Source organism: Laedolimicola sp., from assembly GCF_051972735.1.
In the GTDB taxonomy this organism is placed as follows: Bacteria; Bacillota; Clostridia; order Lachnospirales; family Lachnospiraceae; genus Laedolimicola; species Laedolimicola intestinihominis.
Genome location: NZ_JBOKYU010000020.1, coordinates 1 through 41067, shown reverse-complemented (window position 1 = coordinate 41067; position 41067 = coordinate 1). Strand labels below are relative to the sequence as shown.

Sequence of the window (41067 nt, the reverse complement as noted above, 5' to 3'; positions counted from 1 at the left end):
GTGTAAAGACACATATACTGGGTCTCGACGCCCTTCAGGGCGAAGGTGACAATGCCGCGAAAGCGGTAATCGGTCAGTGACAGGCCGGTTTCCTCGAAGGTCTCGCGAAGAAGGCAGTCCTCGGGGCTCTCGTAGGCCTCCGCATGTCCTCCTACACCGATCCATTTGTCCTGATTTACGTCATTTTTCTTCTTAATTCGGTGCATCATCAGGAATTTGCCGCCCTGCTCCAGATAACACAGCGTCGTCAAGGTTCCGACTGTACTTTTTTCCATAATAAAACTCCCCTATCCATTTTTAATATGTTATTTTCCCGTTTCAGAAAGAAAACAGCATCGCTGACAGCCGCGTCATCAGGCCCTGGGGCAGTACGCCGGACGCCGCGCGGACCAGCTTCATACTGCCGCCGGAGATGGATACGGCCTTGCCCTTTTCGGCGTCAAATAGGGCCTTCCGTACTACACGCTCGGGCTTTATCAGGAACAGGCGCTTGATCGGGTTCAGCTTAATGCCGCCGGTGGCGAAGAAATCCGTTTTCACCGGGCCCGGACACACGGCGGTCACGGAGATCTGGCGGCTGCGCAGCTCTTCCTTCAGCGCTCTCGACAAAGACAGCACGTAGGCCTTGCTGGCTGCGTAGGCCGCGAAGCCCGGCTGAGGCAGAAAGGCCGAGCCGGAATCCATCTGAAGGATTCGGCTGCCCTTCCGGAAATAGGGCAGGCAGGTCATGGTAACGGCTGTCAGCGCGCGGCAGTTGACATCGATCATATTTAAGATCTGATCCACATCCTGGGTTTCCAGCTTCCCGGCATGTCCCAGGCCTGCGGAATTCACCAGAATCCGGATCACAGGCTTTTCTTTTTTAAGCAAAGCCGCAAGCTCCGCACAGGCGTCCTTTTCCGCCAGATCCATGGGCAGGGTCCGAATCGTCGTTTTATCCTTCAGCTCCTCCTGCAGTGTAAGCAATGCCTGCTCCCGTCTCGCGATCACCCAGATTTCCGATATGGAGCGGTAGCTTTCCGCTATCTGACGGACGAATTCCCGGCCCATGCCGGAGGACGCTCCTGTTACGATTGCGATGGATGCTCTCTTTTTTTCCATCCTTTCCACCTCCCGGTTTTATCCAAGCAAATATTTGTAAATGGCTTCCGCGCAGCCGTCGTGATCACAGTCCGCCACGGTGATATCCGAAATTGCTTTCACCGAATCCAACGCATTTCCCATGGCTACGGCAAGTCCTGCGGCCCGTAGGACACTTAAATCATTGTCTGCGTCTCCCACGGCGATGCTGGCGCTCACCGGAATGCCGAGGGCCTCGCAGAGCTTCGTAAGGCCCACGCCCTTATCGACGCCTGTGGCAGTCAACTCCAGGGACGAGCTCTCCGCATCTACCATTTCCACCGGAAGCGCCAGAGCCTGAATCCGCTCTTTGGTCCGCGTCCTGGATTCCATACTCTGATGATACAAATTGATTTTCTCCACCGGAAATGGATTGGCCATGTAGAAGCCATACAGATCGTCATGGGGCTCCACAACCCGGGCATGTAGCTCCTTGTAGACGCCCATGCCGTAGCGATCGATGTGGGCCAGCTGGTTGGTCTGTTCGATGGATTTCTCATCCAGGATGTGCAGCATGGCTTCTTCCTTCCGAGCGAGGCGGAAGATTTCCTTGACCACAGGGATATCTATGGTGTTGGAATAAATCACCCGCTGCTCCCGAAAATCGTAAACCATAGCTCCGCTGGTACAGTTCACATAGCGGAGACCCGGGATCAGTTTCCGGAATTCTGTCAGCTCCGGGCGGCAGCGGCCGGTGGAAAGCACAACTTCTTTGCCTTTTGCCAGTGCTTTTTCGATGGCTTCTCTGCATCCGGGGCTGATTTCTTTTTTGCTGTTTAATAAGGTGCCGTCCATATCCAGGGCGATCAGCTGATATTGACTCATAAATAGCTTCTCCTATTTCTTCTTGTGTACATTCCGGATCGTCTTCTTTTTCGCTCCAGCGTTCTTTCGAACGTTTGTTTCTGTTCGTTCCGTGCGTCCGCCTGCTCTGTTCCCGGAACTGTTTTTCCGGAAATCGGTTTTCTGTCCACTCCGCTCTCCGGGTCTTCCTCCCTCCGGGCGAAGCAGGCATTTGGGTCCATAACCAATGAGATCCCGGCGGCCACATTTCTCCAGGGCTTCCTGCACCAGCTCCCGGTTCTTGGGATCCCGGTACTGGATCAGCGCCCGCTGCATGGCCTTTTCATGGGGATTCTTCGGCACATAGACCTTCTCCATGGTGCGGGGATCGAGACCGGTGTAATACATACAGGTGGACATGGTGGAGGGCGTCGGGTAGAAATCCTGCACCTGCTCCGGCATGTAGCCCAGATCCCGGCAGTACTCGGCCAGCTCCACTGCCTCTTTCAGCGTCGCTCCCGGATGGGAGGACATGAGGTACGGCACCAGATACTGCTTTTTCTGCAGGGTTTCGTTCATCTTTTTATAGCGGCGGCAGAACTCCTCGTAGACGCTGCGGTTCGGCTTGCCCATCTTCGCTAAGACTGCGTCGGACACATGCTCCGGTGCCACTTTCAGTTGGCCGCTTACGTGATATTCACAGAGTTCTTTCAAAAAACTCTGATTTGGATCCGCCAGCACATAATCAAAGCGGATACCGGAACGGATGAACACCTTTTTCACGCCGGGGATGGCCCGGAGCTTCCGGAGAAGGCTGATGTAATCGCTGTGATCGGCCTTCAGATTCGGACAGGGTTTCGGAAACAGACACTGCCGTTCCGGGCAGGCTCCGGCTTTCAGCTGCTTATCGCAGGCAGGCTGCCGGAAATCTGCGGTGGGACCGCCCACGTCGTGGATATAGCCCTTGAAGTCCTTATCCTTTGTCATAGCCCGGGCCTCCCGGAGCAGGGATTCATGGCTTCTGGCCTGGATGATCCGTCCCTGGTGGAAGGTCAGGGCGCAAAAGCTGCAGGCTCCAAAACAGCCCCGACAGCTTGCCAGACTGAATTTGATCTCCGAGAAGGCCGGAACCTCGCCCTGCGTCAGACAGGAAGGATGCACCGCCCGCTGGAACGGCAAATCGTAGATCTCATCCATTTCCTCCTGGGACAAGGGTTTTGCCGGCGGATTCTGCACGATAAACAGATGTTCGGAATACTGCTCCGCCATCCGTTTTCCCCGGATCGGATCGGCATTTTTCTGCTGAATCCCGAAGCTTTTGGCATATAGAGTCTTATCGGCCTTCATACTCTCATAATCCGGCAGGAAAATCGCGTCGTAGATATCCTCTTTATGGCTGGTCTTGTAGACAGTTCCATTTACAAAGGTCAGATCCCGAATGGAAATTCCGGAAGCCAGCGCGTCGGCAATCTCCACGATGGACCGTTCGCCCATGCCATAGGAAATCAGATCCGCTCCGCTGTCCAGAAGCAGTGACCGCTTAAAGCCATCCGCCCAGTAATCATAATGGGCCATGCGTCGGAGACTGGCCTCAATGCCGCCTAAGATAATAGGCACATGCTTATATACATGGCGAATCAGGTTACTGTATACCATATCGGCCCGGTCGGGGCGTTTTCCCATAACACCGCCCGGCGTGAATGCGTCAGTCTTCCGGCGTTTTTTCGACACGGAATAGTGATTTACCATAGAATCCATATTTCCGGAGGAGACCAGGAAGGCCAGGCGCGGTTCGCCATAGACTTGAATGCTCTTTGGATCCTTCCAGTCCGGCTGGGCCAGGATCGCCACGCTGTAGCCGTGGCTTTCCAACACCCGCCCGATGATCGCCGGGCCGAAAGATGGATGATCCACGTAGGCGTCGCCGATGACATAGACAAAGTCTGGTTGCGTAATGCCTCGTTCCGTTAATTCTTCTTTTGTTGCGGGCAAAAATCCCTGCTGTTTCATGTATTACTCCTGTCCTGGTACCAACGTCTCATAGGTCCCGTCCAGCACCTGATAAAAATCGTGAATATAGTAATCTGCAAGCCGGCGGTTTTCAGCCTGCCGATCTTTGGCATACGCGTCGTAGATCGAACATACTTTTGCTCCGGCTGCTTTCCCGGCCTGGGCTCCTGCGGGTGTGTCCTCAAAGACCAGACAGTCTTCCGGTTTCGCGCCAAGCTCCGCCGCCACCTTGAGATAGATATCCGGCGCTGGTTTTCCGGCCCCTGCCTCACAGGAGGTCATCAGGCACTGGAAATAAGGCGCAAGCCCCTGCCCGGCCACCACGGCGTCCAGAAGCTCCCGGCCATTGCTGGTGGCGATTCCGGCTCTGATTCCGTGTGATTTTAGGTATTCCAGAAATTCCCGCGCGCCTGGTTTTAAAGGCACTTCATGGGCGTATTTTTCTTTTGACATGGCGATCCACTCGGCCTTAATCACATCCAGACTATCCGGCAGGGCGAACTGCTCTTTAAAATACGCTGCAGTCTCCGAAAAGCTCATGCCCTCGATGGCCTGCTGAAGCCCGGGATAGACTGTCAGGCCATGACGGCCCAGATATTCCACGTCAATGGCTCCCCACATCCACATGGAATCTACCAGGGTTCCGTCCAGATCAAAAAGAACTGCTTTTATTCCGTCCAGCATCCTGTCTCCTCCTTCAATTTTCGAAGTTCTTCTTCCGTAAGGGGCCTGCACGCGCCGATCTCCAAAGTCTCATCCAGCTTCAGACTTCCCATGGAAAGCCGTTTCAGATACGTAACCTCACAGCCGATGACTTCGAACATCCGTTTTACCTGATGAAAGCGTCCTTCCCGAATAGTCACTTCGATCTCCGATTCCGGGCCGGACTTCAGAATCCGCAGTTCCGCCGGAAGGGTCTTTTTCTCATCGCCGATATCCAGTCCCTCCAGAAAGGCCTGCACATGTTCCGATTTCACCCGACCTTGAATCCTGGCGTAATAGGTCTTGTCCACATGGCGTTTGGGGGATAACAGGTAATGGGCCAGCTTACCGTCGTTGGTCAAAAGCAGCAGGCCTTCCGTATCCCGGTCGAGCCGTCCCACCGGGAACAAATCCGAACGAGCGTTCTCCGGCAAAAGTTCCAGCACTGTGTCGAGCTTTTTATCCTCGGTGGCGGAAATATATCCGGCAGGCTTATGCAGCATCCAGTACTCCACCCTGGAAAAGGACGCCTCTTTTCCGGCTACGCACACCACATCGCCGTCCTTTATCTTTGTCTCCGACTTCGTAACCCTTTCCCCGTTTACGGTAACTATGCAGCTTCGCAGCAATTTTTTTACTTCGCTCCGGGTTCCGTATCCCGCTTCGCAGAGATATTTGTCCAGACGCATGCTACCACCTCCATCCGGGATAATATTTATTCTTGAGCGTACCGTTTGCAAGCTTTCCCCAGCCTAAGGGGTACCCGTCCACACAGACCAGACACCAGCCTTTCGCCCCTCGCGCTGCCAGGTCCTCCAGATCCAACGTCTCACCCTTTAAATAGCGGAATACACGTTCATCGTCCGCTTTCAGGTCCACCGACAGGGCGAACTCCTCTTTTCGCAGATACATGGCCAGAGCCTGGCTGGGCTCAAAGCGCTTCTGTTTTACTTCGCCCAGATAGAGGCCTGTCCGCAGAAAGCGTAAGGAACGGATATTTTTACCCGTCAATGCCTCAGGCAGCACATATAATCGGCCATCGTAAAGGCGAAAACAACGGGCGTCCCATTTCACATGCAGATCCTTTGCGAAATCCAGCCATTCCTCCGGGAGCTTTTTCAGCGCACCCTTAGAGTCTGCCTTTTCCTTGTGCTTTGGTGACGTCGCGGCAGAATTATCAGAACATACATTCTTCTGTAGTAAAGCCACGAAATGTCCTTCCCCATCTAACCGATGGGGAAACAGCCGGGCTGCGCCTGCGCAGGCCCCGAGCCCCGGCGCGAAGCCAAGCGCTTCCCGTTCCTCCGGTAATGGCAGCGGCAGCAGGGTGAAGCCTTCCTCTTTTATCAGCCGCTCAATGGTTTCCTCATTTTCATGTTTCGAAAAGGTGCAGGTGGAATAGACTAACTGTCCGCCCGGACGCAGCAGCTTCGCCGCCGCAGTCACCACGGTTCTCTGAATTTCCGCATAATAATTCGGTCCCTTTTCCAGCCAGTCCTTCACCATGGACGGTTCCTTTCGGAACATGCCCTCGCCGGAGCAGGGGGCGTCCACGAGAATCTTGTCAAACCAGCCTTCGAAATAGTTAAGAAGCCGCTCGGGCGTCTCGCTGGTTACGAGAATATTGCCGGCGCCAAAGAGCTCCAGATTTTTAAGCAGGGCTTTTGCCCGGGAATTACTGATGTCGTTGGCTACCAGAACACCCGTTCCGCGCAGCTTTGCCGCCAGTTCCGTGGCCTTTCCGCCGGGGGCTGCGCAGAGATCCAGTACCCGATCGCCTTCTTTGATGGGCAGACAGGCTGCCGGCGTCATGGCGCTGGGCTCCTGAAGATAATAAAGCCCGGCCGCGTAGTACGGATGCTTCGACGCCTGCGCCTGTTCCTCCAGATAGAAGCCGTTTCGGGTCCAGGGAACCGCACGCAAAGAAAAGGCCGAAAGAGCCTGAAACTCCTCCGGACGCAGCTTCCCTGTATTAACACGAAGGCCGCGAAAGCCCTCGTTATGTTCATAGCTTTTCTCCCAGGCATCATATTCATCGCCCAGGAGTTCTCTCATTTCCTGTAAAAAGGATTCCGGTAATTGTAACATTTATTCCTCCGTAGGAAGCGACTGGGCCCGATAGCCCTCCGCAATCATATCCAGCTGTCGGTCGAAGCGCTCCAGCTGATCGATGTCATTCATGGCGTAGATTCGGTAAAATTCGTCCTGAATCTTTAGGATCTCCCGCTTATTGGCTACCCGGTACAGGTTCTGGATATTGTTCAGGATATCCGCCACGATGTTCGCCTGAATCCGGAAGGAGATCTGCGCGTCCATGATCTCGCTGCGCACCGTGGACATCTCATTATCCAGGGTGATGATGGCGTCCGCCGCGCTTAAAAGCCGCTCTTTGATATGCTCCGGGATATTCCGCTTGTACTTATACTGGAGGGAATGCTCCACCGTGGCCCAGAAATTCATGGCCATGGTGCGGATCTGCACCTCCATCTGCAGGCGCTTGGGGCCGTTCAGCGTATCCACCGTATAATAAAGGATAATGTGGTAGCTGCGATAGCCGCTGCTTTTCATTTCCCGTATGTAATCCCGCTCCTGCTTGATTTCCATGTCCTTGCGGTTCCGGATGATCTCCACTACCTTGTCGATGTCCTCCACAAACTGACAGATGATGCGGATACCGGCCAGATCATAGATCTTCTCTTCGATATCCTCCAGATCAATTTTCTTCTTCTGACATTTATCCAGAATGCTGGAAATGGTCTTGACCCGGCCATCCACCTGCTCGATGGGACAGTAAAGTCCCCGATCCCGGTGCTCCTTGATCAGGTGGTTAAACTTAGTCATGACCTCCTTGACCGCCAGCTCATAGGGATTTAAAATCTCCCGCCACAATTGTATTTCCATATACCTCTCCTTTTCAGCCGGACGCGCCCCGGGATACCGTCAGCCTGCAGTTTTCCAGATAGCGCAGAAACCAGTAGGGATTCACTGCCAGTTCCGCAAACTCTTCATTTCGAAGATAGATCCCCAGATGCAGATGCACCGGGAACTGACCGGAAGTACCCTCCTGCTTTCCGTAGCCCGTATCGCCCATATAGCCCAGAAGCTGCCCCGCATTTATGACGTCGCCTTTCTGGAACTCCTCCGCGTAGGAGGAAAGATGGGCATAATAAAAATATACGTCGTGGATGCTCCGGACACCGATTCGCCAGCCGCCCTTTTCCAGCCAGCCGACGCTCTCCACCGTACCGTCTGAGATACTGATCACCGGATACACCCCGCTTTCGTTCTCCGGCGGCATCAGATCCGTTCCCTCATGGCCGCGTGTTCCGCCATAGGTACGCTCGAAAAGCCAGCTGTTCTCATAAGTAACGGATAGGTTTTCCTCTCTCCACTGGGGAATCGGAAAATATTCCAGATCTTTCCAGATATTTTCATACAGCTCATAATAACGCCGCGCAGTTTCCTCCGGGCGCTCCTGCGCCTGAGCCGTCTTAAAAAGTCCGGCCTGTCTCCGGATATGTTCTTCCGTACCCAGAATCAATAGACCAAGACCCAGCAGCAGTAACCAAGACCCCGCAGCTGAAAGCTTACGCATCCCACATCTTCACTCCGCATCAAAAATGCTTACTAAATATTCTATGTTTAGCGCAGCTCTTTTAGAACCTCTACCACAAATTCATAGATCCGCTTTGTGGAAGAAATACTTAAGCGCTCCTTCGGCGTATGGATATCATACAGATTCGGTCCGATGGAGACACAGTCCAGGCCTTCCATCTTGCCGCTGAACAGACCGCACTCCAGGCCTGCGTGGATGGCCATAACTTTCGGATCCCGGTCATACATTTTCTTAAATACAGACACACAGGTATCCCGAAGTTCGGACTCATGACGGTACTCCCATCCCGGATAGGAGCCCTTCTCCTCGTAGGTTCCGCCCAGGAACTCCACACAGTGGCGGAGACGGTCGCCCAGCTCCTGCTTCTCGGATTCAATGGAGCTTCGGATGCTGAAGGTGGCGGTCGCCTCTTCGTTGGTAAGACGTAAGATGCCCAGGTTCAGGGACGTCTGTACCAGTCCCGGGATATCCATGCTGTCCTTGATGACGCCGTTGGGCACCATATGAAGCACATACATCAGGATGGCCGCGCACTTGGGCGTCAGGGCCTGACCGCTTGCCTTTCCTTCGGATACGAAGCTTACGGTTACACCTGCGTCGCTTGCCGCAAACTCAGTCTTGTAAATGGCGTCGAGGGTATTCAGACGATCTTCAAAGGCCTGACATTCCTCCTCCGGCACATACAGTACCGCTTTCGTGCTGCGCGGAATCGCATTGTCCATGAGACCGCCGGACAGCCCGGCAATCCGGAAATTCACCACCTCGTCCAACCAGCAGAGCGCTCTGCCCATGAGAATATTGGAATTGCCGTGCTCTTTATGAATCTCTGCTCCGGAGTGACCGCCCAGAAGACCGTCTACGGTTACGGTGTAGCGTACGCCCTCAGTCTCCTGATAGACCGCCGGGATATGCAGAATGCCGTCCATGCCACCGGCGCAGCTCACGGTAAAGATCCCCTCCTCCTCGGAGTCGATGTTGATAAGTCTGCGCCCCTTCATATGAGAAGCATCAAAATCTTTGGCGCCCAGAAGACCCACCTCTTCTCCGGTGGTAAACAGACACTCCAGACGGGGATGGGACAGGCTGTCGTCATCCAGAATCGCCAGTGCGATAGCGACCGCGATACCGTCGTCGCCGCCCAGGGTCGTGCCCTTCGCGTAGATAAAATCGCCGTCTACGGCCACGTCCAGGGGATCCTTCGCGAAATCAATAGTACAGTCCGCCTCTTTCTCGCATACCATATCCAGATGCCCCTGGATGATGACGGTGGGTGCGTCCTCGTAACCTGCGGAAGCCTCTTTAACGATGACCACATTGTTGAACTCGTCCCGGGACGCGGATAGTCCGCGCTTCTTCGCGAATTCCATACAATATTCTGCCGCGCCGGCCTCATTTCCCGATCCTCTCGGAATCTGTGTCAGATCCTCAAAATATTCAAATACCTTCTTCGGCTCTAATCCTTCCAAAACTCGCATATTGTTCCTCCTTGCTCTCATATAGATTTCTATGAGAAAAAAATTTATTTATATGACTGTCAGTCTTATCTTGCTTGCTTTTTTGCTGCTGGCTCCGGTACAGGCCGCTGCGGCTTCCTCGGAAGGACTGCTGCTGTGGTTCCACACCCTGTTGCCAATGCTGCTTCCTTTCTTTATTCTCTCCCGGCTTCTGATCGCTCTGGACGGGGTCTCTGGCATCACCCGGTTCCTTGCACCCCTGGCACGGAGCTTTTTCGGACTCTCTCCGAACGGTTCTTTCTGCCTGCTGACGGGCTTCCTGTGCGGATACCCTGTGGGAGCGAAGATCTCCGCCGATCTGGTCCGGGAGAACCGTATCACACCCGAAGAAGGCGCGTACCTGCTTACCTTTACCAATAACCCAAGTCCCGCCTTTCTCACCGGCTACTGCCTGACGGAAGCGCTGGAGCTGCCGGAGCGTGTCCCTGTTTCCCTTCTGCTGGTCTATGGCGCGCCGCTCCTCTACGCGGCGCTGACCCGTCACAGGCAGACCTTTCCGGATCTATCCATAGAAAAAAAGACATCCGGATCTCAAATCAGCTTCAAAATCGTGGATGCCTGCATCATGGACGGCCTGGAAAATATCCTGAAGCTCGGCGGCTATCTCATCCTGTTCTCCATGCTGGCAAAGCTGCTGCTTCTCCTTATCGGCTCCCTGCCGCTGTGTTCCTGCCTGACCGTCGGTCTGCTGGAAATCACAAACGGCATTGCCCTGACCGCCGCGTCACCGATTCTTACCAAGCGCGCCGCTTGGGTGCTGTCGCTCTTTATCGTTTCCTTCGGCGGTCTGTCCGGTGCAGCACAGACGGAAAGCATGCTGCAGGGAACCCAGCTTTCGGTTTTAAGTTATCTGAAAGCTAAAGCCGGTACGGCCCTGCTCACCGCCTGCTTCGCCATTCTGTATCTTGGACTTACTGATCTTCCTTTGGCGCTTCCTCTTCCGGCTGTTCTGTTGCGATAGCCGGTCCTAACTCTGCCCGGTTGCTTGCCAGAATCTCGTTGAAATTATTCAGAGAGTTCATCATAGATTCATAGCGTGCTGCGTGTCCTTCCATAGTCTGGCGAACCAGATTCTGCAGATTGCCCAGCATATCGTCGGTGTAGCGCATGGCCTGCATACGGAAGTTATTGGCTTCGATGGTGGCTGCATCCAGACGCTTCTGTGCCTCTGCCTCCGCGGCTGCCATAATTTCATTGGCCTGTACATACGCCTGCTGCATGATCTCATGCTCGTTGATCAATTCGGTCGTATGTATATTGGCCTCCTTGATAATCGCGTCTGCCTTCGCCTGGGCGTCTGCCAGAATGGCGTCCCGGTTAGCCAGCACTTTCTGATAACGTTTGATCTCCTCCGGAGTCTTCATGCGAAGCTCCCGCAGCAGCTCTTCAATCTCCTCTTTATTGACAATGATATTCGTCTTTGATAATGTCTGCGGCTTGCAGCCGTCAATGTACTCCTCGATCTCCTCGATGATCTGTTCGATCTTGCTGCTCATAAAACCGTTCTCCTCTCTATTTCCATTTTAGTTACGCGTAACGCTCCTTCATCCGCTCCCGGATTTTTTCTTCCACATAGGGCGGTACAAAAGCGGAAATATCGCCGCCGAAGGCTGCCACCTCCTTGACCGTTGTGGAACTAAGGTAAGCGTATTCCAGGCTGGTCGTAAGAAACAGCGTATCCAGATCCGGACTCATGATCCGATTGGTCTGGGCCATCTGCAGCTCATAATCGAAGTCCGTGATCGCCCGCAGGCCGCGCACGATAATATGGGCTTCGCATTCCTTCGCAAAATCTACCAGAAGTCCCGTAAAGGAGCGAATCTTGATATTCGGATATTCCTTTGTGACTTCTTCTAACATCTTAACACGTTCTTCCACAGAAAACAACGGAGTTTTGGCACGGTTGTTTAAGACACCCACCACCAGCTCGTCCACGATCCGGGAAGCGCGGACAATCACATCCAGATGTCCTTTCGTCACCGGGTCAAAGCTTCCTGCATAAATTGCTCTAATCATTCGTCATCCTCATCCATCTCGATAAAGAGATGTTTATTCGTCTTGTATTTTTTTACCTTGCGGATCCGGTAGCCCAGATCTTCAACCCAGTCTGTCTCTTCGTTCAGTGACGCCTCCAGAATAATGGTTGTATCGGCAGTCATCAGGCTGGAATTTTGAAGGTAACCAAGTACATCCCGCTCCAGTCCCTTTCCATAGGGCGGATCCAGGAAAATGATATCGAAGGGCTCTTCGCCCTCCAGCACCCGAAGCGCTCCCAAAGCGTCCATAAAAAATACCTGCGCCCGGTCATTGAGCTTCGTGAAGACCAGATTGTCGCCGATGCAGTCGTAAGCCTTCCGGTTATTTTCCGCAAAGACCGCGAAATCCGCGCCCCGGCTTAAGGCCTCGATACCGATAGCCCCGCTTCCGCCAAAGAGATCCAGAAACCGGCAGCCCGGGATCTCCGGCTGCAGCATATTAAATAAAGTTTCCTTAATTCGATCGGTGGTCGGCCTGGTATCCAGCCCCTCAATGCACTTCAGCGGCATACTCCGGGCTGTTCCTGCTATTACTCTCATGTATTACCCCCTTACCTGGCCATGGCCGGTAATCTCGTATTTGTAAGAAGTGAGCGCCACAAGACCCATGGGACCTCTGGCATGCAGCTTCTGGGTACTGATGCCGATCTCCGCGCCAAAGCCGAACTCAAAGCCGTCGGTAAAGCGGGTCGAAGCATTTACATAGACTGCCGCTGCATCCACTTCCTTTAAAAACTTCTCTGCATGTTCCTGATTTTCTGTGATAATTGCTTCGGAATGTCCGGTATTATAACGATTGATATGGGCAATGGCTTCCTCTACATTATCTACGGTCTTCACAGAAAGAATGTAATCCAGATACTCCGTACCCCAGTCTTCCTCTGTGGCTGCCGTCATAGGAACCGCTTCTCTGGCTGCTTCGTCTCCGCGAAGCTCCACTTGCTTCTCCTGAAGCTTCTTTGCCAGCAGAGGCAGAAATGCGTCTTTTACCTTACGGTTTACCACCAGAGACTCGCAGGCATTGCAGACGCCGATGCGCTGTGTCTTGGCATTGTATACAATATTCACGGCCATCTCAAGATCCGCTGTCTCATCCACATAGATGTGACAGTTACCGGATCCTGTCTCAATGACTGGAATCGTACTGTTATTGACAACGGTGGCGATTAACCCGGCACTTCCTCTCGGAATCAGCACATCTATGTACCGGTTCAGCTTCATAAAGGCCGCAGCCGTCTCACGGCTGGTATCCGTCAGAAGCTGGATAGCACTTTCCGGGCAACCACAGGCTATTAATGCCTGCTGCAGCACCTCGGTGATGGCCTGATTGGAATGAATCGCGTCGCTTCCGCCCCGCAGCACCACCGGATTACCGGTCTTAAAGCAGAGTCCGAAGGCGTCCGCCGTCACATTGGGCCGGGCCTCGTAAATGATGCCGATGACGCCAAGAGGCACCCGCACCTGACGGATATGCAGGCCATTTTCCGGCACCCAGTCCTTCATGACTTCCCCCACCGGATCCGGTAAGTCCGCAATCTGGCGAAGACCTTCCGCCATGCCCGCGATGCGATCTTCGGTCAACTTCAGTCTGTCCAGAAGTCCCGGCTTCATGCCGCGCTCCTGTCCCGCTTCCATATCTTTTTCATTGGCTGCAAGGATCTTTTCCTGCTCGCCTACAAGAAGCTCTGCCGCTTTCAAAAGTACCCGGTCTTTCTCCTCCCGGGTCATGACCCGGAGAATCGGTTCCGCTTCCTTTGCTTTCTGTCCAATACACTCTAATGTCATCTATTTCCTCCCGATTACCCGTTTCTCTGTCACGATTTTCTCCGGACAGATATCAAACGCTTCATAAGGAACGCTTTCTTTTACCTGAAATTCAAAGGCCAGCGCCACTCTGGACAGCTTCGGATGCGCCTCCAGGAAACGGTCGTAAAAGCCCCCGCCGTAACCGATCCGGTGCCGTTCCTCATCGAAAGCCACGCCAGGCATCAGCATCAGGGCTTTTTCCTCGTCTCCGCTTTCATCTGCCGCGTGCTTTTCGTAAGGCTCCCGGATTCCGTAATACCCCTCCTCCAGATCATTTTCCAGAGAAGTGATATAGAAGAACTTCATATCCTGTCCCAGTACCTTCGGGACAGCCACCCGTTTGCCGTCAGCCCAGGCCGCCCGGATGATATCCGAGGTCTCCACCTCATGCTTACAGTCCACGTAAGCGTAGATCACCTCCGCCTGCCGGTATTCCTGCAGGGTCAGCACCTGATCCCGCACGCCCAGACTCAGCTCATGAATCTGTTCGTCCGTATGAGCCGCCCGCAGTGCCTTGATCTCTTTTCGCAAGGCCTTCTTTAAAGCTTTTTTAGTTTCCTTTTCTGTTTGCATCATATTTTTCACCCAGATTTACGACGCTGCCGTCCTGTTCCTTAATATCAATATTGTTCAGCTGTCCGCGCAGGTTCATGCGGACGGCCTCGATATATTCCAGGCGCAGAAGCTTCTGCTCCTTCTTCTCCGCATCAGTCAGGCCCTCCGCCTTGGAACGGCGGTACAGCTCGTTGATGCGCGCAATCTTCTGTGGATCCATTTATTTATCTCCTTCCCATCCCGCAAAGGACGCTGCCTGTTCAAAAATATCCTTTGCGTATTCATAGCCATGGTTGTAAAAATCTGTTAATACTTCTGCGTGATTCTCGGTATTCTTGACCACCGGAACCTGAGGCCGGATCACAAAAACATGTCCCCGGTTTTCCAGATCCTCGATAAGTTCCATGGTGCGATTGTAATAGTAAGCCCGATATTTGATGGCACGAATCAGATTCGGATACTTCTGATACATGATCTGAGCCATTTTCAGCGTCTTCTTCGCAGGCGCTTTCCGGTAGCCCGCCTGTCTTGTGAGAATGATAACAGGCTTCTTCACCCCGTCGTGCAGGGCCTTGCGAATGGGCACGGAATCCGCCACGCCGCCGTCCACCATGGGAATGCCGTCCACATCCACAATGGGCGATACCACCGGAAGACTGGACGAAGCCCGGCAGATAGTCATCAGCCGCTGCCGGTCGCTTTTCTCCGACAGATACTCAGCCTTGCCGGTCAGGGCGTTGGTAGCTGTCAGAATGCACTCCATACCGGAAGAAAAGTATGTGTCATAATCAAAGGGAATGATCTTATTGGGAAATATATCAAAGATCAAATCCATGTTAAACAGGCTGTGCGTTTTCACCAAGGACTTGAGACCCACATAGCTTCCGGCCTCCAGAAAATCAATCGTGCACAGCTTCATCCGGCCCGGCTGGTGTGACGCATAGTCTACTGCGTTGCAGGCGCCTGCCGATACGCCGATGACATAGGGCAGATACATGCCCTGTTCCATAAAATAGTCCAGCACGCCGGCTGTAAATACGCCTCTTGTGCCGCCGCCCTCCAGTACCATTCCTGCTTTTTTCATGAAAAATGCGCCTCCAGAAATGTCTTTAAATCAAAGGATTCATCCTTATGTGCCTGAAAGAAAGTGCCGTACCTCTCCCCGTTCACGATTTTGTGAATAACACTCATATCGCCGCCATTGGCAATCAGCATATCGGCTCCGGCCGCTGTGGCAAGCTCCGCCGCGATAAGCTTGGTCGCCATACCGCCGGTTCCCACCGAGCTCACCGCGTCATGCCCCATGCCCATCAGCTCCTCATCCAGATACTCTACAAAGGGCACAAACTCCGCATCCGGGTTTGTGTTTGGGTTATCTGTATAGAGGCCGTTGATGTCAGACAGCAGGATCAGAAGATCCGCGTCCACCAGGGAAGCCACAATGGCCGACAGGGTGTCGTTATCACCGTGGAGAATCTCAAAAGTAGAGATACTGTCATTGGCGTTGACGACAGGAATCGCTCCAAGCTCCAGAAGCTCAGCGAAGGTATCCTGGGCATGCCTGCGGTTTTTCAGGTTGATCATGGTGTTGCGGGTCATCAGAATCTGGGCTGCCACCTGATTATATTCAGCGAAAAATTTCTGGTAGATCATCATCAGTCTCGCCTGTCCGATGGCTGCGCAGGCCTGCTTCATGGGGATGCTCTCCGGCTTCTCCTGAAGCCCGGCTGCCTTCCTGCCCACGCCGATGGCTCCGGATGTGACCAGAATCACATCCTTACCCCGGTTATGCAGATCTGACAGCTCCCGCACCAGATGCTCCACCTTGATAAGATCCAGGCCCCCCGTCTCCTTATGAATCAGGGAAGAGGTTCCCACCTTTACCACAATGCGTTTTTTGTTTTTTATCTTTTCTCTGTAGTCTGTATTCATGTCATTTTGTCCTCTGCTTGCAGAGTTACTGTAAACAGTAACTCTTTAACTCACTTAACTTTACACCATAATGGCCGGAATAGCAAGTTTAACTGGAGTAATTCTCCAAGAAATCATAAAGCTCCTGCTCCGTGGCCACGCCCTTCCCTGCGCGGATTTCCCGGCACAGGGCCTCCGGCAGCAGGGAAACCGGGATATCCGTCGTCTCATACAGGGTGGTTCCGTCTTCCCGGTAAATATTGACCAGACCGTCGGCTTCTTTTATGAAAAAGCGGAACTCTGCTGATTCTTCACTTCCGGTTCCTTCTGGTTTCATCTGTGTCTTTTCGCCCCCGGACGCAGCGGTGTCCGCCTGCACGCTGTCTCCCGGCGCGGCGGCCTGCTCCTTCGTCAGAAGCTCCAGACTCTCGATCTGCGCCAGCAGCCGCTCCTTTTCCTGCTCCATAGCCCGCTCCGACCTGAGACTACCGGAATAATAGGCCAGTGTCATCAGGAACGCGATCCCGGCCATTGCCGCCAGAAGTCGTTTTGCCATAAAAAACCCTCCTTTTTTGAACAGTATGTCCAAAAAGAAGGGTTTTCAATGCACAACTTCTTTTAAATCAGATGGATCCTCTTCAATATGCGAACGATCGTTCTCCCCTTTGGGAAGCTTCTCAACTCTTCCTCTGTGATGCCATGCAGCAGCAGAACGAAAAACGCATAAATGATTACAGCCAGGATCAGGCACAACAGCGTAGAAATCCGTACCCCGATTACTTTATGAAGGGGCTGGTACAGAAGCCATACCGCCAGCGCCATAATCAGGGATGACACGCCCGGAATCAAAAAGGTTCGTTTGATCTCCTGATGGTAATCCAGATGCTTCCGGATAGCCGCTCCGTTCAGGATACACATAAGGATGGCGAAGAACATATAGGCCAACACCACACCATAGATATGAAGCTTGCCAAGCTGCACCAGACTAATCATCAGGAGCAGATGGGTCACCAGCGCAATCACGGCGTTGCGTACCGGAATCTGCATCCGATCAATACCCTGCAGGATCCCATTCGTCAGGGTAGACAGGCCATAGAAAATGACAGAGGCAGAACCAATCAAAAAGAGCTTCGGCGCAATCTCATTGGTATTCCAGGACAGCAGATCAAGAATTGGCTCGCCAAGCGCAGTCAGGCCGAAGGCACTGGGAATGCAGATCATCATAACCATGCGGATAGCGCCCTCGGTCTTTTTCCGCATCTCATCCCAGTCGCCGGAAATCCGGGCTCTCGTAAGGGCCGGAATGGTGGACGCGGACAGGGCTGATGCCACTGCGATGGGCACATTGGTCAGAAGCTTGTATTTGCCCACATAGATGCCCCAGTAGATCTCGACCGTACTCTTATCCGCCTTCTGTACATCCAGCATCAGATATTTGAATACGCCCTGATCTACAATGCCGCTGATATTGTAGACAGCTGTACTTAAAATGACCGGTACGATGGTCATAATCAGCACACGCAGGGTACTTGCGTAGCTTTCCTGCCGGCTTACGTGATCCCGGCGCATATTTTTCTGCAGTACCCGGTTGTACATGAGCATGACAATAATCAGGAACAGAAGGCCTGCTGCTGCGCCCAGGCTGGTACCCAGTGTACTTCCCGCCGCGCCGTAGATGGCTCCGCTCTTCCCATTGGTAATACCTGCCGCCGCATCCAGCTTTACGCCGTAGGAAAACAGATAGCTGGCCGCCGCAATGCTCACGATAGCGTTGACAATCTGCTCAATGATCTGGGAAATAGCCGTAGGCATCATAGTTCCCATGCCCTGGAAGAAGCCACGGAGTACGCCCATCACCGCCATGACAAAGACGGCCAGCGCAAGTACCTTCAGACACAGCTCACTCTCCGGCGTATTTAACAGGGTTCCGGTGAAAAAGCCGGCGCCAAAGAAGGTCAGAGCCGAACCGGCTGCGCCGACCACCAAAGCCATATACAAGGCTCCCTTGAAAGCTCTCCAGGAATTCCGGTATTCGCCAAGTGCCACCTTGGCCGACACCACCTTGGATACTGCCAGCGGCAGACTGTAAGAGGAAATCAGCAGAATGACATTGTAGATCTCGTAGGCTGCGGAATAATAATCATTTCCATGGTCTGTAATGATATTGGTCACCGGCAGCCGGTAGAGAAGTCCGATGATCCGGCTCACGATGGACGCAATGGCCAGAATGCTGCCCTGCATAATATAATTGGATTTTGAACTGTTTTTCTTTCCCATGATTCCGTTTTTCCTTACTGAACGACCACATCATCCTTATAATCATTCCAGATGATACAGATAAAGGTCTTTCCGTTATTTAATACAATTTCCTGATCGTTTTCATCATAATAGCGGGCCGGAGTTCCCAGCTCTCCCGGATTCTTCCAGTAGCCGTCGATCTCCTTACCGTTGGTAAATACCTTACATTCGTTTCCGTTGGACTGGGTGGCAAAATGCAGATAATCCTTGGCGTCCAGCACGTTGCCGTCGCAGTACTGGAAAATGACGTTGGTCACCGCCACCTGTTTACCGTTCAGCTCATCTGTGTGAGGATTACCGTAAGTCCAGCGGTAATATTTGCGATCGGAAGCGTCATACTTAAACGTCGCCTTGACGCCGCCAAAGCCGTTTTTACCGCCATCTCCGCCGGGTTTTAAGACCGTCGCGTCCGGATAGCCCTGATACTCCGCAATTTCACCCGTATCTGCGAACTTAAATTTACCCGGATACTCCTCCGGCATGGTCATATCATACCCTTTTTTTTCAATATCCCTCTGGATACCTTTCGGAAACGCGTAAAGCGTATGCTCGGTTGCCTTGCCCGGACGGCTGATGCGATCATACATGGCCGTGGCCGGATGCTCGATGCCTTTGGTTCCGCCGGAAAGTACATCATACTTGCCGCTGTTCAAATCCGCCAGCGCGTATTGGGCCTGTCCGAAATGGGCGTACACCGGATGAAACTCCTGGGCGAAATGAAGGTAGTAAAGCCGGCAGCTTCGCACAGAGCCAATTCTCTCCAGATTTTTCCAGTCCTCAAAAACACCCATCCAGCGGGTGATGCGGCCCTCCACAGGGCATTCGTAGATAACAGACGCATTTGATACGCCGGACATGGGCAGCGCCGCAGAGGTGTTATTCAGCATAATCGCAAGGGGCCTGGTCTTTCCGAGCTCCTCGTCGATCCATTCTCCGGTAAAGTAGCTTCGGATCTTGCCGTCCACCACCTCCCGGGGCGCCGGCTTATCTGGTTCCTCAGACGCCGCGTCATCCTCGTTATCTGCCTGTTCCTCTTCCTCCCAGGCGATTACTTCCGCCTCGGTATTAAATGTATTTTCTTCCGCCTCCTGTGTCTTTGCCTTGCCACAGCCAGCTGCCATCAGAAAAACAATGGCCAGACACAGAATGCCTGTCTTCTTCAGGTATCCCTGCTTCATCCCGGAAATCCTCCCTAACGTAAAATATTCAGGCTTTCCAGAATGGCAGCCTGCTTCGCCTCCATCACTCTTGCCTCTTCCGGCACCATATGATCATAGCCGAAAAGATGCAGCATACTGTGGGCAATCAGGAACGCGTACTCCCGTGTCCGGCTATGCCCGTATTTTTCCGCCTGCTCCATGACCTTATCCACGGAAATAACAATATCGCCCAGTACCAGCTCGCCGGTCTCCGGGTTAAAACAGTCCTCTTCATTCTCCTCCACGAAGGAAAAGTCCGCAGGGCTTTCATACTCCAGCATGGGAAAGGAAAGCACGTCCGTGGGACGGTCAATCCCTCTGTGCTCCCGGTTCATTTCATGGATGCCCTCATCATCTGTCAGAAGCAGATTCACTTCAGCCTCATAGGGACATTTTTCATAATCCAGCGCTGCCTCAATAACCTTTCCGGCAATCCCTTCCGTATCCACATCCGGCAGCGTCTTATTGCTCTCATCTTCTACGTTGATAGTCATGACTGTCCTTTCTGGAGCTTCTGCGCTCCTGGGCCTTCTCATAGCTTTCGTAAGCCTGTACAATCTTCTGAACCAGCGGGTGACGCACCACATCCTTGCTGGTCAGCTCACAGAAGCCGATGTCGTCCACTTTGGAGAGTACCTTCAGAGCCACCTCCAGGCCGGACTTTGTGCCGCCTGGCAAATCCTTCTGGCTGGCGTCTCCGGTCACAATAACCTTGGATCCGAAACCGATACGGGTCAGGAACATCTTCATCTGGGCCGGAGTTGTATTCTGGGCTTCATCCAGGATAATAAAGGCATTATCCAGAGTACGGCCTCGCATGTAAGCCAGAGGCGCCACCTCGATTAACCCCTTTTCCATATTTTTCAAAAAACTCTCCGCGCCCATGATCTGATACAGGGCGTCGTAGAGGGGCCGCAGGTAAGGATCCACCTTACTTTGCAAATCGCCCGGCAGAAAGCCAAGCTTCTCGCCTGCCTCAATGGCAGGACGGGTCAGGATAATCCGGCTTACCTCATTATTCTTAAAGGCGGTAATCGCCATGGCCATAGCAAGATAGGTCTTACCGGTTCCGGCCGGTCCGGTACCGAACACGATCATATGGTTCCGGATCATGTCCACGTATTTCTTTTGTCCCAGGGTCTTGGGCTTGATGGGCTTGCCTGCGATGGTGTGGCAGATAAGCTCCTTATCAATCTCCACCACAGCCTCTTCCTGTCCCTCCATGGACAGGGCCAGGGCGTAATCCACGTTCTGCTCCTGAATCACGTTGCCTCTTCTTGAAAGCTCCAGAAGCTGCTCGATGACCCGGGCTGCCTGCCGGGTGTAATCAGCCGGACCTAAGATCTTCACCTCGCCGTCCCTGGCAATGACGGACACCTTCAGGGTCTGTTCTATTTTTTTGATATGGCTGTCGAACTGTCCAAACACATTGCTCTGGTGTTCAGCCGGTACGTCCAGCATCTTTTCCACAATATTACTCAAATGCTGCCTGCTCCTTTTGTCTGATCTTCGGAATTCCGATCTCCTCCAGGGCCTCAATCTTCCCCTTCGAGACGCAGAAATTCCTGCCGTTATCTATTTTAACATCATTTCCGACAATTTGAACCCCTTTTTGCAGTAAATTATTTAAAAATTCATTAAGATGGGCTTCTGCAAGGCCTTTTGCCTCCTCTGCCGTATATTTTTCCGTATAAACCTCATACTCGGCCCGCTCTATGAGGCCGAAGGACAGTGGAAGGTAAAAATTCCCTGTCAGATGCAGCGGATGCTCCGTTTCCACAGTTGTATACAAAGAAAAGGTTCTCGGATCCGTGAAAGATAACAGCTTCCGTCCGGCTCTGATCGACACGCCATAACGTTTTTTTCCGGTAAAATGCCGTACTTCGCGGGACCGCGCAAAGCTGTCCTCATAGACGTAAAAAGTCCGGGCCCGGACGTCGCCGTCAGCACGAACCTCCTGTACGCCAACCGCATCGCCGCTGTCGTCCCGGATGTCCACCGTTCCGCTGATGAGAACCGTACCGGCCTCCACCTCGTCGCCGGGCTGCACCTGGGCGGTGCCGCTTCGTACCAGAATGCCGGTAATGATTCCTGCCCGGACCGCCACCAGATCGGAACTTTCTGATGTGTTCGCCGCTTCCTGCTGTTCCGTCTCCAGATCCTGATTTTCCCGTACCCGAATCAGAAGCTGTGTGCCGGTGACGCGAGCTGACACCCAGGTCAAATCGGGAAAATGAATCCGAAGCATGGTCTGGATTTCCTTGCAGTCCACATCGCGTTTTCGCATACCGTGAACGATCTGCTCCTCCGCCAGATAGGTAAGCAATACGTCGGTACTGCGGGCCCGGTTTCCCTCGATTCGGATGTCCCAGATAAACAGGGATAACACATAGAGCAGCATGCAGCAGGCCAGCATCCCCACCGGGAACATCTTCCGTTTCCGGTTCCGGTGCAGAAAAAAAGGGAACCCGTGGCGCTCGGTAACAGTCACATGCGCCCGGGCCTTTTTCACCAATGGCCTGATTTTCCGGAAGTCCCGGATGCTAAGATTCATTTCGTATTCATTTTCCACATTCTGCAGATCCCACAGGACGATGCGCCTGGCCTTACAGAGGTTCAGGAAGCGCTCCGGCGAGTACCCAAGAACCCGGATCCGCACAAAGCCCTTCAGATAACGAAACAACCAAATCAGCAATATTTCACCTCCAGAAGCTCGCCGGTGATTTTCATTTCCTCATTGGTGTAATAGACAATCTCCAGCTGTTTGCCGTGAATCTCCAGCTTACAGGTGCGGGTCTGAATCCGGATCTGGTTTTCCGTATATTCAATGAGGCTCATGTAGTTTTCCACATAAGCCTCATACTTTCCGGTAATGGTCAAGATCACTGCACCCAGCGTCAGATCCTTTGGCAGATTCAGAGCCTCCGTCATCTGCTCCTTCACGCTCATGAATTCCGGACCTTTGTTTTCCTTACCTCAACTATATGCAGTTTTTCAGACGCTTATGCCCGTTTATACAAAATGAGACTGAACCAGGTCACCAGGCCGCTTCCGCTCATAAAGGTGATCCCATTTTTCTCCGCCGGCTCTGTCACCAGAATACCGTAGCTCTCGATACACGGAAACATCCGATCCGGATGGCGGCAGGGCGCGTCCGGATAAGCGCATTTTTCGCAAATGGCGCAGGATTCCGTGGAAAGCACCTGCATTTCCCCGCAGAAGGCTTTCATTTCATCCCGAATCTGTCTTGTAATCTCCTCATGCTCCCGTCTGGTGGCCAGCATGGCGGACATATCCTCCGTATCCACGCCCTCGGCAATAGTGGTGAACATCAGTACGTCTTCATATCCGAGGCACCGTTTCCGGCATTCCTCCACTGTGCCCACCGCAGGCGGACAGGACCAGGAAGTACCATAGCGCGGGCATTCGGTTCGGCAGATATAACGCACCTCATCCCGGAAAGGAAGCTCCTTTGGCTTTACAAAGGCGTATTCGCAGACCGGGTAGGCGCTTAATGTGGCTTCGATTTTCTCCCGCAGCGCGTCCATTACAGCAGGCTTGCCCGCAGCTCTTCGCCGCTCTTGGCGCTTAAGTAAGCCGGAGCTACGTCAAAGACAGTCTTGCAGCCGCTCATACCTTCCCGGCTCATGCGGTATGCCGCTCTCGCGTAAGCCACAAGCACGCTTGAAGTAAATTCCGGGTTGGAGTCCAGCTTCAATCGATACTCGATCAGATGATGATTCTCTTTCTCTCGTCCGGTTACGCCGCTTCTGAGCACAAATCCGCCATGGGGCAGACGACTGTGATACTGCTGCATTTCCTCTTCGGTGATGAAATGAACGGTAGTATCATAATCAGCGAAGTAATTGGGCATCGTCGTGATCGCTTCTTCTACCTTTGCGGGATCCGCGCCCTCCTCCAGGACGACGAAGCACTCACGGGTATGCTTCTCGCGGGTGGTCAGCTCCGGATTCCTTCCTGCACGTACTGCTTCCAGCGCACTCTCCACAGGGATCGTATACTGTCTTGCGTCCTTTACACCGGGGATGCGACGAATTGCGTCAGAGTGCCCCTGGCTTACACCCTTGCCCCAGAAGGTATAATCCTTGCCCTCCGGCAGAATGGCGTTGGCGTACATACGGTTCAGGGAGAACAGACCCGGATCCCAGCCTACGGAGATAATTGCTACTCTGCCACTCTTCTTCGCCTCTGCGTCCACATCCGCAAAATGCTCCGGAATCCGCGCATGGGTGTCAAAGCTGTCGATGACATTGAAGTACTTGGCGCACTCCGGCGTCTGCTTCGGCAGGTCTGTGGCGCTTCCGCCGCAGAGAATCAGAACATCCAGTTCGTTCTTCCAGTCTGCCAGTTCAGATGCGCTGACCACTTTGGCTGTCTTAGACCAGATATGCAGCTCCTCCGGATTTCTTCTGGTAAATACTGCCTTCAACTCCATATCCGCATTCTGGGCAACCGCACACTCTACGCCGCGTCCCAGATTGCCGTATCCCATAATTCCTATTCTGATACTCATTTTTTCATAATCCTCTCTTCCTTTTACTTATATAGAATCAGACCGCCCTTTTTGTCATGGCCTGTGTTCCACAGATCATCCATATCCAGCCATTTGCTTTCACCGAAGGTCACCGCTTTGACCATACAACTGTCCCCCGCCGTATCGTAACCGGTCAGAAGAAACCAGTGCCAGACATAGTTCTCAAACAACGGGTTTTCATGCTTCAGAACCAGGCAGGGCACCGGAACTCCCCGATCAATGGCGTCTATCACTGCCGCCTTTGCCTTTTCCGCATCCTCCGTGCCATGCAGCGGTTCCATGTGAACCGCGTCGCAGCCCTTATCTGCCAGGTATTTTCCGAAGCCGTCCATATAGATGTCCAGAGAATCGATGCCGGTCCGTCTGGGCTTCAGATAAGGCTTCATCTTCATGCCGAACTTTACGTAATCCTTTTTCGTCAATGCTGTCTTTTCATAGGGATAAAGGCCTTCCGTCCCCTTATAACAATCGAAGTAAATGCTGCTGTCGCAGGCCGTCACTGCCGCGCAGCCTCCGATTTTCATCATCGGATCCCAAAACCACTCCTGATTTCCTCCGTAAGAATGTTCAATCATAAAATAGTCCAGTTCCTTCTGCATACTATGTAAGCCGCGTCCTTTCCTGTAACTCAAGAAATAAGAGCACATCGTTTTCTGTGCCCTCATTCCTTTTCCTATTATAATTTTATGCCTTCGAATAGTCAATGCTTTATTACGCTAATTCGTGAATTTCCTGTTTACTCCGTATAATTCTGGTAAACCGCCACATGATCGTAGATGCAGCGCCAGGCGCTGTGGGCGTCCGCAGTCACGCAGATATACCGGCGTCCACTGTTCGAACGGCTTACGCTCACCGCACAGTTGCCGGACTGTACCACATAGCCGGTCTTCGCGCCGATGATTTCTCCGTGGGTGTCCTTATCCTCAATCCGCCGCAGGAACCAGTTGGAAATAATAATACCGTCCGGATGCTGCTCCGTGGCGGATGTGGTGTAGGTACGGGCATTCAGAATTTCGCTGCAAAGCGGATTATCCATGGCCGCCGTCATAATGACCGCCAGATCATATAAAGTGCAGTAATGATTGTCGTCGTAAAGCCCTACGCAGTTGGTGAAATGGGCACTGCCGGAGATTCCCAGCTCCTGTAGCTTCTGGTTCATCAGCTCCGCAAAGCCGTCCAGGGATCCGGATACATAATAGGCCAGTCCGGCCGCCGCGTCGCCGCCGGACGGCAGAATAGTTCCGTATAGCAGATCTCTCACCGTCACGGTCTCATTTTCATCAAAGCCCACGGCACTGCAATCGTGGGAATAGCTGTAATCTGTGATTTCCCGGGTAATCGTAAAGGTGTCGTCCAGATTCGACACATGCTCTACTGCTACCAGAAGCGTCAGCACTTTCGTCATAGACGCCGGACTGATCCGATCGCCTGCGCCCCGCTGATACAGGACCGTGCGGTTATCCGCGTCCACCAGAAGAGCCCGGGTGCTGGTCACATCGTCGCTGCCCAGATAGGAAGCACCGTCCAATCCGCTGATGGTATAGTCACCGGACACAGCATAAGAGGAAACAGTCTCTGCCGAATCTGTTCCGTCCGAAGTCCCCGCGGGAATCGACGCCTCAATTTTCGTCCGCATAGCCAGATACGCCGTTTCCGTCGCGCCGGCAGCCGCTTTCTTTATCATATGCTTTACAGTTATTGAGCCAAGAACCAGCACAAGGAACAGGAAAAGTCCCATGGCCGTAAGAACTATAGCTCTTTTTATTCTGGCCTCCCGCTGTCTTCTCCTGCGTCGTTCTGCCCGTCTTCTGGCGCGCTCGCGCTCCCATGCCTCATCATTTTCTTCTAATGTACCCACCGGGAACCTCCCATTTTACATATATTATCAATTTTTGTATTTATTATGTTTGTTTTGTTTCTTCGTTATTCTACCAGAATTTTTTTTCGGTTTCAATATACAAACCATAGAATATAAGGTATACTAAAAAGCAAGAATAAAAAGGGAGACTACAACCATGATCCACTTTATGAATCTGATCCATCTTGTTTATAATTTTCTCTGGGGCGATCTGATCACCATTCCGCTGCCCGGCGGCAGTTCCCTGGGGCTTTCCCTCCTGGTACTGCTTCTGGTTCCCACGGCGATTTATTTCACTCTGCGCACCCGCTTCCTTCCCTTCCGGCTTTTCCCGGAAATGCTGCGTGTCTCTATTGAAAAGCGTAATCCCGAGCATCGGGACGGTATCTCCGGCCTGCAGGCCCTGATCGTCTCCACAGCCACCCGGGTGGGCATGGGCAATCTTATCGGTGTGGTCGCTGCCATCTCTGCCGGCGGCCCGGGAGCCATCTTCTGGATGTGGGTGATGGCGCTTCTTGGTTCTGCCACTGCCTTTGCGGAGGCGACGCTGGCACAGATTTATAAGCAGCGGGATCCGCTCTACGGCGGCTTCCGGGGCGGTCCGGCTTACTATATCCACGCACTCTTTGTGAAACCGGGCAGCAGGAAAAAGCGTTCCATTATTGCGATACTCTTTGCCCTCTCCGGTCTTCTCTGCTGGTGCGGCATCAGCCAGGTTATCGGTAATTCCGTATCTTCGGCTTTCCGGAACGCCTTTCATATTCCGCCGCTGTACACTACCATCGTATTGGTACTGGTGGCAGCCTTCATCGTTCTTCGGAAAAATGCCACGGTGAAGGTGCTTGACGTGGTTGTTCCGGTTATGGCAGGCCTGTATTTCTTCCTGACCCTTTTTATTATTTTCAAACATATCGGACAGGTTCCGGCTGTGTTCGCGCGGATTTTCCAGGAAGCCTTTGGCCTTCGCCAGGCGGCTGCCGGCGGTATGGGTGCGGTCATTATGAACGGAATCAAGCGCGGTCTTTTCTCTAATGAGGCCGGAAGCGGTTCCGCTCCCTGTGCGGCTGCGGCTGCGGACATCAGTCATCCGGCCAAGGAAGGCCTTCTGCAGGCACTGGGCGTTTTTATCGACACTCTTCTTATCTGCAGCTGCTCGGCTTTGATTATGCTGCTGACTCCCGCATCTCTGACCGATGGACTCCAGGGCATGGACCTTTTACAGACAGCCATGCGGTACCACATCGGTGAGCCAGGCGTGATCTTTATTGCCGTAATCCTGTGGCTGTTCAGCTTCTCCACTTTTATCGGCATCCTCTTTTATGCCCGTTCCAATGTGGCCTATCTGTTCGGCGACAACTGGAGCGCCCAGACGCTCTACAAGGTTCTGGCTCTGGTAATGCTTTTTATCGGCGGCCTGGCCGCCTACACCTTCGTCTGGGATTTGGGCGATATCGGCATCGGTCTCATGACCATCTTCAATATGATGGCGCTGATTCCGCTGTCTCCGAAGGTCATTGAAAGCCTGAAGGATTATGAGCAAAATCATCGGCATGATAAGACACTGTAAATAATATGTCTCTGAAATACAAAGGACTGACATATGAATAAGCTTCACGTCTATTCATATGTCAGTCCTTTTTCTGCCTCTTATTTGTGATAGGGTTCATTTTTCAGAATCCGATAGCTCCGGTACAGCTGCTCCAGCAATACCACCCGCATCAGCTGATGCGGAAATGTCATACGGGAAAAGCTTAAAGCGTAATCTGCACGCTTCATAACCGCCGGAGCCAGGCCCAGCGAACCGCCGATGACAAAGGCGATGTGGCTGGTACCACTTACGCCCAGACGATCAATCTTTTGGGACAGCTCCACGGAATCCAGCATCTTTCCCTCGATGGCCAGGGCAATCACATAGGCATCGTCCTTCAGAGCTTTTAAAATCCTCTCGCCTTCCTTTTCCCGGATGGCCACCTCTTCCGCCTCGCTGGCTCCGTCCGGCGTCTTTTCATCGGCCAGTTCCACAATTTCCAGCTTGCAGTAGCGGCTCAGGCGCTTGGAGTATTCCCTGATGGCGTCCGTAAAATATTTCTCTTTTATTTTGCCCACTACGACACAGGTTATTTTCATAATTCAATCACATCCATATCCTCCGGAATCAGAAGGTTTCCGGTAAAATAGGTTTCTCCCTCCGCCCGGTACAGCTCCTGGCGACGGGCGATATTCTTATCCTCCGTATGGTACAACACCAGATTTTTCACATGCAGGCGCTCTGCCAGCTCGCAGGCGTCCTTTACCGTAGAATGATGCTTTTCATAGGGCCGGAAGATGTCAGCCTGCCCGTCCAGACAGAAGGCCTCGTGGAGAAGCCAGTCGCTTCCGGCGGCATACGGCTCCTCTTTCTCATTGTAGGGCTCGTCACCGCAGCAGGTCAGTTTTCGACCGTCCCCCAGATCGCACATGTAACCGTACTGCTTCGCCTTGGTGGAGTCGATATCAAAGAAAGTATAGCGGTGCCCTAAAATCTCCTTTTGTTCACCATCCGTCACCGGAACCAGATGAACACGGTCGCCGATGAGTTTTGTCTCTTTCTTGTTCAGCAGCATTTCTGCCAAGACCCGAAGCATCTCTGTCAGCTCCTGATGGGCGTAGATATAAGCCTCCCCCTGATACTTTCCGGCGTTCATATTCTGGCAGATGACGCGCAGCATCCAGATAATGCCCATGACGTGGTCAATATGCTTGTGGGTCACGAAGATATGGTGAATGTCATTTACATCGATTCCGGCTTTCTTAAGACGCGCCAGGATCTCGCTGCCTCCACCGCCGTCTATCAGGAAATGGCCTTCGGCGCTGCTTAAGACGTAGCAGGTATTATAACACTCTGTCACCAGTGCGTTGCCGGTTCCGAGAATCGTAAGCTTCATATGGAATTCCTCACTTTTCTGAAAATGTTTTCATAAAATCTTTTTTTATCTTACCAGAGCTATCCGGGGTTGGCAAGGAGCTGCCGCAAAAAAAGTCGTATCACAGAGAAGGTCTGTGATACGACTTTGAATTCACGTACTGTGAAACTTATTTCTGGCTCAGATACTCATGAATACCCTTTGCAGCCTCTTTACCGGCGCCCATGGCCAGGATAACGGTAGCAGCACCTGTTACCGCGTCGCCGCCTGCGAATACGCCGTCCTTCGAGGTAGCGCCTGTCTCTTCAGATGCAACGATACATTTTCTCTTGTTGATCTCCAGACCCTTAGTGGTGGAGGAAATCAGCGGGTTCGGGGAGGTTCCCAGAGACATGATAACGGTATCGACGTCGATATCGAATTCAGATCCCTCTACCTCTACCGGGCGTCTTCTTCCGGAAGCATCCGGCTCGCCAAGCTCCATGCGAACGCAGCGGATACCCTTTACCCAGTCATTCTCATCCTCGAGAATCTCTACCGGGTTGGTCAGCAGATCAAAGATGATGCCCTCTTCTTTTGCGTGATGTACTTCTTCCTTACGTGCCGGGAGCTCTTCCTCGGAACGACGGTAGATGATATGTACCTCAGCGCCCAGACGCAGTGCCGTACGGGCAGCGTCCATGGCCACGTTACCGCCGCCGACTACAGCAACCTTCTTGCCATGGAAGATCGGGGTATCATAATTCTCGTCAAAAGCCTTCATCAGGTTATTTCTGGTCAGGAACTCGTTTGCGGAGAATACGCCGCAGGCTGTCTCGCCCGGGATACCCATAAACTTCGGAAGTCCTGCGCCGGATCCGATAAATACAGCGTCAAAGCCTTCATTCTCCATCAGCTCGTCGATGGTTACAGACTTTCCGATGATAACGTCAGTCTCGATCTTAACGCCGAGAGATTTTACATTCTCTACCTCCGGAAGTACGACGCCGTCCTTCGGAAGACGGAACTCCGGAATACCGTATACCAGAACGCCGCCTGCTTTATGCAGCGCCTCAAAAATAGTTACGTCATAACCCAGCTTTGCCAGGTCGCCAGCGCAGGTCAGACCTGCAGGACCGGAACCGATGACCGCAACCTTCTTGCCATTCTTCTCTGCGGGAGCTGCCGGCTTGATGCCCTGCTCTCTCGCCCAGTCGGCTACAAAACGCTCCAGCTTACCGATGGAAACTGCCTCGCCCTTGATACCGCGGATGCAGCGTCCCTCACACTGGCTCTCCTGGGGACATACACGTCCGCAGATAGCCGGAAGTGCGGAAGACTCGCTGATTACGCTGTATGCTTTTGCAAAGTCGCCTTCCTTTACTGCGCCGATGAAATCCGGAATATGAATCTGTACCGGGCAGCCTTCCATACATTTTGCTTTCTTACATCCGAGACATCTCTGTGCCTCTTCTACTGCCTCGTCCTTATTGTAACCAAGGCAGACCTCATCGAAATTCGTAGCACGAACCTTCGGATCCTGCTCTCTTACCGGAACCTTCTTTAATACGTCAGCCATTACTTGTCACCTCCGCAATTTCCACATCCGCCGTGATGTGTCTTTCCTTCCTTGTATGCAAGCATGCGGCGGCCTTCTTCTGTCTTGTACATAGCTGCACGCTTCATCGCCTGATCGAAATCAATCTTGTGGCCGTCGAACTCCGGTCCGTCTACACAGGCGAACTTGACCTCGTCGCCTACTACCACACGACAGGCTCCGCACATACCGGTTCCGTCTACCATGATCGGGTTCATGCTGACGATAGTCGGGATGCCCAGCTTCTTCGTGGTCAGACAGGCGAATTTCATCATGATCATCGGTCCGATGGCTACACACAGATCGTAGTGATGGCCCTCGCTTACCAGCTTCTCCAGCATAGCGGTACCTACGCCCTTGAAGCCGTAGCTTCCGTCGTCGGTACACAGATACAGGTTGCCGACCTTGCTCATTTCCTCTTCCATGATCAGGATGTCTTTGGAACGGGCGCCGATGATGATATCGCACTCTATGCCATGCTCATGCAGCCATTTTGCCTGCGGGTATACCGGAGCGGTACCTACGCCGCCTGCAATGAAGATAACCTTCTTCTTCTTTACTTCTTCTAAGTCGTCGGTAACCAGCTCGGACGGACGTCCCAGCGGTCCTACGAAGTCAAGGAAATAATCTCCCTCTTTCAGGTCTACCATCTTGCTGGTAGATACGCCGATGGGCTGGAATACGATGGTAACAGTTCCGGCTTCTCTGTCATAATCACAGATGGTCAGCGGAATACGCTCCCCCGTCTCATCCAGTCTTACGATAATGAACTGTCCCGGCTGACAAGAAGCTGCCACTCTCGGAGCGAGGACAACTTTCTTGTAAACATTTGCAGAGAGCTGCTCTGCTTTTACAATCTTGAACATACGTTTCCTCCTGGAGTATAATCTTGCGAATCTAAAACCCGCTTAAGGGCCGTCGGAATTGCTTCCCACGGCCAAATCTAACTCATCTTTAATATAATAATGCAATTTTCCGAAGATTTCAACTGTTAATTCATTTTCAGCGCATGTAATCCGGAAGTTTTACAGTTCATAATCGAAGCATGCCCGATCACAGGTAGCCGGTTTGATAATCTCGGTCGCTACCGCCACGTGAAGTGGATGTACCTGATAGGCCGCCAGGTCCTCCGCGGTCTCCACATCGGATACCAACAGCAGTTCCCGGTTGCTTCCCGGAAGCCTGTTCAGCTTCATTTCCGCGAAGGTCAGGCCTTTAATCTGTCCCACCAGCGCTTTCAGGCGCGCGTCCGCCTCTTTTGCCAGGGCCTCTTTCTTCTCCTCCGGAAAATCCTCTTTAAAATTCCACATAACCAGATGCTTTACCATAATGTTTCCTCCTCTTTAATTATCATCGTCCGTATCAGCACCGGCTGCCGGGAAATCCAGCTTATAGGCCAGTACCAACGGTTCGCTTATCATACCTTTTTTATTGATGGCAACGGCGCAGAGTAAAACTTCCCCTTCTTCCATCAGTTCAATGGGGCCTTCATACCGGGTGCTCTCACTGGTTGGGATGCTGCCGTCCAGTGTATAATAAATGCTTCCATATTCTGCTGACAAGTTCAGCCGCAGATAATAATTGTAAATGCCCTCCGGCGTATCACAGGCAGGCTTTTCAATCCGATAAGGCAGGAGCGCGTCCCGGATATCCGGATACGGACATTCCGCTATCACGTCTCCTACCAGCTCCGTCTGCCCGGTCTCATTTAAAAGCTCCATCAAATCCAGATACAGCTCCTGCAATGCCTGACTGTCTCCCCGGGCCAGACTTTCTGTTTCTACAGCCTGTTTCATATAAGTCAGAGCCGGGGCTTTGGCTCCTGTCTTCGCATAGACCTCTGCCAGCAGACGCAAAGCTTCCGTATCACTGCCGTTCTTCTCATTCTGAATCTCCTGCGCCCGACGCAGATACATGATAGCCTTTTCATATTCTCCTTTTTTCTCGTACTGTCTGCCTTTTCGAAGTTGATAGGAATAATTATTATCGCTGGTCATTACAGAATAAGACAGGGTAAAAGCGCATCCGCAAATCAGCAGCACCATCAGAAAGAGCAGACTCTTATAGCGAAAGCGCAACGAAGTCCGCTTTCCTTCACCGGACGTTTTTCTGCCCTTTCCCGCTGTCGTCCCGGATTCTTCCAAAACCGGAAAGCTATCCGGTTTCATTTCTTCCGGTTCTTCCTGCTCAATCAGCACCTCGTCCAGCGGATCATAGTCCGGAACAATCTGAATTTCATGTCCACAATGTTCACAGTATATTTTTCCGGGTTCCAGCTCACTCCCGCAATTTGGACACTTCATAAGCTTCCTCTCTTTTGCAATCAGACGTATTCTTCCAGATAACGTTCAAATTCTTCCATGGTCATCAAAATTTCCCGGGGCTTGGTTCCGGCTTCTTCGCCCACTACCCCAGCTTCAGACAGCTGATCCATGATACGGGCGGCCCGGTTAAAGCCCACTTTAAACCAGCGCTGCAGCATACCGATGGATGCCTTGTCTTTTTCGATAATGAATTTTCCGGCTTCCGCAAACAGTGCGTCCCTCTCCGGGCCGTCGCCCGACCCGTTGCTATTGCTTTCCTGCTCTGCAGTCTGCGCTGTATTGATGTGCTCTTCGACAGCTGCATTATATCTGTTTGCGCTGTTATTCTCCTTCAGGAACTCTACAACCGCGCTCACCTCTTCGTCAGAGACAAACGCGCCCTGCACACGGACCGGCTTGGGATAACCGTAAGGATAAAACAGCATGTCGCCCTTACCCAGCAGTTTTTCTGCTCCATTCATATCGAGAATGGTTCTCGAATCCACACCGGAAGATACTGCAAACGCGATACGGGACGGCATGTTGGCCTTAATAAGACCTGTGATAACATTCACAGACGGTCTCTGGGTTGCGATAATCAGATGAATCCCCGCCGCGCGGGCCAGCTGTGCCAGACGACAGATGGCGTCCTCCACTTCACCCGGAGCCACCATCATCAGATCTGCCAGCTCGTCCACCACAATGACAATCTGGGGCAGCTTCTGGGGTTTGGTGTCATCTTCAATGTGTTCAATATTCTTAATTTTCTCATTGTAACCGGCCAGGTTCCGGACATTGTAATCCGCAAAGAGCTTGTAGCGATGGGTCATCTCCGCCACCGCCCAGTTCAGGGCTCCGGCCGCCTTTTTCGGATCCGTTACCACCGGAATCAGCAAATGGGGAATGCCGTTATATGTACTCAGCTCTACCACCTTCGGATCGATCATGATAAGCTTCACCTCATCCGGAGACGCCTTATACAAAAGACTCATGATCAGCGTGTTGATACAGACAGATTTACCGGAACCGGTAGCTCCGGCAATCAGAAGATGGGGCATCTTGGCAATATCCGTCACCATGATTTTACCTGCAATATCTTTGCCCACCGCAAAGGCCAGTTTCGACTTATGGCTCTTGAATTCCTGGGAGGAAACCAGCTCCCGGAAAGATACGATGGAATTCTCCGCATTGGGAACCTCAATACCCACGGCTGCTTTTCCCGGAATCGGCGCTTCAATTCGCACGTCAGTCACGGCCAGATTCAGCTTGATATCATCGGCCAGGCTTACGATCTTGTTGACCTTGACGCCCTGATCCGGCTGAAGCTCATAGCGGGTCACGGCCGGACCCTGGCTTACATCCGTGACCGTTACACCCACGCCGAAGTCCCGGAGAATCTGCTGCAAATGAAGAGCCGTCTCATGCAGAATCCGATCCGTGTCTTTATTCTCTGTATGCTTCACCTGATTCAGCAGACGAAGAGGCGGATAAACGTATTCCTGCGGAAGCGCTGTCGGCGTATCCGCTTTCTCCGGCACTGTCTTCGGCTGTTGTGCCGGTTCCACTGTCGGCACATGGGGCGGTTCCGCCTTTCTGACCGGCTTCTCCGGCCGGGATTCCGATGCCGAAGCTTCCGGCTGAACCTGCTCCCGTACTTCAGGCTCCGGCCAGACAAATGGATCTGCTTCCACTTTCTGCTCCTCCGGCTCTGACGTCGGACGCTCCCGGTGAATCGGAATCCGGAACATCTCATCCAGATCCTTCAGGTCCGGTTCTTCTGCATATTCAAAAGCTTCCGGCTGTTCTGCCGAATCCGGCAATCCGGCCGCGTCTGTGCCATCCATATCAGGCAGGGTAATCTCCCGCATTTCATCCGTATAAGCTTCTTTATTCACACAGGGCTTTTGCCCGGCTGCTTCATTTTCCGGGGTATTTTTTCCGGCTGTCTCTTTTATCGCGGTTTCCTCCAGCGCTATCCCGGACACCTTGTGCTCCACTCTGGGTCTGCGTGGCTCCCGGAACTTCTTCGGCGGTTTTTCCGCTTCTGCCGGTTCTTCATTCTCCAGTTCTTCCGTCTCCATGGCTGCCCGTTCTTCCATGGCCTTCCTTCTGGCATCCCGGCGCTCCTCAGCCTGAATCCGGTATCGCTTCGCGTCCTCTTTCGCTGAATCGTATACCTTTTTGCTTCCGCTTTTTACGCCGCCGATAAAAGAACGTTCGGTGATTACCACAGCGCAGATAATAAACAGTACCAATATGATAATCCAAGCACCCACCGCGCCAAAAGCTCCGGTCAGCGCCTTGCAGATCAGGCCGCCAACCGCGCCGCCGCCTGTCTTATGCTCTGACGCATAGGTATAGAAAGCCGTTACAGTTCCGGCCCCGTCCTTTTCTCCGAATATCAGTTCGAATGCCGCGCACAAAAGAATGCCTGCCATCACCATGGCTGCCGCTTTCACAACCGCAATGGTATTATCCCGGTTTGAAATCGAAAACGCTGTAACCAGGAACAAAACCACTGGCAAAATATATGCAAATATTCCAAAAATACCGAACATAACACCGCTGACAAAACTGCCCGCGGCTCCGCCGACTCCGAAATTACTGATTAGAAGCAGAACGGAAACCGCGAAAAGAATCAGAACCGTCACCTCATCCCGGATAAACGCGTTTTCTTCTTTCCGCTTCGCTGTTGTCTTTCTGGAGGCCGTTGTCTTTTTTCGTGTGGTTGTCCGGCGTTTACCGGAGTTCCCTGCTGCCATCTCTTATGTCCTCCCCTTTTACTCGCATAATTATTCTTATTATATCATTTCTGGGCCTCGCTGTCCACGCATCATTTTTCCTCTATAAGCGTCCGCAGCTTTTTAAAAGCCTGAGCGATTCCCCCTATCTCATTGATGAGTCCTTCCTTCACAGCCTGTCCGCCTACCAGGACAGAACCCACATCTTTTGTCAGCTCTCCTGTTTCCAGCATAAGCTTCGAAAGCCGTTCTCCCGAAATAGTACTGTGGGTGGTGATGAAATCGGAAATCCGGGCCTGAATTTTCTGGAAATAATCAAAGGTCTGAGGAACGCCGATAATCAATCCGGTCATCCGCACCGGATGAATCATCATGGTTCCGGTGGGAACAATAAAAGAATAATCCGCTGAAACTGCCAACGGCACACCAATGGAATGGCTGCCTCCTAAAACCAGTGACACCGTAGGCTTGCTTAAAGACGCGATCATTTCCGCTATGGCAAGTCCCGATTCTACATCGCCGCCCACTGTGTTGATGAGAACCAGGAGACCCTCCTCGCTCGGGCTGCCCTCCAGGGCCGCAAGCTGTGGAATCACATGTTCATACTTGGTAGTTTTCGCGTTAGACGCCAGACACTCATGCCCCTCGATTTCGCCGATGATATTCAAAAGGCGGATTCTATGTTCGCCTTCTTCAAGCGTCACCTGACCATAATCCTCGATTTCCTGGTTCTGTTCTTTCTGAACTTCTGTCTTCTGCTGTTTTTCCTTTTCCATAAAAAATACCCTGACCTTTCTCACATACTTTTTCTTTAGTATGCTTTCCGGTCAGGGCATTTATACCTGTTCGAAGGCTTAAGCCATGTAGCGGTTCTTCAGATCATATACCATCTCTGTATAGCGCTCCCGGCATGCTTCATTCTCACCGTTTTCGATCTTGTGGATACAATCCATAAGATAATCATTCCAGATCTCTTCGTATACAGCGTCTGCGTCTTCCTGTCGTCCGATACGGTTCACGATAGTGGGGGCGATATTGTAATATTCCTTTACCATCGCTTCGCCGTCCTCACGCCTCAGAAGATACTCATCGCGATAAGAACGTAAAAGCTCCAGCTCATAGCAGTCGTCAGCTTTGCCCTGGCGCTCACAGGCCGCGGTCGTAATATAACAGAACTTTCGATGGAAACCCTGCTCTATTTTCTCATAATCCGCCTTGCCTACCGATGTCTTAAACGCTTCGTTCCACTTCGCTACCAACACATCCGTCAGAGGCTCTGCGGAATCATTCTTCTGCTTCTGCTCCAGAATCGCCGGAAATACGTAAACAGCCAGGATCATATTGTAATTGATCTGCTGTTCATTTTTCTTTCCTTTCTTGGGAATGCCCTCAAGCTCCGCCCGGGCGCAATCCACCAGATGCTCTGCCAGCTTATTAAGCCAGGCAGCCGGATTTTCCTCCTGCTGGTATACAGCCTCAATGGCGTTTATCGTGTCCAGATGCTTACGCAGGTAGGCCTGAAATGCTTCCGGATACACGCTTTTCTTAAAGGAAGTCATGGGATTGCCCTCTGTCAGAAGCATATCCTCGATGCCCTGCATGGCCTGATTATAACTCTCTCCGTATGCTACCAGATCCATATGTACTCCTCCCGATTACTCGTCCCAGTTATGATATACATTCTGCACGTCGTCATCCTCATCCAGAAGATCCAGTGTTCTCTGCAGATTCTTAACCGCTTCCTCGTCAGTCAGAGTTACGTAAGTCTGCGGAATCATGGTAACCTCTGCCTCTGCCATGGGGATTCCCTTTTCCTCCAGCGCAGCACGTACTTCACTGAAAGAATCCGGATCGGTCAAAATCTCGAAGCTGTCTTCTTCCTCAGAGAAATCCTCTGCCCCTGCGTCCAGCGCCAGCATCATCAGATCGTCCGGATCCATATCGCACTCCTCGCGGTCTACGATGATCTGTCCCTTCTTATCAAACATATAGGATACACAGCCCTGGTTGCCGATGGAGCCGTTGCCCTTGGTAAAGGCGCTTCTTACATTGGCCGCGGTACGGTTCTTGTTGTCGGTCAGCGCATCTACAATGATAGCGATGCCGTTGGGTCCATAGCCTTCATAAGATACATACTCATAATTAACAGCATTGGCGTTTCCTGCCGCTTTCTTGATACCGCGGTCAATGGTATCGTTGGGCATATTGGCCGCCTTTGCCTTGGCAATGACGTCACGCAGCTTGCTGTTGTTGTTCGGATCAGCTCCGCCCTCCTTTACAGCTACAGCCAACTCACGGCCAATGATGGTAAAAATCTTTCCCTTTGCTGCGTCATTCTTCTCTTTTTTATGCTTAATGTTCGCAAATTTTGAATGTCCTGACATATCTAAACACTCCTATTCTTCCTGTTCTGTACTTTTTGCCGCCGGTTCTGTCAGCTCCCGACAGACGGTTCTCTCTATTTTAGCACTAATTTTTTTGAATGGCAAGTCTTATGTATCCAATTCGAGACTTACCCGCAAAGCTTCATTCACCCGATAAAGGGATTTTTCATCCAGATGACAGATTTTATCCCGGAGCCGCTGCTTGTCAATGGTCCGCAGCTGCTCCAGCAGAATCACGGAATCCCGTACAATCTGACACTGTCTGGTACTCAGTTCCACATGAGTCGGCAGCTTCGCTTTATTCATCTTCGAAGTAATGGCCGCCACGATGACTGTGGGACTGTGCCGGTTGCCGGTATCATTCTGAATCACAAGCACCGGGCGCACACCGCCCTGCTCGGAACCAATCACCGGTCTTAAATCCGCGTAATATACATCGCCCCGTTTGATTATCACATTTTTCACACTCCAATTAAAAAAATACATAAGGTCTTTCCTCTCAAGTATTTCCAAAATTTTCGTGTCTATACGCCGGATTTTTCAGGCGTAGAAATCGTGAATCTCAGACACCTGCCCGTGCCGCAGATAAATCCGCGGAACGCGCTGGGACAAATCACAGACAAATTCGTAGTTAAACCGCCCGGACAGCTCCGCCAGCTCATCCACGGACAGAAATGCTTCTCCGTTTTTGCCAAACATGGTCACTTCCATGCCCGGAACTGCTTCCGGAATCTCCGTCACATCTACCATCATCTGATCCATACAGACTCTGCCGCAGATAGGCGCCCGCTTACCAGCGATCAGCACCACGCCCTTATTGGACAGGCTTCTCGGATACCCGTCCGCATAGCCCACAGGGACGGTAGCAATCCGGCGCGCAGAATCAGCCGTATAAATGCCGCCGTAGCTTACTTCCGTTCCGGGCGCGATGGTCTTTACATGTACAATATGACTTTTCATCTCCATCGCCGGTCTCAGGGGAACCAGCTCCTTCTTCACCTCGTCGGAAGGATACAGACCGTATACCGTAATACCCGCCCGTACCATATCCAGATTTGCCTCCGGCAAATCAATGATGCCGGCGCTGTTGGAGCAGTGATGAATCTGAAATTTCACGCCGGCTGCCTCACAGGCTTCCCGGAACGCGCAGTACCGGGCAAGCTGCTTCTCGGTAGCCGCTTTATCCAGCTCGTCAGATTTGGCAAAATGGGTAAACAGCCCCTCCATCCTGATGCCCGGAAGCTTACTGATAGCGCAGACATCCTGCACGCTCTCTTTGGTATCCGCAAATCCAATCCGGCTCATACCGGTATCTACTTTAATATGAACACTCACTTCTTTTTGCTGTCGAACTGCTTCCGCAGACAGTTCCTTCGCCATATCCAGGCGAAATACCGTGGGGCGGATATCCAGGCGCACCAGTTCCTCATAATCCTCCGGAAATACGTACCCCAGAATCAGGATTGGCTTTTGAATGCCATTTCTTCGAAGCTCTGCAGCTTCTTCAATGGTCGCTGCCGCAAAGCCCCACAGATAATCCTTCTTTTCTATCATTCTAGCAATGGGCGCTGCTCCATGTCCATACCCGTTGGCCTTTACTACAGCCGCAATTCTTGTTTTTTCTTTCAGGTTCGCCTTCATAGCCTCAAAATTATCTTCTATGGCATCTAAATCCACATAAGCCGCCACGCGCTTATATCCTTTCACGTCTGACACTCCTCACTATCCTTAATATACTATGCGTTTACATGTAAAAGGGAGCCAAAAGCTCCCTTTTATCATACTTCACTCCGATACTCCGTCAGGAACGGGGATGCTCTTTCTCATACCGTGTAATATTGTAAGAAAGCTGCATCAGGCTCTCTGACAAATGAACATTCTCTACCAGGACGTCCGACGGAACATCCAGATCGATATGGGCGAAATTCCAGATAGCCTTGATTCCATACTGAACCAGAAGCTTCGTCATCTCCTCTGCCTTGGACTTTGGCAATGTCAATGCCGCAATCTGAATATCTTCATCCTTGATGAAGCTCTCCAAATCCTCCAGCATGTGAATCTGGATGCCCCGGACGCTTAAGCCCTTTAAAATAGGATTTACATCAAAAATGCCTTTTATGTAGAAACCGCGTTTTTCAAAATCCACATAATTGGCCAGAGCCTGTCCCAGATTACCACCGCCGATGATGATCATGTTATGTTTCTTGTCAAGGCCCAGAATCTTGCCGATTTCCTCATACAGATATTTGACATTGTATCCGTACCCCTGCTGCCCAAAACCGCCAAAGTTGTTCAGATCCTGCCGGATCTGTGACGCCGTGACACTCATCCGCTTACTCAGCTCGCCGGAGGAAATACGTTCTACTCCATTTTCCATCAGTTCTCCGAGATAGCGATAATAGCGCGGCAGCCGCTTGATAACTGCTTTTGAGATCTCTCTCTCTTCCATAATATTCTGCACATCCCTCAATAAATCTTTCAAAACTGTTTTTATTATAATCGAAAAGCAAATTTTTTGTCAATCTTTTTACTGGATTCTTCTGAAAGAATCGTAGATTTTATCTTGTTCAATCCTGTATTTTTCGCTATAATAGACTTCGTGTGACATTCAACAACGAAAAACAGAGGTGTTTTTATGATATTAGCATGTCAAAATATAAACAAAGCCTTCGGAACCGACGTGATTCTGAAAAACGCGTCCTTCCACATGGAGGATCGGGAAAAAGCCGCCGTGGTCGGTATCAACGGCGCAGGCAAATCTACCCTCTTAAAAATCATCATCGGGGAAATGGAAGCAGACTCCGGCGAGGTGGTTCTGGCAAAAGGCAAAACCATCGGCTATCTGGCACAGCATCAGGATCTGAACAGTGATCATACCATTTACCAGGAGCTGCTGACGGTCAAGCAGGACGTTATCGATCTGGAGACCCGTATCCGGGAGATCGAAGCGCAGATGAAGGAGCTGTCCGGCACTGCGCTGGATATGGCGCTGGAGCAGTATACCCGCATGAACCATGAATTTGAACTTAAAAACGGCTACGCCTATAAGAGCGAGGTGGTCGGCGTCCTGAAGGGACTGGGGTTTGAAGAGGAAGAGTTTGAGAAGCATGTCAACAAGCTGTCCGGCGGTCAGAAGACCCGCGTATCTTTAGGCAAGCTTCTGCTCTCCCATCCGGATCTCATTATGCTGGACGAGCC

45 protein-coding genes are annotated in these 41067 nt (G+C 52.1%); 3 read left to right on the top strand and 42 right to left on the bottom strand.

The window, feature by feature from the left end:
* From ACTRC3_RS06585 to ACTRC3_RS06540, 10 genes are all read right to left on the bottom strand, one after another.
* Positions 1-275: NUDIX hydrolase (locus tag ACTRC3_RS06585; RefSeq protein WP_440322433.1), on the bottom strand; the 275-nt coding region annotated here is incomplete at its 3' end.
* Between the two features lie 43 nt (positions 276-318).
* On the bottom strand, positions 319-1101 hold the full coding sequence (locus ACTRC3_RS06580) for an SDR family NAD(P)-dependent oxidoreductase (protein ID WP_440322431.1): 783 nt from the start codon (positions 1099-1101) through the stop codon (positions 319-321).
* Between the two features lie 18 nt (positions 1102-1119).
* Positions 1120-1944 carry a Cof-type HAD-IIB family hydrolase gene (locus ACTRC3_RS06575; protein WP_440322428.1) on the bottom strand — a complete coding sequence of 275 codons (825 nt, stop codon included), beginning with the start codon at positions 1942-1944 and terminating at the stop codon, positions 1120-1122.
* Between the two features lie 12 nt (positions 1945-1956).
* Positions 1957-3912: a YgiQ family radical SAM protein gene (locus tag ACTRC3_RS06570; RefSeq protein WP_440322426.1), complete on the bottom strand. Its 1956-nt coding sequence runs from the start codon at positions 3910-3912 to the stop codon at positions 1957-1959.
* 3 nt (positions 3913-3915) lie between these two features.
* Entirely contained in the window at positions 3916-4596 is a 681-nt protein-coding gene (locus ACTRC3_RS06565) for an HAD family hydrolase (protein WP_440322424.1), read from the bottom strand.
* Positions 4581-5303: a pseudouridine synthase gene (locus ACTRC3_RS06560; RefSeq protein ID WP_178039164.1), complete on the bottom strand. Its 723-nt coding sequence runs from the start codon at positions 5301-5303 to the stop codon at positions 4581-4583. Before ACTRC3_RS06560 ends, ACTRC3_RS06565 begins: the two co-directional genes overlap by 16 nt.
* 1 nt (position 5304) lies before the next feature.
* Positions 5305-6702 (bottom strand): RsmF rRNA methyltransferase first C-terminal domain-containing protein, encoded by a 1398-nt coding sequence (locus tag ACTRC3_RS06555; RefSeq protein WP_440322421.1) that lies wholly within the window; start codon positions 6700-6702, stop codon positions 5305-5307.
* Complete coding sequence (locus ACTRC3_RS06550; protein WP_178039162.1) at positions 6703-7515, bottom strand: GTP pyrophosphokinase family protein; 813 nt, start codon at positions 7513-7515, stop codon at positions 6703-6705.
* Between the two features lie 13 nt (positions 7516-7528).
* Positions 7529-8209: a M23 family metallopeptidase gene (locus tag ACTRC3_RS06545; protein WP_440322419.1), complete on the bottom strand. Its 681-nt coding sequence runs from the start codon at positions 8207-8209 to the stop codon at positions 7529-7531.
* Positions 8210-8256: 47 nt separating this feature from the next.
* Complete coding sequence (locus ACTRC3_RS06540; protein ID WP_440322417.1) at positions 8257-9705, bottom strand: aminoacyl-histidine dipeptidase; 1449 nt, start codon at positions 9703-9705, stop codon at positions 8257-8259.
* 31 nt (positions 9706-9736) lie between these two features.
* Here ACTRC3_RS06540 and ACTRC3_RS06535 point away from each other — a divergent pair, with 31 nt between their 5' ends.
* Positions 9737-10705, top strand: a complete 969-nt coding sequence (locus tag ACTRC3_RS06535; RefSeq protein WP_440322415.1) for a nucleoside recognition domain-containing protein — start codon at positions 9737-9739, stop codon at positions 10703-10705.
* Here the strand turns inward: ACTRC3_RS06535 and ACTRC3_RS06530 are convergent.
* The 19 genes from ACTRC3_RS06530 to ACTRC3_RS06440 all read right to left on the bottom strand — a co-directional run bounded on the left by ACTRC3_RS06530 (position 10656) and on the right by ACTRC3_RS06440 (position 25962).
* The gene (locus tag ACTRC3_RS06530; protein ID WP_178039158.1) at positions 10656-11240 is read right to left on the bottom strand and encodes an ATPase; all 585 of its coding nucleotides are present in this window, start codon (positions 11238-11240) and stop codon (positions 10656-10658) included. The two genes, ACTRC3_RS06535 and ACTRC3_RS06530, sit on opposite strands and share 50 nt — an antisense overlap.
* A gap of 31 nt (positions 11241-11271) precedes the next feature.
* Positions 11272-11760 carry a pantetheine-phosphate adenylyltransferase gene (gene coaD, locus ACTRC3_RS06525; RefSeq protein ID WP_178039157.1) on the bottom strand — a complete coding sequence of 163 codons (489 nt, stop codon included), beginning with the start codon at positions 11758-11760 and terminating at the stop codon, positions 11272-11274.
* On the bottom strand, positions 11757-12320 hold the full coding sequence (gene rsmD, locus ACTRC3_RS06520) for a 16S rRNA (guanine(966)-N(2))-methyltransferase RsmD (RefSeq protein ID WP_440322412.1): 564 nt from the start codon (positions 12318-12320) through the stop codon (positions 11757-11759). Before rsmD ends, coaD begins: the two co-directional genes overlap by 4 nt.
* A gap of 3 nt (positions 12321-12323) precedes the next feature.
* The gene (locus ACTRC3_RS06515; protein WP_440322410.1) at positions 12324-13565 is read right to left on the bottom strand and encodes a glutamate-5-semialdehyde dehydrogenase; all 1242 of its coding nucleotides are present in this window, start codon (positions 13563-13565) and stop codon (positions 12324-12326) included.
* Entirely contained in the window at positions 13566-14162 is a 597-nt protein-coding gene (locus ACTRC3_RS06510) for a 5-formyltetrahydrofolate cyclo-ligase (protein WP_349165076.1), read from the bottom strand.
* The gene (locus ACTRC3_RS06505) at positions 14137-14361 is read right to left on the bottom strand and encodes a DUF896 domain-containing protein (RefSeq protein ID WP_178039153.1); all 225 of its coding nucleotides are present in this window, start codon (positions 14359-14361) and stop codon (positions 14137-14139) included. Before ACTRC3_RS06505 ends, ACTRC3_RS06510 begins: the two co-directional genes overlap by 26 nt.
* Positions 14362-15225 (bottom strand): patatin-like phospholipase family protein, encoded by an 864-nt coding sequence (locus ACTRC3_RS06500; protein ID WP_440322408.1) that lies wholly within the window; start codon positions 15223-15225, stop codon positions 14362-14364.
* Positions 15222-16073 carry a glutamate 5-kinase gene (gene proB, locus ACTRC3_RS06495; protein WP_440322406.1) on the bottom strand — a complete coding sequence of 284 codons (852 nt, stop codon included), beginning with the start codon at positions 16071-16073 and terminating at the stop codon, positions 15222-15224. Before proB ends, ACTRC3_RS06500 begins: the two co-directional genes overlap by 4 nt.
* A gap of 88 nt (positions 16074-16161) precedes the next feature.
* Positions 16162-16608 (bottom strand): hypothetical protein, encoded by a 447-nt coding sequence (locus ACTRC3_RS06490; RefSeq protein ID WP_440322404.1) that lies wholly within the window; start codon positions 16606-16608, stop codon positions 16162-16164.
* 62 nt (positions 16609-16670) lie between these two features.
* The gene (locus ACTRC3_RS06485) at positions 16671-18329 is read right to left on the bottom strand and encodes a putative polysaccharide biosynthesis protein (protein ID WP_440322402.1); all 1659 of its coding nucleotides are present in this window, start codon (positions 18327-18329) and stop codon (positions 16671-16673) included.
* A 14-nt stretch (positions 18330-18343) separates the two neighbouring features.
* Entirely contained in the window at positions 18344-19528 is a 1185-nt protein-coding gene (locus ACTRC3_RS06480; RefSeq protein ID WP_440322400.1) for a DUF3048 domain-containing protein, read from the bottom strand.
* A 14-nt stretch (positions 19529-19542) separates the two neighbouring features.
* A complete protein-coding gene (gene ybeY, locus ACTRC3_RS06475) occupies positions 19543-20043 on the bottom strand; it encodes an rRNA maturation RNase YbeY (RefSeq protein WP_440322398.1) in 501 nt (166 codons plus the stop codon).
* Positions 20021-21010, bottom strand: coding sequence for a PhoH family protein (locus tag ACTRC3_RS06470; protein WP_178039172.1), 990 nt, complete (start codon positions 21008-21010; stop codon positions 20021-20023). The genes ybeY and ACTRC3_RS06470 overlap by 23 nt, the downstream gene beginning before the upstream one ends.
* Before the next feature lie 13 nt (positions 21011-21023).
* Positions 21024-22244 carry a sporulation protein YqfD gene (gene yqfD / locus ACTRC3_RS06465; RefSeq protein ID WP_440322396.1) on the bottom strand — a complete coding sequence of 407 codons (1221 nt, stop codon included), beginning with the start codon at positions 22242-22244 and terminating at the stop codon, positions 21024-21026.
* Positions 22238-22492 (bottom strand): YabP/YqfC family sporulation protein, encoded by a 255-nt coding sequence (locus ACTRC3_RS06460; protein WP_440322395.1) that lies wholly within the window; start codon positions 22490-22492, stop codon positions 22238-22240. Before ACTRC3_RS06460 ends, yqfD begins: the two co-directional genes overlap by 7 nt.
* Before the next feature lie 59 nt (positions 22493-22551).
* Positions 22552-23097, bottom strand: coding sequence for a DUF2284 domain-containing protein (locus ACTRC3_RS06455; protein WP_178039142.1), 546 nt, complete (start codon positions 23095-23097; stop codon positions 22552-22554).
* The gene (locus ACTRC3_RS06450) at positions 23097-24083 is read right to left on the bottom strand and encodes a diaminopimelate dehydrogenase (RefSeq protein ID WP_178039141.1); all 987 of its coding nucleotides are present in this window, start codon (positions 24081-24083) and stop codon (positions 23097-23099) included. Before ACTRC3_RS06450 ends, ACTRC3_RS06455 begins: the two co-directional genes overlap by 1 nt.
* Positions 24084-24106: 23 nt before the next feature.
* Complete coding sequence (locus ACTRC3_RS06445; protein ID WP_178039140.1) at positions 24107-24703, bottom strand: hypothetical protein; 597 nt, start codon at positions 24701-24703, stop codon at positions 24107-24109.
* A gap of 137 nt (positions 24704-24840) precedes the next feature.
* The gene (locus ACTRC3_RS06440) at positions 24841-25962 is read right to left on the bottom strand and encodes a D-alanyl-D-alanine carboxypeptidase family protein (RefSeq protein ID WP_440322394.1); all 1122 of its coding nucleotides are present in this window, start codon (positions 25960-25962) and stop codon (positions 24841-24843) included.
* A gap of 157 nt (positions 25963-26119) precedes the next feature.
* On the opposite strand from ACTRC3_RS06440, the gene ACTRC3_RS06435 reads away from it, so the two are divergent.
* Complete coding sequence (locus tag ACTRC3_RS06435) at positions 26120-27529, top strand: alanine/glycine:cation symporter family protein (protein ID WP_440322393.1); 1410 nt, start codon at positions 26120-26122, stop codon at positions 27527-27529.
* An 80-nt stretch (positions 27530-27609) separates the two neighbouring features.
* Here ACTRC3_RS06435 and rlmH read toward each other — a convergent pair whose 3' ends face one another.
* The 13 genes from rlmH to ACTRC3_RS06370 form a co-directional block, all read right to left on the bottom strand.
* Positions 27610-28089, bottom strand: coding sequence for a 23S rRNA (pseudouridine(1915)-N(3))-methyltransferase RlmH (gene rlmH / locus ACTRC3_RS06430; protein WP_440322391.1), 480 nt, complete (start codon positions 28087-28089; stop codon positions 27610-27612).
* Complete coding sequence (locus ACTRC3_RS06425) at positions 28086-28886, bottom strand: MBL fold metallo-hydrolase (RefSeq protein ID WP_440322390.1); 801 nt, start codon at positions 28884-28886, stop codon at positions 28086-28088. The genes rlmH and ACTRC3_RS06425 overlap by 4 nt, the downstream gene beginning before the upstream one ends.
* Positions 28887-29034: 148 nt before the next feature.
* Positions 29035-30423, bottom strand: a complete 1389-nt coding sequence (gene gltA / locus ACTRC3_RS06420) for an NADPH-dependent glutamate synthase (protein WP_440322388.1) — start codon at positions 30421-30423, stop codon at positions 29035-29037.
* Complete coding sequence (locus tag ACTRC3_RS06415; RefSeq protein ID WP_178039135.1) at positions 30423-31307, bottom strand: sulfide/dihydroorotate dehydrogenase-like FAD/NAD-binding protein; 885 nt, start codon at positions 31305-31307, stop codon at positions 30423-30425. Before ACTRC3_RS06415 ends, gltA begins: the two co-directional genes overlap by 1 nt.
* Before the next feature lie 159 nt (positions 31308-31466).
* Positions 31467-31769 (bottom strand): Dabb family protein, encoded by a 303-nt coding sequence (locus ACTRC3_RS06410; protein ID WP_440322386.1) that lies wholly within the window; start codon positions 31767-31769, stop codon positions 31467-31469.
* Between the two features lie 15 nt (positions 31770-31784).
* Positions 31785-32744 (bottom strand): chitobiase/beta-hexosaminidase C-terminal domain-containing protein, encoded by a 960-nt coding sequence (locus ACTRC3_RS06405; protein WP_440322385.1) that lies wholly within the window; start codon positions 32742-32744, stop codon positions 31785-31787.
* A 20-nt stretch (positions 32745-32764) separates the two neighbouring features.
* Positions 32765-35506, bottom strand: coding sequence for a DNA translocase FtsK 4TM domain-containing protein (locus ACTRC3_RS06400; protein WP_440322383.1), 2742 nt, complete (start codon positions 35504-35506; stop codon positions 32765-32767).
* Between the two features lie 71 nt (positions 35507-35577).
* Positions 35578-36261 carry a ClpP family protease gene (locus tag ACTRC3_RS06395; protein ID WP_440322381.1) on the bottom strand — a complete coding sequence of 228 codons (684 nt, stop codon included), beginning with the start codon at positions 36259-36261 and terminating at the stop codon, positions 35578-35580.
* A gap of 78 nt (positions 36262-36339) precedes the next feature.
* The gene (locus ACTRC3_RS06390; protein ID WP_178039130.1) at positions 36340-37125 is read right to left on the bottom strand and encodes a CFI-box-CTERM domain-containing protein; all 786 of its coding nucleotides are present in this window, start codon (positions 37123-37125) and stop codon (positions 36340-36342) included.
* Positions 37126-37140: 15 nt separating this feature from the next.
* Complete coding sequence (locus ACTRC3_RS06385) at positions 37141-37869, bottom strand: YebC/PmpR family DNA-binding transcriptional regulator (protein WP_440322379.1); 729 nt, start codon at positions 37867-37869, stop codon at positions 37141-37143.
* A 108-nt stretch (positions 37870-37977) separates the two neighbouring features.
* Positions 37978-38325 (bottom strand): type II toxin-antitoxin system PemK/MazF family toxin, encoded by a 348-nt coding sequence (locus ACTRC3_RS06380; protein ID WP_440322377.1) that lies wholly within the window; start codon positions 38323-38325, stop codon positions 37978-37980.
* Between the two features lie 84 nt (positions 38326-38409).
* Entirely contained in the window at positions 38410-39576 is a 1167-nt protein-coding gene (alr, locus tag ACTRC3_RS06375; RefSeq protein ID WP_440322375.1) for an alanine racemase, read from the bottom strand.
* Between the two features lie 94 nt (positions 39577-39670).
* On the bottom strand, positions 39671-40318 hold the full coding sequence (locus ACTRC3_RS06370; protein WP_178039126.1) for a redox-sensing transcriptional repressor Rex: 648 nt from the start codon (positions 40316-40318) through the stop codon (positions 39671-39673).
* 186 nt (positions 40319-40504) lie between these two features.
* Here ACTRC3_RS06370 and ACTRC3_RS06365 point away from each other — a divergent pair.
* A partial coding sequence (locus ACTRC3_RS06365; RefSeq protein ID WP_440322372.1) for an ATP-binding cassette domain-containing protein occupies positions 40505-41067 on the top strand: 563 nt, incomplete at its 3' end.

Bases quoted from the DNA above. Each gene is read 5' to 3' on its own strand.
- ACTRC3_RS06570 (WP_440322426.1), bottom strand. From the start codon at position 3,912: ATGAAACAGCAGGGATTTTTGCCCGCAACAAAAGAAGAATTAACGGAA.
- ACTRC3_RS06480 (WP_440322400.1), bottom strand. From the start codon at position 19,528: ATGAAGCAGGGATACCTGAAGAAGACAGGCATTCTGTGTCTGGCCATT.
- ACTRC3_RS06490 (WP_440322404.1), bottom strand. From the start codon at position 16,608: ATGGCAAAACGACTTCTGGCGGCAATGGCCGGGATCGCGTTCCTGATG.
- ACTRC3_RS06400 (WP_440322383.1), bottom strand. From the start codon at position 35,506: ATGGCAGCAGGGAACTCCGGTAAACGCCGGACAACCACACGAAAAAAG.
- ACTRC3_RS06515 (WP_440322410.1), bottom strand. From the start codon at position 13,565: ATGACATTAGAGTGTATTGGACAGAAAGCAAAGGAAGCGGAACCGATT.
- gltA (WP_440322388.1), bottom strand. From the start codon at position 30,423: ATGGCTGACGTATTAAAGAAGGTTCCGGTAAGAGAGCAGGATCCGAAG.
- ACTRC3_RS06390 (WP_178039130.1), bottom strand. From the start codon at position 37,125: ATGGATCTGGTAGCATACGGAGAGAGTTATAATCAGGCCATGCAGGGC.
- ACTRC3_RS06370 (WP_178039126.1), bottom strand. From the start codon at position 40,318: ATGGAAGAGAGAGAGATCTCAAAAGCAGTTATCAAGCGGCTGCCGCGC.
- ACTRC3_RS06395 (WP_440322381.1), bottom strand. From the start codon at position 36,261: ATGGAAAAGGAAAAACAGCAGAAGACAGAAGTTCAGAAAGAACAGAAC.
- ACTRC3_RS06425 (WP_440322390.1), bottom strand. From the start codon at position 28,886: ATGAAGCTTACGATTCTCGGAACCGGCAACGCACTGGTGACAGAGTGT.
- ACTRC3_RS06485 (WP_440322402.1), bottom strand. From the start codon at position 18,329: ATGGGAAAGAAAAACAGTTCAAAATCCAATTATATTATGCAGGGCAGC.
- ACTRC3_RS06510 (WP_349165076.1), bottom strand. From the start codon at position 14,162: ATGATGCAAACAGAAAAGGAAACTAAAAAAGCTTTAAAGAAGGCCTTG.
- ACTRC3_RS06555 (WP_440322421.1), bottom strand. From the start codon at position 6,702: ATGTTACAATTACCGGAATCCTTTTTACAGGAAATGAGAGAACTCCTG.
- ACTRC3_RS06455 (WP_178039142.1), bottom strand. From the start codon at position 23,097: ATGGACGCGCTGCGGGAGAAAATCGAAGCCACATTAAGCGCCTACCCG.
- ACTRC3_RS06435 (WP_440322393.1), top strand. From the start codon at position 26,120: ATGATCCACTTTATGAATCTGATCCATCTTGTTTATAATTTTCTCTGG.
- ACTRC3_RS06450 (WP_178039141.1), bottom strand. From the start codon at position 24,083: ATGAGTATCAGAATAGGAATTATGGGATACGGCAATCTGGGACGCGGC.
- ACTRC3_RS06530 (WP_178039158.1), bottom strand. From the start codon at position 11,240: ATGAGCAGCAAGATCGAACAGATCATCGAGGAGATCGAGGAGTACATT.
- proB (WP_440322406.1), bottom strand. From the start codon at position 16,073: ATGAATACAGACTACAGAGAAAAGATAAAAAACAAAAAACGCATTGTG.
- ACTRC3_RS06500 (WP_440322408.1), bottom strand. From the start codon at position 15,225: ATGAAAAAAGCAGGAATGGTACTGGAGGGCGGCGGCACAAGAGGCGTA.
- ACTRC3_RS06385 (WP_440322379.1), bottom strand. From the start codon at position 37,869: ATGTCAGGACATTCAAAATTTGCGAACATTAAGCATAAAAAAGAGAAG.
- ACTRC3_RS06505 (WP_178039153.1), bottom strand. From the start codon at position 14,361: ATGGATCCACAGAAGATTGCGCGCATCAACGAGCTGTACCGCCGTTCC.
- ACTRC3_RS06410 (WP_440322386.1), bottom strand. From the start codon at position 31,769: ATGGTAAAGCATCTGGTTATGTGGAATTTTAAAGAGGATTTTCCGGAG.
- ybeY (WP_440322398.1), bottom strand. From the start codon at position 20,043: ATGACTATCAACGTAGAAGATGAGAGCAATAAGACGCTGCCGGATGTG.
- coaD (WP_178039157.1), bottom strand. From the start codon at position 11,760: ATGATTAGAGCAATTTATGCAGGAAGCTTTGACCCGGTGACGAAAGGA.
- ACTRC3_RS06445 (WP_178039140.1), bottom strand. From the start codon at position 24,703: ATGCAGAAGGAACTGGACTATTTTATGATTGAACATTCTTACGGAGGA.
- ACTRC3_RS06560 (WP_178039164.1), bottom strand. From the start codon at position 5,303: ATGCGTCTGGACAAATATCTCTGCGAAGCGGGATACGGAACCCGGAGC.
- rlmH (WP_440322391.1), bottom strand. From the start codon at position 28,089: ATGAAAATAACCTGTGTCGTAGTGGGCAAAATAAAAGAGAAATATTTT.
- ACTRC3_RS06415 (WP_178039135.1), bottom strand. From the start codon at position 31,307: ATGTTCAAGATTGTAAAAGCAGAGCAGCTCTCTGCAAATGTTTACAAG.
- ACTRC3_RS06575 (WP_440322428.1), bottom strand. From the start codon at position 1,944: ATGAGTCAATATCAGCTGATCGCCCTGGATATGGACGGCACCTTATTA.
- ACTRC3_RS06405 (WP_440322385.1), bottom strand. From the start codon at position 32,744: ATGAAGTGTCCAAATTGCGGGAGTGAGCTGGAACCCGGAAAAATATAC.
- rsmD (WP_440322412.1), bottom strand. From the start codon at position 12,320: ATGAGAGTAATAGCAGGAACAGCCCGGAGTATGCCGCTGAAGTGCATT.
- ACTRC3_RS06470 (WP_178039172.1), bottom strand. From the start codon at position 21,010: ATGCTGGACGTACCGGCTGAACACCAGAGCAATGTGTTTGGACAGTTC.
- ACTRC3_RS06545 (WP_440322419.1), bottom strand. From the start codon at position 8,209: ATGCGTAAGCTTTCAGCTGCGGGGTCTTGGTTACTGCTGCTGGGTCTT.
- ACTRC3_RS06565 (WP_440322424.1), bottom strand. From the start codon at position 4,596: ATGCTGGACGGAATAAAAGCAGTTCTTTTTGATCTGGACGGAACCCTG.
- ACTRC3_RS06580 (WP_440322431.1), bottom strand. From the start codon at position 1,101: ATGGAAAAAAAGAGAGCATCCATCGCAATCGTAACAGGAGCGTCCTCC.
- ACTRC3_RS06550 (WP_178039162.1), bottom strand. From the start codon at position 7,515: ATGGAAATACAATTGTGGCGGGAGATTTTAAATCCCTATGAGCTGGCG.
- ACTRC3_RS06535 (WP_440322415.1), top strand. From the start codon at position 9,737: ATGAGAAAAAAATTTATTTATATGACTGTCAGTCTTATCTTGCTTGCT.
- ACTRC3_RS06540 (WP_440322417.1), bottom strand. From the start codon at position 9,705: ATGCGAGTTTTGGAAGGATTAGAGCCGAAGAAGGTATTTGAATATTTT.